General features: G+C 63.2%; 41 protein-coding genes. 23 read left to right on the top strand and 18 right to left on the bottom strand.

Annotation, left to right across the window (positions count from 1 at the left end; all coding sequences use genetic code 11):
- The first annotated feature begins 55 nt into the window (after window positions 1-55).
- Together B3M58_RS05170 and B3M58_RS05165 are read left to right on the top strand one after the other, a co-directional pair.
- On the top strand, window positions 56-1,219 hold the full coding sequence (locus B3M58_RS05170) for an iron-containing alcohol dehydrogenase (protein ID WP_296217609.1): 1,164 nt from the start codon (window positions 56-58) through the stop codon (window positions 1,217-1,219).
- A gap of 102 nt (window positions 1,220-1,321) precedes the next feature.
- On the top strand, window positions 1,322-1,762 hold the full coding sequence (locus B3M58_RS05165) for an acyl-CoA thioesterase (protein WP_296217499.1): 441 nt from the start codon (window positions 1,322-1,324) through the stop codon (window positions 1,760-1,762).
- Here the strand turns inward: B3M58_RS05165 and B3M58_RS05160 are convergent.
- Window positions 1,759-2,814, bottom strand: a complete 1,056-nt coding sequence (locus tag B3M58_RS05160; protein ID WP_296217498.1) for a hypothetical protein — start codon at window positions 2,812-2,814, stop codon at window positions 1,759-1,761. The genes B3M58_RS05165 and B3M58_RS05160 overlap by 4 nt on opposite strands.
- Window positions 2,815-3,010: 196 nt before the next feature.
- Here B3M58_RS05160 and B3M58_RS05155 point away from each other — a divergent pair, with 196 nt between their 5' ends.
- Window positions 3,011-4,078 (top strand): DUF2157 domain-containing protein, encoded by a 1,068-nt coding sequence (locus tag B3M58_RS05155; RefSeq protein ID WP_296217497.1) that lies wholly within the window; start codon window positions 3,011-3,013, stop codon window positions 4,076-4,078.
- A complete protein-coding gene (locus tag B3M58_RS05150) occupies window positions 4,075-4,875 on the top strand; it encodes a DUF4824 family protein (protein WP_296217496.1) in 801 nt (266 codons plus the stop codon). Before B3M58_RS05155 ends, B3M58_RS05150 begins: the two co-directional genes overlap by 4 nt.
- A 286-nt stretch (window positions 4,876-5,161) precedes the next feature.
- Here the strand turns inward: B3M58_RS05150 and B3M58_RS05145 are convergent, their stop codons facing one another.
- From B3M58_RS05145 to yrfG, 6 genes are all read right to left on the bottom strand, one after another.
- The gene (locus B3M58_RS05145) at window positions 5,162-5,590 is read right to left on the bottom strand and encodes a glycine zipper domain-containing protein (RefSeq protein ID WP_296217495.1); all 429 of its coding nucleotides are present in this window, start codon (window positions 5,588-5,590) and stop codon (window positions 5,162-5,164) included.
- Between the two features lie 178 nt (window positions 5,591-5,768).
- Entirely contained in the window at window positions 5,769-6,263 is a 495-nt protein-coding gene (locus B3M58_RS05140) for a YMGG-like glycine zipper-containing protein (protein WP_296217494.1), read from the bottom strand.
- A gap of 379 nt (window positions 6,264-6,642) precedes the next feature.
- Window positions 6,643-8,964: an FdhF/YdeP family oxidoreductase gene (locus tag B3M58_RS05135; RefSeq protein ID WP_296217493.1), complete on the bottom strand. Its 2,322-nt coding sequence runs from the start codon at window positions 8,962-8,964 to the stop codon at window positions 6,643-6,645.
- The gene (gene fdhD, locus B3M58_RS05130; RefSeq protein WP_296217492.1) at window positions 8,961-9,809 is read right to left on the bottom strand and encodes a formate dehydrogenase accessory sulfurtransferase FdhD; all 849 of its coding nucleotides are present in this window, start codon (window positions 9,807-9,809) and stop codon (window positions 8,961-8,963) included. Before fdhD ends, B3M58_RS05135 begins: the two co-directional genes overlap by 4 nt.
- A gap of 253 nt (window positions 9,810-10,062) precedes the next feature.
- A complete protein-coding gene (locus B3M58_RS05125) occupies window positions 10,063-10,947 on the bottom strand; it encodes a LysR family transcriptional regulator (protein ID WP_296217491.1) in 885 nt (294 codons plus the stop codon).
- Between the two features lie 68 nt (window positions 10,948-11,015).
- Window positions 11,016-11,678, bottom strand: a complete 663-nt coding sequence (yrfG, locus tag B3M58_RS05120; protein WP_296217490.1) for a GMP/IMP nucleotidase — start codon at window positions 11,676-11,678, stop codon at window positions 11,016-11,018.
- A gap of 206 nt (window positions 11,679-11,884) precedes the next feature.
- On the opposite strand from yrfG, the gene nudE reads away from it, so the two are divergent.
- Together nudE and cysQ are read left to right on the top strand one after the other, a co-directional pair.
- Window positions 11,885-12,451 carry an ADP compounds hydrolase NudE gene (gene nudE, locus B3M58_RS05115; protein ID WP_296217489.1) on the top strand — a complete coding sequence of 189 codons (567 nt, stop codon included), beginning with the start codon at window positions 11,885-11,887 and terminating at the stop codon, window positions 12,449-12,451.
- On the top strand, window positions 12,448-13,269 hold the full coding sequence (gene cysQ / locus B3M58_RS05110; RefSeq protein WP_296217488.1) for a 3'(2'),5'-bisphosphate nucleotidase CysQ: 822 nt from the start codon (window positions 12,448-12,450) through the stop codon (window positions 13,267-13,269). The genes nudE and cysQ overlap by 4 nt, the downstream gene beginning before the upstream one ends.
- Before the next feature lie 103 nt (window positions 13,270-13,372).
- Here the strand turns inward: cysQ and B3M58_RS05105 are convergent, their stop codons facing one another.
- On the bottom strand, window positions 13,373-15,298 hold the full coding sequence (locus B3M58_RS05105) for a beta-ketoacyl synthase (protein ID WP_296217487.1): 1,926 nt from the start codon (window positions 15,296-15,298) through the stop codon (window positions 13,373-13,375).
- A 247-nt stretch (window positions 15,299-15,545) separates the two neighbouring features.
- Between B3M58_RS05105 and B3M58_RS05100 the strand changes: the two genes are divergently transcribed.
- Complete coding sequence (locus tag B3M58_RS05100; protein WP_296217486.1) at window positions 15,546-17,189, top strand: acyl-CoA synthetase; 1,644 nt, start codon at window positions 15,546-15,548, stop codon at window positions 17,187-17,189.
- Window positions 17,190-17,329: 140 nt separating this feature from the next.
- Here B3M58_RS05100 and dctM read toward each other — a convergent pair whose 3' ends face one another.
- From dctM to rfbB, 9 genes are all read right to left on the bottom strand, one after another.
- Window positions 17,330-18,613, bottom strand: coding sequence for a C4-dicarboxylate TRAP transporter large permease protein DctM (dctM, locus tag B3M58_RS05095; RefSeq protein WP_296217485.1), 1,284 nt, complete (start codon window positions 18,611-18,613; stop codon window positions 17,330-17,332).
- Window positions 18,610-19,254: a TRAP transporter small permease gene (locus tag B3M58_RS05090; protein ID WP_296217484.1), complete on the bottom strand. Its 645-nt coding sequence runs from the start codon at window positions 19,252-19,254 to the stop codon at window positions 18,610-18,612. The genes dctM and B3M58_RS05090 overlap by 4 nt, the downstream gene beginning before the upstream one ends.
- A gap of 135 nt (window positions 19,255-19,389) precedes the next feature.
- The gene (gene dctP / locus B3M58_RS05085) at window positions 19,390-20,385 is read right to left on the bottom strand and encodes a C4-dicarboxylate TRAP substrate-binding protein DctP (protein WP_296217483.1); all 996 of its coding nucleotides are present in this window, start codon (window positions 20,383-20,385) and stop codon (window positions 19,390-19,392) included.
- A gap of 344 nt (window positions 20,386-20,729) precedes the next feature.
- Window positions 20,730-22,118, bottom strand: a complete 1,389-nt coding sequence (locus tag B3M58_RS05080; protein ID WP_296217482.1) for a sigma-54-dependent transcriptional regulator — start codon at window positions 22,116-22,118, stop codon at window positions 20,730-20,732.
- Complete coding sequence (locus B3M58_RS05075) at window positions 22,115-23,929, bottom strand: sensor histidine kinase (RefSeq protein ID WP_296217481.1); 1,815 nt, start codon at window positions 23,927-23,929, stop codon at window positions 22,115-22,117. Before B3M58_RS05075 ends, B3M58_RS05080 begins: the two co-directional genes overlap by 4 nt.
- 164 nt (window positions 23,930-24,093) lie before the next feature.
- Window positions 24,094-24,963: a dTDP-4-dehydrorhamnose reductase gene (gene rfbD / locus B3M58_RS05070; protein ID WP_296217480.1), complete on the bottom strand. Its 870-nt coding sequence runs from the start codon at window positions 24,961-24,963 to the stop codon at window positions 24,094-24,096.
- A complete protein-coding gene (gene rfbC / locus B3M58_RS05065; RefSeq protein WP_296217479.1) occupies window positions 24,960-25,505 on the bottom strand; it encodes a dTDP-4-dehydrorhamnose 3,5-epimerase in 546 nt (181 codons plus the stop codon). The genes rfbD and rfbC overlap by 4 nt, the downstream gene beginning before the upstream one ends.
- A gap of 2 nt (window positions 25,506-25,507) precedes the next feature.
- On the bottom strand, window positions 25,508-26,374 hold the full coding sequence (gene rfbA, locus B3M58_RS05060) for a glucose-1-phosphate thymidylyltransferase RfbA (protein WP_296217478.1): 867 nt from the start codon (window positions 26,372-26,374) through the stop codon (window positions 25,508-25,510).
- The gene (rfbB, locus tag B3M58_RS05055) at window positions 26,371-27,441 is read right to left on the bottom strand and encodes a dTDP-glucose 4,6-dehydratase (RefSeq protein WP_296217477.1); all 1,071 of its coding nucleotides are present in this window, start codon (window positions 27,439-27,441) and stop codon (window positions 26,371-26,373) included. Before rfbB ends, rfbA begins: the two co-directional genes overlap by 4 nt.
- A gap of 428 nt (window positions 27,442-27,869) precedes the next feature.
- Here rfbB and B3M58_RS05050 point away from each other — a divergent pair, with 428 nt between their 5' ends.
- The 16 genes from B3M58_RS05050 (at window position 27,870) to B3M58_RS04970 (ending at window position 47,471) form a co-directional block, all read left to right on the top strand.
- Entirely contained in the window at window positions 27,870-29,303 is a 1,434-nt protein-coding gene (locus tag B3M58_RS05050; protein WP_296217476.1) for an undecaprenyl-phosphate glucose phosphotransferase, read from the top strand.
- Window positions 29,304-29,305: 2 nt separating this feature from the next.
- Window positions 29,306-30,763 carry a mannose-1-phosphate guanylyltransferase/mannose-6-phosphate isomerase gene (locus B3M58_RS05045; protein WP_296217475.1) on the top strand — a complete coding sequence of 486 codons (1,458 nt, stop codon included), beginning with the start codon at window positions 29,306-29,308 and terminating at the stop codon, window positions 30,761-30,763.
- On the top strand, window positions 30,763-31,674 hold the full coding sequence (locus B3M58_RS05040) for a glycosyltransferase family 2 protein (protein WP_296217474.1): 912 nt from the start codon (window positions 30,763-30,765) through the stop codon (window positions 31,672-31,674). The genes B3M58_RS05045 and B3M58_RS05040 overlap by 1 nt, the downstream gene beginning before the upstream one ends.
- Before the next feature lie 29 nt (window positions 31,675-31,703).
- A complete protein-coding gene (locus tag B3M58_RS05035) occupies window positions 31,704-32,474 on the top strand; it encodes a polysaccharide biosynthesis/export family protein (RefSeq protein ID WP_296217473.1) in 771 nt (256 codons plus the stop codon).
- A 20-nt stretch (window positions 32,475-32,494) separates the two neighbouring features.
- A complete protein-coding gene (locus tag B3M58_RS05030; RefSeq protein WP_296217472.1) occupies window positions 32,495-34,486 on the top strand; it encodes a GumC family protein in 1,992 nt (663 codons plus the stop codon).
- Window positions 34,486-35,676 carry a glycosyltransferase gene (locus B3M58_RS05025; protein WP_296217471.1) on the top strand — a complete coding sequence of 397 codons (1,191 nt, stop codon included), beginning with the start codon at window positions 34,486-34,488 and terminating at the stop codon, window positions 35,674-35,676. Before B3M58_RS05030 ends, B3M58_RS05025 begins: the two co-directional genes overlap by 1 nt.
- On the top strand, window positions 35,666-37,003 hold the full coding sequence (locus tag B3M58_RS05020; protein WP_296217470.1) for a beta-galactosidase: 1,338 nt from the start codon (window positions 35,666-35,668) through the stop codon (window positions 37,001-37,003). The genes B3M58_RS05025 and B3M58_RS05020 overlap by 11 nt, the downstream gene beginning before the upstream one ends.
- 4 nt (window positions 37,004-37,007) lie before the next feature.
- Window positions 37,008-38,219 carry a glycosyltransferase family 4 protein gene (locus B3M58_RS05015; protein ID WP_296217469.1) on the top strand — a complete coding sequence of 404 codons (1,212 nt, stop codon included), beginning with the start codon at window positions 37,008-37,010 and terminating at the stop codon, window positions 38,217-38,219.
- Window positions 38,216-39,325 (top strand): glycosyltransferase family 4 protein, encoded by a 1,110-nt coding sequence (locus tag B3M58_RS05010; protein ID WP_296217608.1) that lies wholly within the window; start codon window positions 38,216-38,218, stop codon window positions 39,323-39,325. Before B3M58_RS05015 ends, B3M58_RS05010 begins: the two co-directional genes overlap by 4 nt.
- Complete coding sequence (locus tag B3M58_RS05005) at window positions 39,322-40,719, top strand: O-antigen ligase family protein (RefSeq protein ID WP_296217468.1); 1,398 nt, start codon at window positions 39,322-39,324, stop codon at window positions 40,717-40,719. Before B3M58_RS05010 ends, B3M58_RS05005 begins: the two co-directional genes overlap by 4 nt.
- The gene (locus B3M58_RS05000; RefSeq protein WP_296217467.1) at window positions 40,716-41,534 is read left to right on the top strand and encodes an acyltransferase; all 819 of its coding nucleotides are present in this window, start codon (window positions 40,716-40,718) and stop codon (window positions 41,532-41,534) included. Before B3M58_RS05005 ends, B3M58_RS05000 begins: the two co-directional genes overlap by 4 nt.
- Window positions 41,535-41,543: 9 nt before the next feature.
- Complete coding sequence (murJ, locus tag B3M58_RS04995; RefSeq protein WP_296217466.1) at window positions 41,544-42,983, top strand: murein biosynthesis integral membrane protein MurJ; 1,440 nt, start codon at window positions 41,544-41,546, stop codon at window positions 42,981-42,983.
- 40 nt (window positions 42,984-43,023) lie between these two features.
- On the top strand, window positions 43,024-43,335 hold the full coding sequence (locus B3M58_RS04990) for a hypothetical protein (RefSeq protein ID WP_296217465.1): 312 nt from the start codon (window positions 43,024-43,026) through the stop codon (window positions 43,333-43,335).
- Window positions 43,336-43,353: 18 nt separating this feature from the next.
- Window positions 43,354-44,436, top strand: a complete 1,083-nt coding sequence (locus B3M58_RS04985) for an acyltransferase family protein (RefSeq protein ID WP_296217464.1) — start codon at window positions 43,354-43,356, stop codon at window positions 44,434-44,436.
- A 657-nt stretch (window positions 44,437-45,093) separates the two neighbouring features.
- Window positions 45,094-45,930 (top strand): TIGR04255 family protein, encoded by an 837-nt coding sequence (locus B3M58_RS04980; RefSeq protein ID WP_296217463.1) that lies wholly within the window; start codon window positions 45,094-45,096, stop codon window positions 45,928-45,930.
- Window positions 45,931-46,613: 683 nt separating this feature from the next.
- Complete coding sequence (locus tag B3M58_RS04970; protein WP_296217462.1) at window positions 46,614-47,471, top strand: hypothetical protein; 858 nt, start codon at window positions 46,614-46,616, stop codon at window positions 47,469-47,471.
- 112 nt (window positions 47,472-47,583) lie between these two features.
- Here the strand turns inward: B3M58_RS04970 and B3M58_RS04965 are convergent, their stop codons facing one another.
- Entirely contained in the window at window positions 47,584-48,633 is a 1,050-nt protein-coding gene (locus B3M58_RS04965) for a hypothetical protein (RefSeq protein ID WP_296217461.1), read from the bottom strand.
- Between the last annotated feature and the right edge of the window lie 63 nt (window positions 48,634-48,696).

Below are 48,696 nucleotides of genomic sequence, written 5' to 3'. Positions count from 1 at the left end.
TCGCCAGCAAGCTGGCTTCTACACGTACATCACACAACAACAAGAGGAAGCGCCCATGCTGCCCTTTAGTTTTGCCACCACCGCGCAGATTCTCTGCGAGACCGGCGCGTCCCGACGTCTGGCCGAGCTGTGCCGTGAGCGCGGCGCGCAGCGGGTGCTGATCGTCACCGACCCTGGCATCACCAAGCTCGGCTTGCTCGCCGAGGTGCTGCCCGGTTTTATCAGCGCCGGCATGACCGTGCAGGTCTACGACCAGGTGCTCGCCGATCCGCCGGAAGCCATCGTGCTCAACGCCGTGGCGCAGGCTAAGGCACTCAAGGCCGAGCTGATCGTCGGCTTCGGTGGCGGCAGCTCGATGGACGTGGCCAAACTGGTGGCCCTGCTGGCGCATCCAGACTGCCAACAGACGCTGCAAGACCTCTACGGCGTCGGCAACGCCAAGGGCCAGCGCCTGCCGTTGATTCAGGTGCCGACCACCGCCGGCACCGGTTCGGAAGTCACCCCGGTGGCGATTGTCACCACCGGCGCCACCACCAAGCTGGGGGTGGTGTCGCCGCTGTTGCTGCCGGACCTGGCGCTGCTCGACGCTGACCTAACCCTCGGCCTGCCGCCGGCGGTGACCGCCGCCACGGGGATCGATGCCATGGTGCACGCCATCGAGGCCTACACCAGCGCGCTGAAGAAGAACCCACTGTCCGATCTGCTCGCCCGCGAGGCGCTACGCCTGCTGGCCGCCAACCTCGACGAGGCGGTGCACAACGGCGGCAACCGCGAAGCACGCCAGGCCATGCTGCTCGGCGCTTGTCTGGCCGGCCAGGCCTTCGCCAACGCGCCAGTGGCGGCGGTGCATGCGCTGGCCTATCCGCTGGGCGGGCATTTCCATATTCCGCATGGCCTTTCCAATGCCCTGGTGCTGCCGCACGTGCTCGGCTTCAACGCCAGTGTGGCAGCGCCGCTGTACGCCGAACTGGCGCCATTGGTGCTCGGCGACTCGTTGCGCGCTGGCAGCGCCATGGACCAGACCGAGCAGTTCATCCTCGCCCTGGCCGATTTCAGCGAACGCAGCGGCCTGCCGACGCGTCTGCGCGATGCCGGCGTGCCGCAGGCCATGCTGCAACAACTGGCCGCCGACGCCATGCTGCAACAGCGCCTGCTGGTCAATAACCCACGGGAAATGACCGAGGAACATGCTCTGGCGATTTATCAGGTGGCCTATTGAGGCCATTTCGCGGCTAAAGCCCCTCCCACAGGCGCGCTATGCCCCGTGGGAGGGGCTTTAGCCGCGACGCTTCTGCTCTGCCGCCCACTCTAAGGACTCCCGATGACCCCCCCTCAACACCTGCGCCGCGACTACCGGCACTTTCAGCCGATCACCACGCGCTGGCACGACAACGATGTATACGGCCATGTAAATAACGTCACCTATTACAGCTACTTCGACAGCGCGGTGAATGCCTACCTGATCGAGGTCGGCGGTCTGGATATCCACAACGGCGGGGTGGTCGGTTTCGTGGTCAGTTCCAGCTGCGATTACTTCGCCTCCATCGCCTTCCCCGATGCCATCGAGATTGGCCTGCGCGTCGGCAAACTGGGCAACAGCTCGGTGCAATATGAACTGGCGGTGTTCAAGGCCGGTGAAGAGGAGGCCTGCGCGGCCGGGCGTTTCGTCCATGTGTTCGTCGATAGACAAACCAATCGGCCGCTGCCGATCCCGGAGCGGTTGCGCGCGGCCATGGCGAATCTGGCGCACGGCGCCGATTAGTTCGTGGGCTTAGGTGCGGTGGTTTGCGCCGCTTCTCTGGCCTGTTTTTCCTGAGTCTGCGCCTTTTGCGCCTGGGTATGAGACAGGTGGATGGTTCTGCTCAGTGCGGCGAGCTGTTCTTCCAGCGTCATGGGTGCGATTTGCACAGCGGTATCGTTGTTTATGACGTTTTCTAGTTGTGCCAAGCAGGCGGCCTTGATGTTTGGCTCTCCCGCCAGTTTGCTATTGAGGATATCCAGGCAGATATAGGTCTTGTCGTCAGCGTTCAGGATATTAAGAGCGACCTCTTTCACGGCCTGAGTGACGGTTTGTATGGTCTGGTCATTCGGCGTAAAGGTGCTGGCAGGGGTTGCGCTTTCGACGGTGGTTTTGTTCTCGGCGAAAGCCTGTCTGCGCGTCTGCAGGCCTTTCTCCAGGCTCTCGATGGTGTTCTTCAGGCTCACGCCGTTAGGCGCCTTTTGTTCGGTCTCGCTCAGGGCGTTGAATTTTGCCTTTTGCTCGGCGATGACCTCGGCGGTTTTGCCGAGGTCGGCCGCCACTTCGGCGCTGCTTTGGCTGCTGAGCGTGACATTGGGGCTGCGCACCACGCCGGTCAGTTGTTCGATGGCCATCAGCGCCACGGTATTGCGTTGGTTGCGGGTCAGCATCATCTGGTAGGCGGATTTGGAGATGCCACGGTTGGCATAGGCCTGGCAGATGCTATAGAGCTGATCCCGGAGCAATTGGATGCTGTGGGTGCGCAGGCCTATGTTCGCTCCCGACTCTTGGAAGGCGGCGGCTATTTCGACGGCCTCATGCTTGGCGGCGGCGCTGGCGGCAAAGGTTTTCAGGGCGTCTGGGCTGGCCTCGGGGCACACGGCGGTGAAGTGCTTCAAGACTTCTTTTTCGGTGCTCGAGCTGCCGGCTTTCTCGGTCAGCGTGAGCGTTTCCGTCATAGGGGTTCGGGTCACGATGCGCGTTTCGGCTTCCAGCTCCTGGTAATAGCCGAAGAGTGTGCAGCCGTTGAGCGATAACGCAGAGACGGCGACGGATATGGCGACGAGCTTGCGCATGGTGACTCCCTGTCGAGCGTGGTGGGTAATGGCTAGTCGCCATGCGCTGTAGATAAGTCCAAGGTTTTGCGTCGCGCAAGCGGGTGGCGCGTTCTTGATCTGGGCGTTTGTCGTTGGGTGTTTTGCCTCAGGTGGGTTGCGCTGGCGCTACTCTGTCAGCATCGCGCCGTTGCGAGCCAAGGAGAGCCCGGTCTGTATGTCCAATCCAACCCGTGAGCAGGCGCAGCAGCGCGCCGACCGGATACGTGCCTTCCAGCAGGAGCTGGCGCAGTTGCAGGCCGAGCAGGTGGTCAGCCTGGCGCCGGAGCAGCGCAGCGCGATCAGCCATTATCACCAGCGCCTGCTCAACCATTACGCCAGCAGCCTGGATATCGACGCCGATGCGCGCTCGCGTCAGTTGTCGCTGGGTATGCGGATTGCTTCGTTGTTCGGCGCCCTGGCGTTGGCGACCGGGCTGTTCTTTTTGTTCTACCAGTTCTGGGGGCTGTTCGGCGAGGTAGCGCAGGTGGCGATCCTGCTCGGCAGTGCCCTGGGCAGTGTGCTGCTGACGTTCTGGGTGCGGGCGCGCGACTCTTCGGGCTACTACGTCAAACTGGCGGCGCTGCTGAGCTTCGTGTGCTTCGTGCTGAACCTGGCGATGCTCGGGCAGATTTTCAACATCACCCCTTCGGACAAGGCCCTGCTGCCCTGGGGCGCGTTGGCTTTTTTGCTGGCCTACCAGTGCAACCAGCGTCTGTTGCTGGGGGTCGGCATCCTGTGTCTGGGGCTGTTCGTCGCCGCGCGGGTGAATGCCTGGGGCGGCTTCTACTGGTTGAGCCTGGGCGAGCGGCCGGAGAATTTCCTGCCGGTGGCGTTGCTGCTGTTCGGCATGCCGTTGCTGAGCGATCAGTCGCGCTACAGCGGGTTTGCCAGCCTGTACCGCAGCATGGCGTTGCTGGCCCTGTTCGTGCCGGTATTGCTGCTGTCCTATTGGGGCGAGGCGAGTTACTTGCCGTGGTCGAGCGCACTGATCGAATCGCTCTACCGGGTGCTCAGCTTCGGGCTGGCCGGGCTGGCCATCTGGCTGGGGATTCGCCGCGGCTGGCCGGAAGTGGTCAATCTCGGCCTGGTGTTCGCGGTGATTTTCCTCTACGCCAGGCTGTTCGACTGGTGGTGGGAGCTGCTGCCCAAATACCTGTTCTTCCTGTTGCTCGGTGCGCTCTCGGTGGTGCTTCTGGTGCTGCTGCAACGCTGGCGCAAGCGCGGCCTGGGAGGTGAGCAATGAAGACGCTGAGCACACGGGCTTGGCTCGGGTTGGCGTTGACGCTGATCGTGTTGAGCAATGCTGTGGCCCTGGTCGGGGTTTACTACAACCGCAGCGGTACGCCGCAGAGCCTTCTTACGCTGAGTGAGCGCGAGCTGTACCTGCCGTATGGCGATTGGCTGCACCGCGAGGACAACAGTGGGTTGCGCCTGGAGCTGATGTGGCGTCAGGCGAATGAGACGGGTCAGCTCGACTGGTTGCATGAGAGCAAGCTGCGCGCCTTGGGTTTCCGGGTGCCGGCCGATGGCGCGGAGCGTTTCAGTCGCCAGCTGGCGCGCCCCGTCTGGTTGGTATTGGAACTCGATGGTCCGGCCTACCGGCGCCAGGTGCAGCGCGCGCAGCACGCGCTGGCCGAGGCGCAGGAGCGCGTGCAAGCGCGCCCGGACGATCAGGAGCTGCAACGCCAGCGTGATGCCCTGCGCGAACAACAGGAACAGGAAGAGCGTTACGCCAGCCGCTTGTTCCTGATCGATGCGGGGCTCGATGCCGAGGCGTTGCGCGCGCAGTATCCGGATCGGCAGCGCCATGTGTTGCTGGCCGGGCGCTTGAAGCCGTATCACCGCAGCGGCAACACGGGGCCGCACTACACCGCGAGCATCCAGGCGGAGATTTCACGCATCAGCGTGCCGCCGGCCTTGCGCGCGGCATTCGCCGGCTGGCAGCAGGGCGTTGGCTACCGTGAGGGCCGCTTGCGCGTGCAGGCGCAGGTGGCATTCGGTCAGCGTCACGAACCCTGGATGATCGGTGCCACACGCTAACGCCGGGCATGAAAAAGGATGTGTTGAACCGTGCCGCCGGCTAGGCAATGCCTGGAACGCGGTAAGGCGTAGAGTGGGTTAGGCGCATGACCATGGACGCTCGGTTGCTGCATCGTCAGTTGCGGCGTAACCCACCAGAGGGGCTAGGCCGATTAACGTTTGCTGGGTTACGTGCGCAGTTGCTTTGCCAGCCCGCCTCGGCGCCACCAATCCAGCCTACAGAAAACGGGTACATAGTCATGAAAAAGCCCGCATCACGCGGGCTTGTTCGTTGCAGCGACGTCACTCAGTGGTGGCGATGCTTTTTGTGCTTCTTGTGTTTTTTGCCATGCCGGTGGCCGTCATCGTGGTCACGGTCGTCGTTGGCGAATTCGTTGCCGAGGGCGCCGCCGGCTGCACCGCCGAGGCCGGCACCGATGGTCGAGCCGGTGCTGCCGCCCACTTTGCCGCCGAGTACGGAGCCGCCGGCGGCGCCTAAGCCACCACCCAGTGCGGCTTCGGTTTTGTTGCCATCGCGGGCGGTGATCACCCCGCCGGCAGCGCCACCGACACCGGCACCGATTGCCGCGCCAGTGCTGCCGCCGACCTGCTGGCCGACGATATTGCCGAGCGCGCCACCGAGGCCGCTGCCGATGGCGACTTTACCGGTGTCGCCGGCAAATGCGAGCGGGACGATCAGGGCGCTGAGTGTCAACGCGGAAAGGAGTGTGCGCATACGGCAGACCTTCTCAAGGTAATAAGGCGCCCAGTCTATGGGCGGATCAGTAGCGGGCAAGTGCTGCACGCTGCTTCGTAATGATTAGATAGGGATTTGTCCGAAAATTCCCGCCGCTAGTCGGCTGGAAGGTGCTGCATTTCGGTCAAGCAGCGCGCTTGACCGAAATACCGCAGGCTCAATCGTCGTGATCGCGGTAGCGGCCGTGGTGTTTGTGGCGTTTGTAATGGCCGTGCTTATGGCCATGACCATGGCGGTGGCCGTCGCGGTAACGGCGGTCGTCGCGGTAATAACGGCGATCATCGTCGTCGTAACGGCTCTCGTTGCCGTAGTAGTTACCCAGCGCGCCACCGGCACCGCCGCCGACCGCCGCGCCGATCAGGCCGCCGCTGTTGCCGCCGACACGTTGGCCCACCACGTTGCCGCCGGCCGCGCCCAGGGCGCCACCGATGGCGGCTTCGGTACGGCTGCGCCGATCGGCGCCGACCGCGCTACCGGCCGCGCCGCCGACACCGGCGCCAATCGCGGCACCCGTGGTGCCGCCGACCTGTTGGCCGACGACCGCGCCCAACACCCCGCCCAGGGCGCCGCCAACACCGGCTTCGGTATTGCCAGCGAGCGCAGCAGCACTGGCCAGGCTCAGGGATAGCAGGAGTATCGAGGATAATTTCATGGTCAAGACAACCTCAGGGAACTGTGACGGCGCCGATCCTGAGGTCGCGCGAGGCGGGCGGCAAGCGCCGTTTGTCGGTCTTGCGGTTTTTTTCACGAAGTGCGAAAAAATCGCCGCAAGCACCGAACTACGGGGCCTGCGGCGTTGTCTGTGGTACTTGGTCAGGCGTGGTTTGCGGCGTTTTGATGGCCATATTCCAATCGCGCGCTGTTCAGAACGTGCGCAGCACGGCCGCATCCAGGCCGCCCCAAGCGCTCGCGGCCAAGGCCCCTCCTACCCAGCCAGTGCACGGCGCCTGGATCTGCCCAGGCTGTCGCTGTTTCGCGGTTAAAGCCGCGCCCATGAGGCGCTGGGCCAACGGCCACAGCGCCGCTGTCCATCACACAATCCGTTGCGTATCGTGCGCCGCGTGCAGGCGAATCGCGATGAATTTCGAGGTGGGCGTGAAGCTGCGCTCGCCGAAGCTTTCCAGCGGCACCAGCGGGTTGGCTTCCGGGTAATAGGCTGCGGCCTGGCCGGCGGGAATGTCAAAAGCCAGCAGGGTGAACCCCCGCACCTTGCGCTCCACGCCGTCATCCCACAGCGAGGTCAGGTCGACCTTCTGCCCCGGTTTGTAACCCAGGCGGATGATGTCGGCTTCATTGGCGAACAACACGTCGCGTTGCCCTTTGACCCCACGGTAGCGGTCGTCGAGGCCATAGATGGTGGTGTTGTACTGATCATGCGAGCGCAGGGTTTGCAGGATCAGGTCCGGCGTTTGTCCGCTGTTGCGCACTTGCGCGGGCAACAGGTCGTCGAGCAGCGCGTTGGCCCTGAAGTTGGCCTTGCCAGTGGTGGTGTTCCAGCGCCGCGCCCCGGCCGAGTTGCCCAGGTAGAAGCCGCCCGGATGTTGCACGCGCCGGTTGAAATCGCTGAAACCGGGGATGGTGTCGGCGATCAGCTCGCGGATGCGGTCGTAGTCGGCAATCAGCGCGTCCCAGTCCACCGGGTGGTTGCCCAGGGTGGCCTTGGCGATGCCGGCAACGATGGCCGGCTCCGAGCGCATCTGCGGCGACAGCGGTTCGAGCTGGCCGTAGGAGGCGTGGATCATGCTGAACGAGTCTTCCACGGTCACCGCCTGCGCGCCGCTGGCCTGGTGATCGATGTCGGTACGCCCGAGACACGGCAGGATCAGCGCATCGCCGCCGATGGTCAGGTGGCTGCGGTTGAGCTTGGTGCTGATCTGCACGTTCAGTGCGCAGTTGCGCAGCGCCTGGTGGGTGCGCGGGCTGTCGGGGGTGGCTTGGGCGAAGTTGCCGCCCAGGCCGATAAACACCTTGGCTTGACCATCGAGCATGGCGTTGATCGCCTCGACGGTGTTGTGGCCGTTGGCGCGCGGCACCTGGAACTGCAAGCGCTTTTCCAGCGCATCGAGGAAGGCCGCCGCTGGGCGATCATTGATGCCCATGGTGCGGTCGCCCTGCACGTTGCTGTGGCCGCGCACCGGACACAGGCCGGCGCCGGGGCGGCCGAGGTTGCCGCGCAGCAGTTGCAGGTTGACGATTTCCTGAATGGTCGCCACCGAGTGGTGGTGCTGGGTGATGCCCATGGCCCAGCAGATGATCACCCGTTCGGCGCGGCGGTACATGTGTGCGGCCTGCTCGATTTCGTCGAGGCTCAGGCCGGATTGCGCCACCAGCGAGTCCCAGGAGCTGGCGTCCAGGGTTGCCAGGTAGGCATCGATACCGTCGGTGTGTTCGGCGATAAAGGCCTGATCGAACACCGCCGGCTCGCCCTGGGCAATGGCATCGCGCTGCCACTGCAAGAGAAACTTGGCGATGCCGCGTAGCGCCGCCATGTCGCCGCCCAGGGCCGGGCGGAAGAACGCGGTGTTCAGCGGCTCGGAGCCGTTGGTGAGCATTTCCAGGGCGTGTTGCGGATGCTGGAAGCGTTCCAGGCCGCGCTCTTTCAGCGGATTGAAGCAGACCACCTGGGCGCCGCGTTTCACCGCTTCGCGCAGCGGTTCGAGCATGCGCGGGTGGTTGGTGCCGGGGTTCTGGCCGAGCACGAAAATCGCGTCGGCGTGCTCGAAGTCGGCGAAGGTCACGCTGCCTTTACCGATCCCCACGCTTTGTCCCAAGGCCACGCCGCTGGCCTCGTGGCACATGTTCGAGCAGTCGGGAAAGTTGTTGGTGCCGAAGGCGCGCACGAACAGCTGGTAGAGATAGGCCGCTTCGTTGCTGGCCCGGCCGGAGGTGTAGAACTCGGCCTGGTTGGGGCTCTCCAGGGCGTTCAGGTGCTGGGCGACGAGGGCGAAGGCGGCGTCCCAGGTCACTGGCAGGTAGCGGTCGGATGCGGCGTCATAGCGCAGCGGCTCGGTCAGCCGGCCCTGGTATTCGAGCCAGTAATCGCTCTGCTCGCGCAGTTGGCTGACGCTGTAGCGGGCGAAGAAAGCGGCGTCCACGCGGCGCTTGGTGGCTTCCCAGTTGACCGCCTTGGCGCCGTTCTCGCAGAACTTGATGTGACCGTCTTCCGGCGAATCGCCCCAGGCGCAACCGGGGCAGTCGAAGCCGCCGTTCTGGTTGGTCTTGAGCAGCGCCCGCAGGTTCTTGAAGGGCTGCTTACTGTCCAGCCAGAAGTGCGTCACGCTGCGCAGGGCGCCCCAGCCGGCGGCGGCGCCTGTGTAGGGTTTGTAGCGGGGATTGATGGGTTGCAGGCTCATGGTTGTGGTGCTCTTGCAGGCGGCGCCGGGCTGTAGACCCGCGGCGCGCTGTGATGGGGCAAATGGATCAGGTTGAGCTGGTGCTGCCGCGCCCATTGCACGGTCAGCGCGGTGGGCGCCGAGAGGCTGACCAGGGTGGCGATGCCGGCGCGTACCGCCTTGTGGATCAGCTCCAGGCTGCAGCGACTGGTGACCACCACGAAGCCCGCGCGCGGGCTGTGGCCGTCGCGGTGCAGGGCGCCGATCAACTTGTCCAGGGCGTTGTGCCGGCCGATGTCTTCGCGGCACAGGTCGATGTCGCCCTGGCCATCGACGAACAGCGCGGCATGCAGGGCGCCGCTTTGGCGCGCCAGGCGCTGGGCGCCATTGATGCGTTCACGCAGCCCGCGCAGGTGCTCGGCGGCGGGCAGCGGGCTGGGCGGCAGCACAGTGAGTTGCGGCAGGGCCTGCTCCAGTGCCTCGACGCCGCACAGGCCGCAGCCGCTGGTGCCGGCCAGTTGCCGGCGCTGCTGCTTGAGCGCCCAGAACGCGCGGTTGCTGATGTCCACTTCGGCATTCAGGGCGGCGCCGAGGCGCTTCAGGCGGATGTCATAAATTTCGTCGATGGTGTTGATCAGGCCACTGCTCAGGCTGAAGCCGGCGATGAAATCCTCCACCGCCGAGGGCGAAACCATCATCACCGCATGGCTGAGGCCGTTGTAGCTGATCGCCAGGGCGCATTCCTCGGCCAGCACGGCATCGGCCACCTGGGCCGTGGCATCGAGTTCGGCATAGGCGTAACCGCTGGGCGCCGACGCTGCGGTGTGGGCCGGGGCCGGGGTGACGCTGAGGGCGGGGCGTGGCATGGGCAGACTTCCCTGCGACGGATTGACTCATGAGCCTAGGCCGCTGCGGCGGGTGCGTCTAATCGCTATTACCGATGTAGTGATCGAGTGCATCTATCGGTCGTGCAGCGCCGCTAGTGCGTGCGCTGGTCTCGGTATCGGCGGCGTAGGGCGGACATGGCGAAGCCTGGTCCACCGTGGGTGTGATGGATTGGCGCTTAGCCGACCGTTGAAAAACTACCTGCGTTGGCAATACTGCGTTAAAAACGGCCTGTTAGCCCTTGAGCAGGCTTCTGGCTTCGGCGAAGCAGGCGTCGGCCAACGCCGAACGCGGGGCGCTGCGGCGCATGATCAGGCCCAGCGGGGCGAGGGTGTGGGCGTCTTCGATGGGTGTCAGCGCCAGGTGTTCGGTGAAGTCGGCGAGGCCGCTGTTGAGCGGCATGATCGCGCAGCACAGCCCGGCGCTGACCGCTTGTAGCAACTGGTGCACGGCATCGGTTTCCAGGCGCGGCGTCGGTGTCAGCCCGCGCGAGCGGAAGCTGTGGTCGATCGATTGGCGAAAATGCATGCCGGCCGAGAGCAGGCCGAGCGGCAGTTCGATCAGGCTTTCCCAGCGCAGCTCGCGGCTGGTGAACTGGAAATGCCGGCGGTCATACAGCAGGCCCATGCGGGTTTCGGCCAACTCCAGGCTGTCGAAGTGTTCGCGGTCGAGGCGATCGAGGTAGGACAGGCCGAGGTCGAGCTGGTTGCGCCCGAGGCGTTCGAGAATCTGTTCGCTGCTCAGGGCGAACAGCTGGAAACGCAGGTTCGGGTGCTCGTCGGCGAACAGTTGCACCAGGCGCATCGGGTCGAAGCCGGCCAGCGGCACCACGCCCAGGCGCAGGGTGCCGACCAGTTGCCCACGGCAGGCGGCGGCTTCGGCATACAGGCCATCATGCGCGGCCATCACGCTGCGCGCCCAGGTCAGAATCCGTTCGCCTTCCTCGCTGAAACCCTCGAAGCGCTGGCCGCGGCGTACCAGTTGCAGGCCGAGTTCTTCTTCGAGGTTGCGCAGGCGCATCGACAGGGTCGGCTGGGTGATGTGGCAGCGCGCGGCGGCTTGGCCGAAATGCCGGGTCTCGTCCAGGGCGATGAGGAACTTCAGCTGTTTGATGTCCATGCTCACCTGCGTGGTGTGGAAGCGGCTGCGCCGCGAGTCGTGTCTGCAAACGGGTGCGCTGGCTGGGTTTATAAACCCTGCAGCAGTGCGCGGTAATCCTCCAGCGCGGCGAACTCCTCGGTGTCCTTCGGGCCTTGGCGGCTGTCCGGCTGGCGCACCGCGAGCAAATGGCCGACACCGAAGGTGCCGGCGCTGCGCAGGATCGGCAGGCTGTCGTCGATAAACAGGCTGCGCGCCGGATCGAAGCCGAAGTCCTGTTGCAGGGCATGCCAGAACTGCTGGTCTTCCTTGGCGAAGCCGTAATCGTGGGAGCTGATCAGGCGGTCGAAGTAGGGCGCCAGCTCGATGCGTTCGAGTTTCAGCGACAGCGAATCGCGGTGCGCATTGGTGATCAGCGCCACGCGTTTACCGGCGACGCGCAGGGCGGCGAGGAAGGTGTCGGCGTCCGGGCGCAGGGCGATCAGTTCGGCCACTTCGCGCTTGAGGTCGCGGATCGACAGGTTCAGCTCGCGGCTCCAGAAATCCGTGCAGTACCAGTTGAGCTGGCCGGCATGTTCACGAAACAGCGGCAGCAGTTCGGCGTCGGCCAGGGCGCGGCTGACGCCATGGTGCTCGGCGTAGCGCTGCGGCAGGTGTTCCAGCCAGAAGTGGTTGTCGAAGTGCAGGTCGAGCAAGGTGCCGTCCATGTCCAGCAGGACGGTGTCGATCTCGCTCCAGGGTAACGATGGCATGGCAGATTCTTCGGCTGGTGTTGCGGAGGCTGTCGCGATTCGGCTAGCAACCGTCGTCATCGCGCAATCTCCAGCGGGGATAATCGGAACAGGCACGGTATGATAACCCGCCACGTCACGCCACCAAGGTGCAGGCAGACCGATCCGCGGCGCGCGCGCCATGCGTGGCCAACAGGCCGTGTCTCACCCGTTCAAGGAGCCGCTCCATGCGTCAGAAACCCACCGTACTCGCCCGCGAGATTGTCGCCAGCAGTCGCTTGTTTCGCGTCGAGGAACTGCAACTGCGCTTTGCCAACGGCGTGGAACGGACCTATGAACGGCTGGTGGGCAAGGGTGCGGGTTATGGCGCGGTGATGATCGTGGCGATGGCCGACGACGAGCATGCCTTGCTGGTCGAAGAGTATTGCGGCGGCACCGACGACTACCAGCTGTCGCTGCCCAAGGGCTTGATCGAGCCGGGCGAGGATGTGCTGGCGGCGGCGAATCGTGAGCTGAAGGAAGAGGCCGGGTTTGGCGCGCGGCAACTGGAGCATCTGACCGAACTGAGCCTGTCGCCTGGCTACATGAGCCAGAAAATTCAGGTGGTGTTGGCCTGCGACCTCTACGAGGAAAGCCTGCCGGGCGATGAGCCCGAGCCGATGCGTGTCGACAAGGTCAACCTGCGTGAGCTGTCGAGCCTGATTCAGCACCCGCAGTTCAGCGAGGGCCGCGCCCTGGCCGCGTTGTACCTGGCCCGCGACCTGCTGATCCAGCGTGGGAGTTTTAGTCTGTGAGCCATCCCCTGATTCCCGCGGTGATCCAGTTGGTGCGCGACGCCGGCGCGGCGATCCTGCCGCATTGGCGCGCCGGTGTGCAGGTCACCGAGAAGGCCGACGCCTCGCCGGTCACCGCCGCCGACATGGCCGCCCATCACATTCTCAACGATGGCCTGCGCGCCCTCGATGCGAGCATCCCGGTGCTCTCCGAAGAGGCGGCGGAGATTGCCCTGAGCGAGCGCGCACAATGGACCCGCTGGTGGTTGGTCGACCCGCTGGACGGCACCAAGGAATTTATCGCCGGCAGCGAGGAATTCACCGTCAACGTCGCGCTGATCGAGCACGGCCGCGTGGTGTTCGGGGTGGTCGGGATTCCGGCGCATGGCCGCTGCTACTGCGGTGGCGCCGGCCTGGGTGCCTGGCGCGCCGAGGCCGAGGTGAGCGCCGAGCCGATCAGTGTGCGCCTGGCGCCGGCGGATGCCTTTACCGTGGTCGCCAGCCGCCGCCATTCCAGCCCAGCGCAGGAGCGCTTGCTGGAGGGCTTGAGCGAGCGTTTCGGCGACCTGCAACTGGCCAGCGTCGGCAGTTCCTTGAAGTTCTGCCAATTGGCCGAAGGCAATGCCGATTGCTACCCGCGCCTGGCGCCGACCTCGCAATGGGACACCGCCGCCGCCCAGGGCGTGCTGGAAGGTGCCGGTGGCGAGGTGCTGACGCTCAAGGGCGAGGTGTTGACCTACGAAGCGCGTGAATCGCTGCTCAACCCGTCTTTCCTGGCCTTGCCGGCCGCCGCCGAATGGCGCGCCGAGCTGATCCAACTGGCCCGCGCGCTGGATTGAGCGAGCGGCATCGAGCCGCGCAGGTTAGCCGCGTTACCCATCGCCGCATGTTGATGGGTATCGCGTTGCTCAACCCATCCTACAGATGCATCCCCGGCTTGGTTCAGTCGAGCATATCTGCGTAGCGGTCGTCCTGTTTAAACACCAGCGGCTGGACGAAGCCCGGCACCTTGATCTGTGTGGTGCCGAGTTCGATGGCTTTGTCGTCGATCAGGTCGTGGCCGAAGTTGTAGATGATCTCCAGCTGGCCGCGTAGCGCCTGCTCGTCGTAGGCGCGGGCGGCGGCGCGGGTGCTTTCGCGGCGCGCGGTGTAGGCGGCGAAGGCGGCGTCGCCGTGGCGTTTGCGCAGCATCTTGTCGACCACGTGCGGGGCCAGTAGCAGGGCGCTGGCGTTGTTGCCGCCGAAGCCCTTGGAGTTGATAAAGCACACGTCGAGTTGCTCGGGGGCGCGCTGACGGTCGCTGTTGGCGAAGCTCAGGTGCTGCTGGTGCACGTCATCGGCAACGCTGTCGATGGTCTTGATCCCCGGAATGATGCCGTACTTGAAACTGCCCAGGGCGGAGATCACCTGGTCGCCGCTGGCGGTGGCCAGGGAATGGCCGACGAAGGCTTTGACCGCGGTGACCGGCCATTGCTCGATGGCGAAGGCGGCGGCGATGCGGTCGAGGATTTCCGATTCGGTGACGCGGTTGGCCGGGGTGCTGGACCCGTGGGCATGCACGAAGCTGCGCTGGCGCACGGCGTCGATGCCGAGCAGTTGCACGGCGCTGGCCACGGCCTTGGACACGGTCAGGTAGTTGCCCGGCCCGGGAGCGGAGATGGATTTCTTGAAGCCGTCGGCATTGATGAACACGTCCGGCACCGCGCCATGGATGTCGGCGCCCAGCTGCAGGGCCAGCTCGTCGTCCATCAGCACCACGAACTGGCAGGCTTCGGCCAGGGTGAAGCCGCAGTTCTCGCCGAACGGGCGGCTGGCGCGGCGGAAGTCCACCTGCTCTTGGGCCATCTCGGTCTTGCCTTCGATCTGCCGTAGACCGTCTTCGGTGGCCAGCGCGCCCATGGCGCCGTAGCCCTCGATGCATTCCTGATTGATCGGTGCCTCGCTGTTGCCGACGATGGCCACTCGCGCCTTGCCGCTCGCGATCTGCTCGATACCTTTTTGCAGGTTGTAGAGGAAGGTCGCGCAGGCGCCGGTGACGCTGCCGGTGGTGCCGACGCTGCCGAGCACGTAGGCGTTGATGAAGTCCGCCGGCATAGTGTTGAGGCCCAGGGCCAGCTGCTTGGCGGTAACCCGGCCGCCCTTGAGGCGCGATTGCATCAGGCCGCCGAAGCCGTTTTCGTCGAGTTGGCTCATGATGCTGCCGGCGAATACGGCGATTTCGTCCGGCGCCACGCAGTCGACGATCGATTGCCACGGCAGGCCGGTGGAGCGCAGCGCGTCGGTCACTCCGACCACGGTCATTTGCAGGCCGCGCGGGTGAAAGCGCGAGTTGTACAGCTCACCCGGCTCGAAGCCGCTGGGCAGTTGCCCGGCGGATTTCACCGGCAGGGCGCGGTAGCTGTCGACCTTGAATTCGCAGTTGTCGTGCAGGGTGACGCATACCTCGGTGGCGTTCAGCTCCTCCACCGACCAGTTGCCCGGCAGTGGCTCGGGCAGTTGCTTGCGGTGGGTGACGAAGGTCAGCGGCGCGCTGGAGGTGCCGCTGACGCTGAGGTTTTTCTGCCAGTGCGCGGCGTCGACGTCCAGGTGCTGCTTTTCGATGCGCCGCACCAGGGTCGAGGCGAGGATCTGCTTGGCGAAGCGCTGGTCGATCTCGGCCAGGCTCAGCACGCTACCGTCGTCACTCTGGTAGGCGCCGTCGACCACGCGCAGCAGTTTCATCATCACCGCGAGGCCGGCGAGGGTTTCCTGGCGCGCCTGGATGTCCAGCGATTCGAGCACGGTACGGCGAAAGCCGTGGTGAAAGGAGCTGCGCCCAGCGGCGTTATAACCACCAAAACCAACGATCACAGGTAAGCGAGACTTCACGCGGGAACTCCTTCAAATAAAGACGCCGGACAAGCTCAGATAACGCGATGAAGGCTTGTTGTCCTGCAACTGGATGGCTCCAGCGCACGACAGTGACCACGGGCTGGCCACCGGCTCGACTGTTCGGATGCCTATGCTGACGCGATCTGTGACCTATGAGTCACGGCTTCGACCAAGGTCGCGATTCGCTAAAACCATACCCCTGCTAGGGTTTCTCCACGTAATAAGGCCCTGCCGGAGAACCATAATGAACAGCGTCAACCCTTACGAATACGGCATGCCGCGCGATGCCGCGAACTTCCAGGCGCTCAGTCCATTGAGCTTCCTCGAGCGCGCGGCGAGTGTCTATCCGCAGCGCCTGGCGCTGATCAACGGCGGCCTGCGGCAGACCTGGGGCGAGACCTACAGCCGCTGCATTCGGTTGGCGTCGGCCTTGGCTCAGCGCGGGATTGGCCTGGGCGATACGGTGGCGGTGATCGCGCCGAACGGCCCGGCGATGTTCGAGGCGCACTTCGGCGTGCCGATGTGCGGCGCGGTGCTGAATGCCATCAACACCCGCCTGGATGCGCAAACCATCGGCTTTATCCTGCAACACGGCGAAGCCAAGGTGCTGCTGGTCGACAAGGAGTTCGGCGAGCTGGTGCAGCGCGCCACCAGCCATATGCCGAAGCGGCCGCTGATCATCGCGATCGATGACCCCGAGTATGCCGAGGGCCTGCTGATCGGTGAGCTGGATTACGAGGCCCTGCTCGCCGAAGGCGACCCGGATTACGCCTGGAGCCTGCCGGCGGACGAGTGGCAGGCCATCGCCCTGAACTACACCTCCGGCACCACCGGCAACCCCAAGGGCGTGGTCTATCACCACCGCGGCGCGCACCTGAATGCGCTGTCCAATGCCATGTGCTGGGACATGACCCGCTTCCCGGTGTACCTGTGGACGCTGCCGATGTTCCATTGCAACGGTTGGTGCTTCCCCTGGGCGCTGGCCGCCTACGTCGGGGTCAATGTGTGCCTGCGCCATGTGCGGGCCGAGGCGATTTACCCGGCGCTGGCCGAGCACGCGGTCGATCATTTCTGCGGCGCGCCCATCGTGCTCAACATGCTGGCCAATGCCGCGCCCGAACTGAAGGCGCTGAAAACCCGCCCGGTGAAAGTGCTGACCGCTGGCGCCGCACCGCCGGCGGCGGTGATCGAGGCGATGGAAGCGCTGGCGTTCCGCGTTACCCACGTCTATGGCCTGACCGAAACCTACGGCCCCAGCGTGGCCTGCGAATGGAAGGCCGAGTGGGACAACGAATCGGCGGAGCAACGGGCGCGCCTGAAGTCGCGCCAGGGCGTGCGTGCGCCACTGCTCGACGGGCTGATGGTGGCCGACCCTGAGACCCTGCAGCCGGTGCCCAAGGACGGCCAGACCATCGGCGAGATTTTCATGCGCGGCAACGTGGTGATGAAGGGCTACCTGAAAAATCCTACGGCCACCGCCGATGCCTTCGCCGGCGGCTGGTTTCATTCCGGCGACCTGGCGGTGTGGCATGCCGACGGCTATGTGGAAATCAAGGATCGCTCCAAGGACATCATTATTTCCGGTGGCGAGAACATCTCCTCGATCGAAGTGGAAGACGTGCTCTACCGCCATCCGCAGATCCTTGAAGCCGCGGTGGTGGCGATGCCCAGTGTGAAGTGGGGCGAAACCCCCTGTGCCTTCGTCACCCCGCGCGAGGGCGTCGAGTTGACGGCGGAGGCGGTGATCACGTTCTGTCAGCAGCACATGGCGCGTTTCAAGGTGCCCGGCGCGGTAGTGTTCGCCAGCCTGCCGAAAACCTCCACCGGCAAGGTGCAGAAGTTTGTCCTGCGCGAGCAGGCCAAGGTCCTGGCCGCAGCAGCTGAGTAAGGTTGGCCGGGCGGCGCTACACCCAGCACCAGCTCGGCGGGATTCACGCCACTCCACAGCACAGGGCTTTATTACAGGCAAAAAAAGCCCGGCACTAAGGCCGGGCTGAGTGGGTACACGCAGTACCAAAAACGCTGTGATCAGCTCATCCCAAGCCAGTTCGGCAGGGCGAGCGAGATAGACGGCACATAGGTGACGACGATCAGGAAGCTGAGCAGCAGCATCAGCCACGGCCAGGCGGCCTTGATCACCGAGGTCAGCGGCATGCCGGTCACCGCTGAGGTGACGAACAGGTTCAGCCCCACCGGCGGGGTGATCAAGCCGATCTCCATGTTCACCACCATGATGATGCCCAGGTGGATCGGGTCGATGCCCAGTTGCACGGCAATCGGGAAGAGAATCGGCGCGAGAATCAGAATGATCGCCGACGGCTCCATGAAGGCCCCCGCCACCAGCAGCACGATGTTCACCACCAGCAGGAACTGCCAAGGTTGCAGGCCCATGTCGACTACCCAGGCGGTGATCGTCTGCGGGATCTGCTCGGTGGTCAGGACGTGGGCGAAGAGCATGGCGTTGGCGATGATGAACATCAGCATGATGGTCAGCTTGCCGGACTCCAGCAGCACCTTCGGGCACTCGCGGACGGTCATATCCTTGTACACGAACAGCGCCACGAAGCCGGCGTAGACCGCGGCTACTGCCGCTGCTTCGGTCGGAGTGAACATGCCAGAGTAGATGCCGCCGAGGATGATCACCATCAACAGCAGGCCCCAGATCGCTTTGCGGGCGGTGCTGAGGAGTTCGCGCAGGCTGGCGCGCGGCATGGACGGCAGGTTCATCTTCCGCGCGACGATGTAGATCGCCACCATCAGAATCACGCCGAGCAGCAGGCCCGGCACTACGCCGGCCATGAACAGCTTACCGACCGATTGCTCGGTCGCCGCGGCGTACACCACCATGACGATCGACGGCGGAATCAGAATGCCCAGAGTACCGGCGTTACACACGATGCCGGCGCCGAACGCTTGTGGATAACCGGAGCGCACCATGCCGGCGATGGCAATCGAACCGACCGCCGCCACAGTCGCGGGCGAGGAGCCGGACAGTGCGGCGAACAGCATGCAGGCCATCACCGCGGAAATCGCCAGGCCGCCACGGATATGGCCGACGCAGGCGTTGGCGAAGTCGATCAGGCGTTGGGCCACGCCGCCAGTGGTCATAAACGCACCGGACAGCAGGAAGAACGGGATCGCCAGCAGGGTGTAGTGCTCGGAGGTCTCGAACAGCTTGATCGCCAGCGAGCGCACCGAGTCCGGGCTGAACAGCATGATGGTGATCGAACCGGCCAGGCCGAGGGAGGCGGCAATCGGCACGCCGATGAACATCAGCACGAACAGCAGAATGAACAGGAACAGGATGGTCATGGCTTATGTTCCTTGTGCTGAGGATCGTCGTGCTCGGTCAACTTCATCGCTTCGGCGGCCTCATCGGCGAGGCCGAGACCGGTTTGCTGGTTACGCAGGATGCGCACGAAAATTTCCAGGAAGCGGATGAATACCATGGCGTAACCGAACGGCACGATCAGGGTGATATGCCACTGTTTGATGCCGTAGTGGCCAAGGTCCTCGGCACCGATATTGGCAGTGAACAGGGTGTGCATCCAATCGAAGCTGGCCACGGTGATCAGCCCGGCGTAGCCGAGACAAGCCAGGCAGGCAATGATGCCGATGATCCGTTGGGTCGGTTTGCTGGTCAGTTTGACCAGTGCATCGACGCCGATATGCCCGGCGGTGCGCACACCATAAGCCAGACCGAAGAAGATCAACCAGGCGAACAGTGCCTTGGTCAAGGCGATGCTCCAGGTCATCGACTGGGCCAGGTCGAGAATGAAGTCGCCAATGGCGAGCAGCGTCTCGTTGCCGCCGAAACGGTCGCCCAGGTTGTAGAACAGCGTGTAGAAGTTATTGAGGATTACGTAAACGAATGTCACAAGCGTCATGGCCGCCAGCAGAAAGGCGATAAAGCCTTCCTCGAAGTGGTCCCAGACGCGCCGCAAGGCGTTCATCGATAGAGTCTCCAGTGTGGAGTGGATAGCGCACGGTCTCTGCGGGCGTATGTTCGCAGTGGGTAGGATGGGTGGAGCGCAGCGATACCCATCGGCTCAGGGCGATGGGTATCGTCGCATGCTCCTTAACCCAGACTACTGGTTGGCGGCATCCGCGGCTTTGATCAGATCGGCACCGATTTCGCCTTCGAACTTGCTCCATACCGGCTTCATGGCGTCGCGCCACATGCCGCGCTGCTCAGGGGTCAGCTCGATGATTTCGGTGGTCTTGGCTTCGAGGATGCGCTGCTTGTCGCCATCGTTGAGCGCGCCAGCTTGCTTGTTCACCTCGGCAGTCACTTCCACGATGATCTTGTCCAGCTCGCTGCGCACGTCGGCCGGCAGGCTGTTCCAGAACTTGGTGTTGGTGATCAGCATGTAGTCCAGGACACCGTGGTTGGATTCGGTGATGAACTTCTGCACTTCATGCATTTTCTGGCTGTAGATGTTCGAGTAGGGGTTCTCGGCACCGTTAACCACGCCAGTCTGAAGGCCTTGGTAGACCTCGGCGAAGCTCATCTTGCGCGGGTTGGCGCGCACGACCTTGAACTGCTCTTCGAGTACGGCGGACGCCTGCACGCGGAACTTCAGGCCGCGGGCGTCTTTCGGCTCACGCAGCGCCTTGTTGGCGGACAGCTGCTTGAGGCCGTTGTGCCAGTAAGCCAGGCCAGTGATGTTCTTGTCTTCCATGGAGGTCAGCAGTGCTTGACCTTCCGGGCTGAGCTGGAAGCGGTCGACGGCGGCCATGTCCTGGAACAGGAACGGCAGGTCGAATACCTGGATTTGCTTGGTGTATTGCTCGAACTTGGCCAGCGAAGGGGCGATCAGCTGCACGTCACCGAGCAACAGCGCTTCCATCTCCTTGCCATCGCCGAACAGCGAGGAGTTGGGGTAGACCTCGACTTTGACTTTGCCCGGCAGACGCTCTTCGGCGAGCTTCTTGAACAGTACCGCGCCTTGGCCCTTCGGCGTGTGGTCGGCGACGACGTGGGAGAACTTGATCACGATCGGCTCGGGCTCGGCCGCTTGGGCCATACCGGCGATGCTCAGAGACAGGGCGCAAGCCAGCGCCTTGGCAGTCAGTTTGAACATGCGAATGCTTCCTCTTGTTGTGGTTATCGCGTTAAGCGCCGTAGCGCGGCAAACGGGCGAACAAGAGCAAGTCTAGGCGGCCTGTCGGAAAACGACGGACGCGGGGCAGCGATAGCCTGGACTTGTACTTGTTTGGTTCGCCTGACGGGAGCCTAGAGCAACCGGCATGCCAGTCTGCTGGCCGGTTGCCAGCGAGCCATCTGGCTGCGCTCGGCAGAACCCGGCGCGGCCTTGCCAGCGCTAGGTTCTGTAGGACTTTGCCGATTTTCTTAGGCGATCTTGGCGGGGGCGTCTGCGGCGCAAGAGGGGCGCCGCCAGCACTGGATTTGGCGGGAATCCGCCGATTAGTCGAGGTCTTCTGGCGAGCTTCCGCCAGCGTCGGCGAAGTTCAGCCCGTGTTTGCGCAGTTTATCGTGCAGGGTTTTACGCGGCACGCCGAGGGCCTCGGCCAGGCTGCGCAGCGAATTGTGCGCGCGGGTCAGCTCGGCGGCGATCAGCGCCCGCTCGAAGGCTTCCACCTGCTCGCTGAGGTTGCCGGCCAGCGGCGCGCTGCTCAGGTTGCTGTCCAGACTCAGCTCAAGGCCCAGGTCGAGGCCAAGGGCAAAGCGTTCGGCGGCGTTCTGCAGCTCGCGCACGTTACCCGGCCAGGGGTGGCGCAGCAGCATGGCCCGCTGGCCCGGTTGCAGTTCGTGCGCGGGCAGGCCATGGCGCGCGCTGGCACCTTCGGCGAAGTGCTGGAACAGCAGCAGGGTGTCTTCGCCGCGCTCGCGCAGGGGCGGGATGCGCAGCGGAGCGACGTTCAGCCGGTAGTACAGGTCGGCGCGGAAGCGCCCCTGATCGGCGGCCTGGCGCAGGTCTTCCTTGGTCGCGGCAATGATGCGGATATCCAGCGGGATCAGTTGGTTGCCGCCGAGGCGTTCGACCACGCGTTCTTGCAGCAGGCGCAGCAGCTTGACCTGCACTTCCAGGCTCATGCTCTCGATTTCATCGAGGAACAGGGTGCCGCCATTGGCGAACTCGAATTTGCCGATGCGCCGCCGCGCGGCTCCGGTGAAGGCGCCGGGTTCATGGCCGAACAGCTCGCTCTCGACCACCGATTCGGCGAGGGCGCCGGCGTTGATCGCGACAAAGGGGCCGTCGCGGCGGTTCGACAGATCGTGCAGCGCGCGCGCCACCACTTCTTTGCCGGCGCCGGTTTCGCCGAGGATCAGCACGTCGGTGCTGATCCCGGCGAGCGCGCCGATCTGCTGACGCAGCCGTTGCATGGCCGGCGATTGGCCGACCAGTCGCGTGGAGAGCTCCTGGCGATCGGCCAGGGCCAGGCGCAGGCTGCGGTTGTCCAGCACCAGGCGGCGCAGGGCCAGGGCGCGGCGCACGCTGTCGAGCAAGTCGTCGCTGGCGAAGGGTTTTTCCAGGAAGTCATAGGCGCCGGCGCGCATCGCTTGCACCGCCAGCGGCACGTCGCCGTGGCCGGTGATCAGCAGCACCGGCAGTTCCGGATCTTGTTCGTGCAGTTGCTTGAGCAGTTCCAGGCCATCGACGCCGGGCATGCGGATATCGCTGACCACCACGCCCGGCCAGTCGCGGTCGATGCGCGCGGCAACGCCTTGGGCGTCGGCCAGGCTGACAACCTTCAGCCCAGCCAGGTCGAGGGTTTGACTGAGGGCTTGGCGCAGGTGCGGATCGTCGTCGATCAGCAGCACCTGAATGCGCGCGTCGATGGTGGTGCTCATACAATAAAGTCCTCTGGCGACTGGGTTTTTACGCCGTGTTCGGCGGCGCGCAGGCGCAGGGTCAGCAGGGCGCCGCCGTCGGGGTGATTGGCGAACAGCAGTTCACCGCCAAGGGCACGCATCAGGGTATCGCAAATGGCCAGGCCCAGGCCCAGGCCTTGGGCGCTGGTCTTGGTGGTGAAGAATGGCTCGCGGGCGCGTTGCAGGGCTTCGACGCTGAAGCCGGGGCCGTTGTCACGCAGGTGCAGGTCGACACCCTCGGCGGTGCGCTCGGCGCTCAGCCAGATGCGCCGCGGCTGGGGTTTTTCGCCGAGGGCGTCGAGGGCATTGGCCAGCACGTTGCCGAGCACTTGGCGCAGGCGGGTTTCGCCGGCCTGCACCCAGAGGGTGGCGTCCGGCAGGTCGCGGATCAGTTCGACGTCCATGGCCCGGCGGCGCTTGGCCAGCAGCGCCAGGGCGTCGTCGATGGCCGGTTGCAGGGCGACGCTTTCCGGGGCGTGGCGGTCGCGCCGGGCAAAGGCGCGCAGGTGGGCGATGATCGAGGCCATGCGTTCGGTCAGTTGGCTGATCAGTTTGAGATTGCCGCGTGCGTCTTCGGTGCGCTGGTGGTCGAGCAGCACGCCGGCGTTGTCGGCGTAGCTGCGAATTGCCGCCAGCGGTTGGTTGAGTTCGTGGCTGATGCTCGCGCTCATGGTGCCAAGGGCCGAGAGTTTGCCGGCCTGCACCAGCTCGTCCTGGGCGCGCACCAATTCCTGCTGCGCCTGTTCGCGCTCCAGCACTTCCTGTTTCAGGCGGCTGTTGAGCAGTTCGAGGTCCTGCGTGCGTTCCTGCACGCGCAGCTCCAGTTCGGCGCGCGCGCGGGCGTCCAGGGCGATGCGTTCGAGGTAATGACGGCGGCGCTGCATCATCAGGCCGAGCAGCAGCATCAGCAGCAGCAGGATGCCACCGCCAGCTGCCACGGCGGTGCGCACGGGGCGGTCGATCAAGGTGCGCGGGGCGAGGATGCTCACCGTCCAGCCGGTTTCCTGCAGTTCGCGGTTCTGCCTGATCCAGGTGTTGGCGTTGAGTTTCAGCGGCGGCGGCGATTGGGTCGGGTAGGGGATATTGGCGGCGATGGCGGCGCGCTCGGCGTTGTCCAGCGGGCGGCTGGCATGGAAGCGCCAGTCGCTGCGCGAGGTGAGGATCACCACGCCGTTGGCATCGGTCACCAGCAGTTGCTCGGGGGTGTTGCCCCACAGCGTTTCGGTGTGGTCGAGGTCGACCTTGACCACCAGCGCGCCGAGGTTGTCGGCGTCGTCGCGCACCGCCGCGGCGAAGTAGTAACCGCGCTTGCCGGAGGTGGTGCCGAGGCCGAAGAAGCGCCCGGGGCGTCCGGCAACCGCTTCACGAAAATACGGACGGAAGGCGAAGTTACGGTCGATGAAACTGTCGTCCTGGTCCCAGTTGGAGGCGGCCAGGGTCTTGCCGTTCGGGTCCATCAGGTAGATGACGTCGGCGCCGGTCTGCTCGCGGACCTTGCGCAAGAGGCGATTGGCCTGGTTCAGCGCGTCGCCGTTATCCGGCTGCTGCAAGGCGCCGCGCAGGGCCGGCAGGTCGCCGAGGATCTGCGGCAGCACTTCGTAGCGGCGCAGGGTGCCGAGCAGGTTGGCGACGTAGAGGTCGAGGGTCTGGCGGTTCTGCTCGATCAGCACGCTGCTGTAATAACGCTCGGCCAACTGTTGCAGCGGCCACAGCAGCGGCGTCAGCAGCAGGGCGAGCAGGGCGAGGCTGCGCCAGCGTGGGCGTTTAGCGGTGGGAATGGTTGCGGTCATAGGGTCGAGTGCCTGGGAGACAGGCGCATTATGCACATTCGGGCTTTAGCGCGGGCGGTCTACGCCATCGCCAGTGGGTCGCAACCGCCGGCTTGGGCACGCTGCCTGGCTGGGCTGAAGCCCGGCCAGCCGCATGCCCGGCTTGGCGCCGGTAAGGCGCAGGCTCAGCGCGGGCTGTGTAAACAGTCGAGCAAGGCGCTGTGCCAGTCTGGCAGTTGGATCGTCCAGTCGCGTTGCAGGCGCGTGCAGTCGAGGCGCGAGTTGAGTGGCCGTTGCGCCGGGGTCGGGTAGGCGCTGGTGGGGATGGTTTGCAGCTGGGCGGCGGGCTTGCCCTGCGCGCGCAGCTGTTCGGCGATGGCGCTGGCGAAGCCGAACCAGGAAATTTCACCCTGGGCGGTCAGGTGGTAAAGCCCCCAAGGGCCAGCCCGGCCGTCGCGCCAGTGTTGCACCAGCTGCGCGGTGGTGCTGGCAATGCTGCCGGCCCAGGTGGGGGCGCCGATTTGATCGGCCACCACGTTGAGGCTGTCGCGCTCTTGCAGCAGGCGCTGCATGGTCAGCAGGAAGTTGCGTCCGTGCAGCGAATAGACCCAGCTGGTGCGCAGGATCAGGTGGTCGCCGCCGACGGCCTGGATGGCCTGCTCGCCGGCCAGCTTGCTGCGGCCGTAGACACTCAGCGGGTTGGGCTGATCGTCTTCGCTGTAGGGCGCGGCCTTGCTGCCGTCGAACACGTAATCGGTGGAGTAATGCAGCAGCGGCACGCCAAGCGCGGCGGCTTCCTCGGCGAGAATGCCGGGCGCCGTGGCATTGATCGCGAAGGCCAGCTCGGGCTCGCTTTCGGCCTGGTCGACGGCGGTGTGCGCGGCGGCGTTGATGAGCAGGTCGGGTTGCAGTGCGCGCACCTGCTGGCGAATCTGCTCGGGGTTGGCCAGGTCGAGGTGTTCGCGGCCGCGCACGATCAGTTGGTCGTGCCCGCGCAGGCTGAGTTGCAGCTCGCGGCTGACTTGGCCGTGTTGGCCGAGCAAGAGGATCTTCATGGAAACAGGTCCGCCAGGTTCAGGTCGAGTCCGGCCTGGTCTTTGGCCGAGAGTTGCGGCGCAGCGGCGAGCGGCCAGTCGATGGCCAGCGTCGGGTCGTCCCAGCGGATGCAGCGCTCAAAGGCCGGTGCATAGTAGTCGGTGGTCTTGTAGAGGAATTCGGCGAACTCGCTGAGCACCAGAAAACCATGGGCGAAGCCTTCCGGCACCCAGAGTTGGCGTTTGTTCTCGGCAGACAAGTGCACGCCGACCCACTGGCCGAAGGTCGGCGAGCTGCGGCGAATGTCCACCGCGACGTCGTATACCTCGCCGGCGGTTACTCGCACCAGCTTGCCCTGGGCCTGCTGCAACTGGTAATGCAGGCCACGCAATACGCCGCGCTGCGAGCGCGAGTGGTTGTCCTGAACGAACTCGCGTTGCAGGCCGGTAGCCTCGTTGAAGGCGCGGGCGTTGAAGCTTTCGTAAAAGAAGCCGCGCTCGTCGCCGAACACCTTGGGTTCGAGGATCAGGACGTCGGCAATGGCTGTGGTGACGATGTGCATGGTTATTCCTCGGCCAGGCCGAACAGGTACTGACCGTAACCGGTCTTGCCGAAGGCCTTGGCTTGCTTGAGCAGTTGTTCGCGGTCGATCCAGCCTTGCTGGTAGGCGATTTCCTCCAGGCAGGCGACTTTCAGACCCTGGCGGTGTTCGATGGTCTGCACGTATTGCGAGGCTTCCAGCAGGCTGTCGTGGGTGCCGGTGTCGAGCCAGGCGAAGCCACGGCCAAAGCGCTCGACGCGCAGGTCGCCGCGCTGCAGGTAGGCGTTGTTGACGTCGGTGATCTCCAGCTCGCCGCGTGGCGAGGGCTTTACCGCCTTGGCGATCTCGATCACCTGGTTGTCGTAAAAATACAGGCCGGTCACCGCGTAGTTGGACTTCGCTTGCTTGGGCTTCTCTTCGATGGAGATGGCCCGGCCGCGCTCATCGAACTCGACGACGCCGAAGCGTTCGGGGTCTTTGACCCAGTAACCGAATACCGTGGCGCCTGCGGGGTGGCTCGCGGCGCGTGCGAGCTGTTCGCTGAAATGCTGGCCGTGGAAGATGTTGTCGCCAAGGATCAGGCACACTGAGTCGTTGCCGATAAACGACTCGCCAATCAGGAAGGCCTGGGCCAGGCCGTCCGGCGAGGGTTGCTCGGCGTAACTGAAGCGCACGCCGAACTGGCTGCCATCGCCGAGCATCTTCTCGAACTGCGGCAGGTCGTGCGGGGTGGAGATGATCAGGATGTCGCGGATGCCGGCGAGCATCAGCACCGAGATCGGGTAGTAGATCATCGGCTTGTCGTAGATCGGCAGCAGCTGCTTGGACACGCCGAGGGTGATCGGGTGCAAGCGGGTGCCGGAACCGCCGGCGAGGATGATTCCTTTCATGCTGAGTGCTCCTTAAGGGCGCCTAGGCGCTCGCGTTGATAACTGCCGTCTTGTACGCGCCGGCACCAGTCGAGATTGTCCAGGTACCAGTGCACGGTTTTGCGCAGGCCGCTGGCGAAGGTTTCCTGCGGGGTCCAGCCGAGTTCGCGCTCGATCTTGCCGGCGTCGATGGCATAGCGCTGATCGTGGCCGGGGCGGTCGCTGACAAAGGTGATTTGCTCGCGGTAAGAGCCCGCCTGCTGGCGCGGCGCCAGTTCATCGAGCAGTGCGCAGATGCTTTCCACCACGTGCAGGTTCTGCTGCTCGTTGTGCCCGCCGATGTTGTAGGTTTCGCCCACTTGGCCGGCAGTGACCACTTGTAGCAGGGCGCGGGCATGGTCCTCGACATACAACCAGTCGCGGATTTGCTGGCCATTGCCGTACACCGGCAGCGGCTTGCCATCCAGGGCGTTGAGGATGACCAGCGGAATCAGCTTTTCCGGGAAGTGGTACGGGCCGTAGTTGTTCGAGCAATTGGTCAGCAGCACCGGCAGCCCGTAGGTGCGTTGCCAGGCGCGTACCAGGTGATCCGAGGCGGCCTTGCTCGCCGAATAGGGCGAGCTGGGCGCATAGGGCGTGGTTTCGCTGAACAGGTCGTCGACGCCGTGCAGGTCGCCGTACACCTCGTCGGTGGAAATGTGGTGGAAGCGGAACGCCTGTTTGCGCTCGGCCGACAAGCCGGTCCAGTAAGCGCGAGTGGCCTCCAGCAGGCTGTAGGTGCCGACGATATTGGTCTGGATAAACGCCGCTGGCCCATCGATGGAGCGATCGACATGCGATTCGGCAGCCAGGTGCATGATCGCGTCCGGCTGGAACTGTGCGAGGGCATCGCTCACTGCGGCCTGATCGACGATATCGGCCTGAAGGAATTGATAGCGCGGGTTGTTTTCGACGTTGGCCAGCGACTCCAGGTTGCCGGCGTAGGTCAGTTTGTCCAGGTTGAGCACGTTGTGCTCGGTATCGCTCAGTAGATGACGAATCAGTGCCGAGCCGATAAAGCCGGCGCCGCCGGTGACGAGGATGCGCATGGATGTAGCCTTTGGCGATAAACGTTGGGTTGGGCATAGCTTGTGGCAGGCGCGTTTAAAGGTGCAAGTGGCTTGTGCCGGTAGTCAGGTTGCCTAGCGCTGCGTGGTGTCTGGGCGGCGGTGGCCGTGATGCGTTATACGCCTGAATGCAGCTGGTTTGTGCGGCGGATTATGCGTCTGACGGTGCCTGTCTCTCTATATAAGTCATTTATTGAGGCGGCTTTCTTCGATGGTTTTATGGCGCCAATAACTAATTGGACCGGCCACTAAAAGGATGTTGAAATGCCATCATAAAAATGATTAAGTCGCCAGCACAACGAGTGCTGACGGTATTCTGTCGCGCGCTGGTTTTTTGGCTTCTTTTTCTGCCTTTTTTCTGACGCTTGCGGGCGCGCTATTAACGGAAATTTTGGCGGGGGTATCTTTTCATGCGTCAGCTATCGGTCGGTAATTCATTGCTGGCGCGCCCCGGCTTTGTCGAATATTTCGTTGCGGTGATGCGCATTGTGCACGGTTTTACCGCCGCGTTGCCTGGCCTGCTCCTGCTCCTCTGGTTGTCGGATGAGCCAGGGTTGACGCAAAGCTATTCCGCGGTGCTGCTGTTCTTCGGCGTTCTGACCGTGATGATGTTTCAGGCGCTTGGGGTCTATTCGGAAGAAATCTTCAGCAACCTGCTGCGCTTCAGGATGATGTTCTTTGCCTGGTCGGCGGCATTCTGCCTGCTGCTGTTCATGCACCAAGCGCTGGCCATGTTCAGTTTCATGGAGTGGCGTTACCTGACCCTGTGGTTTGTCGCCAGCCTGGTTGCATTCGGTGGCGAGCGTCTGTTCCTGCTGGCGCTGTTCCGTTATTGGATGAGGTCCGGGCAGTTTCTGCAAAGTGCGGTGATTCTGGGCGGTACCGAGAACGGTGTGCGCCTCGCTGAGTTCATATCGCGCAATGGCGATATTCGTTCGGGCTTGATCGGCTTTATCGATGATCGTATCGGCCGGATGCCCGATACCCTGGCTGACCTGCCGTTGCTCGGCAACAGCGGCGATCTGGAACGCCTGATCCGCAAAGAGCGGGTAACTCAGGTGCTGGTGGCGCTGCCGTGGTCGGCGGAGAACCGTATTGGGCAGATCGTTCTCGAGTTGCGCAAGCTGCCGGTGAACGTGTTGCTGGTGCCGGACATGCTGGCCTTCCGGCATGCGCGCAACCGGATTACCGAGGTCGGCGGGTTGCCGATGTTCAATGTGTCGGAGCGCCCTCTGGACGGTTGGTCGCCGCTGATCAAGCGAATCGAAGACTTGCTGCTCGCCACTCTCGCCTTGCTCCCGGCGCTGCCGGTCATGCTCTTGGTGGCGCTGGCGATCAAGCTGGATTCGCCCGGCCCGGTGCTGTTTCGGCAAAAGCGCTATGGCTACAACAACCGCCTTATCGAAGTGTTCAAATTCCGCTCGATGTATTGCCATCAGAGCGACGCCAATGCCGAGCGACAGACCACGCGTGACGACGACCGCATTACCCCGGTCGGTCGTTTCATTCGCAAGACCAGCCTCGATGAGCTGCCGCAACTGTTCAACGTCCTGCTTGGCAGTATGTCCATGGTCGGCCCGCGCCCGCATGCCACGGCCACCAAGGCGGCCGGCATCCTGTTCGAGGACGCGGTCAAGGAATACACCGCGCGCCATCGGGTCAAGCCGGGTATTACCGGGTGGGCTCAGGTGAATGGTTTCCGTGGTGAGACCAATACCCTGGAGAAGATCGAGAAACGCGTCGAGTATGACTTGCAGTACATCGAGAATTGGTCGGTGTGGTTCGATCTGTACGTGCTGTTTCGGACCATTCCGGCTGTGCTATTGACGCGGGAGGCGTATTAGCGATGACTGCACTGATTCCATGCATTATTGCCGGCGGCGCAGGCACCCGTTTGTGGCCAGTGTCGCGCGAGGCGATGCCGAAGCCGTTCATGCGCCTGGCGGACGGGCGCAGCCTGTTGCAGAAGACCTTCGAGCGGGTTGCCGGGTTGGCCGATGTCGAGCAGCTGCTGACGGTGATCAACCGTGATCTGCTGTTTCGCTCCCTGGACGACTACCGGCCGCTCAATCAGCAGCGTCTGAGCCTGGATTTCCTCCTCGAGCCCTGCGGGCGCAATACCGCGCCTGCGGTTGCCGCTGCCGCCCTGCACGTCGCCCGTCATTATGGCGACGATGCGCAACTGCTGGTGCTGCCGGCGGATCATCTGATTGGTGATCAGGCCGCGTTCGTCGTGGCCATCGAGCAGGCGCGCACCTTAGCCGAAGCCGGTTGGCTGGTGACCTTTGGTATTCGTCCGGGGCATGCCGAGACCGGGTACGGCTATATCCAACAAGGCGCGGCGTTGGCCCACGGCGGGTTCCAGGTGGCCAGCTTCGTGGAGAAGCCCGATGCGCTCACTGCTCAGGGTTATCTGGATGGCGGTCAACACCTGTGGAACGCCGGCATGTTCTGTTTCCGCGCCGATGCCGTGCTGCGCGAGTTCCGCGAGCATGCGCCGCAGGTGCTCGACGCGGTGGCCGCGTGCCTTGAGCGCAGCCACCCCACCGAGGGCAAGCAGGGTTGGCAGTGTGAGCTGGATAGCCGCAGTTTCGCCGAGGTGACGGATATTTCCATCGATTACGCCTTGATGGAGCGTTCGCAGCGGGTTGCCGTGGTGCCTTGCTCGCTCGGCTGGAGCGACATCGGTTCCTGGCAGGCGATGCGCGAGCTGGTCGCCGCCGATGCCGATGGCAACCAGATCAATGGCGAGGCGATCCTGCACAAGGTCAGCAACTGCTATATCGATTCGCCCAAGCGCCTGGTCGGCGCGGTCGGCGTGCGTGACCTGGTTATCGTCGATACGCCGGATGCGCTGCTGATCGCCGATGCCAACAGTACCCAGGACGTCAAGTTCATTGCCCAGGAGCTCAAGCGGCGCGGCCACGAAGCCTATCGTTTGCATCGTACTGTCGTGCGCCCTTGGGGCACTTACACGGTGCTTGAGGAAGGGCCGCGCTTCAAGATCAAGCGCATCATGGTGCGTCCGGGCGAGTCGCTGTCGTTGCAGATGCACCATCACCGTAGCGAGCACTGGATTGTGGTCAGCGGCATGGCGCGGGTGGTCAACGGCGAACGCGATTTCCTGCTCAACACCAACGAGTCGACCTTCATTCCCGCTGGCCACAGCCATCGCCTGGTCAACCCTGGAGTCATCGAGCTGGTGATGATCGAGGTGCAGAGCGGCGAGTACCTGGGAGAGGACGACATCGTTCGCTTCAACGACATCTATGGCCGTGTGCCGGCAGCCGAGACGCTGAACTGATGCGCGTTGCCCTGATCATTCCGACGCGCAATGCCGTGTCCCATCTGGATCGGTTGTTGCCGGCGCTGGCCGCGCAAACCTTGCAGCCCGACGAATTCCTGGTGGTCGACAGCCGCTCGCGGGATGACAGCGCCGCGCGTTTTCGCCAGGCCGGGGCGCGGGTCGAGGTGATCGAGCCGGAGCAGTTCAATCACGGCGGTACGCGGCGCTGGGCCAGTCAGCAGGTCAGTGCGGATGTGCTGATCTACCTGACCCAGGATGCCATTCCGGCGAGCGCGCAGAGCTTCGCGCGACTCGTCGAGAACTTGCATTGCGAGGCCGATATCGGCGTAGCCTACGGCCGCCAGTTGCCGCATCCGGGCGCGGGTCTGCTCGGTGCCCAGGCGCGCCGCTTCAACTACCCGCCGCACAGCCGCAGCAAACGCCTGAGCGACGCCGCCGCCCTGGGCATCAAAACCTGCTTCAGCTCCGATTCCTTCTCGGCCTATCGCCGCGACGCCCTTGAGGCGGTCGGCGGCTTTCCCGAGGACGTGATCGGCAGCGAGGATGCCTACGTCGCCGCCAAGTTGCTGCTGGCCGGTTACGCGGTACGCTACGCCGCCGACGCCGAGGTGCAGCACTCGCACGATTACCGAGTGCTGGAGGAGTTTCGTCGTTATTTCGATATCGGCGTGTTCTATGGGCGCGAACGCTGGATCGCCGAGGCGTTCGGCCAGGCCGGTGGAGAGGGCAAGCGCTACGTGCTGGCTGAGATCGCCGCATTGCACGAGGCTGGCGCCCTGTACCGTCTGCCGCAGGTCGCTCTGCGCACCCTGCTCAAATACGCCGGCTATCGCCTTGGCTGGCATGAACAATGGCTTTCGAACTCGCTCAAGCGCCGCTTGAGCATGTTCCCCGTGTACTGGAAGTAACTCATGTCTTTGAAAAGGAAGCGCCACTCATGAAGCGCCTGTCTCTGGCCTTGTGTCTCATTTTGCTCGCTGGCTGCAACACGCCCGCGGTTATCCCGTTGCCGGATGACGAGCAAGTCGATGCCGGCAAGTCTGCCGCCGAAGAGCTGGCCAAGCTGCCGCTGCCGGAAGAGCGCATCCGCGCCGGCGACACCCTGCGCATCGTCCGCACCAGTGGTGAGATGCCGAGCATCTCGGCCTTCACCGCCAACTCGATATACGAGCTGACGCTCTACACGGTGATGAACGACGGCACCTTCCAGTACCCGTTCATCGGCATGGTCAAGGCCGTGGGCAAGACTCCGGCGCAACTGGCCGAGGAGATCCGCGGGCGCCAAGCCGTCTACTACCAGGAACCACGGGTGACGGTGAACATCAACCAGTCGCCGGGCAACACGGTGTTTGTTGGCGGTTCGGTGCGCAATCCGCAGCCGCTGCCGTTCCCGGCGGCGCCCACCCTGGAGCAGGCGATCATCGGCGCCGGCGGCATCATGATCGATGCCGACAGCAGCAGCGTGGCGTTGCTGCGCATGGACGAGCAGGGCCAGTACAAGACCTACTTCATCGACTACGGCAAGCTGATGCACGGCGGCATCGAAGGACGCATGGCGGTCGCCTTGCAGCGCGGCGACGTGGTCTTCGTACCCAAGTCCGGCATCGGCAACCGCGTGGAAGGCGTCGAGCTGTACATGAACCAGTTGATTCCGTTCGTGAAAACGCTGGGCGTCGGTTTCAACTACGACCTCAACCGCGATCAGTAAGCAGACAGGGATAGTGTTCCATGATTGAGATTCGTACTTTCCGCGACGTGCTGCGCTTGTTCTTCATCTTCAAGCGCGAGTTCCTGGTCGCCGTCTGCGTGACCCTGCTGATGATCCTGCTCGGGGCCTTCTTCCTACCGACCTCCTACGAGTCCAACTCACGCTTGCTGGTCAAGCCGGGCCGTGACAGCAATACCCTGCCGATCGAGATGACCGACCGTACCGCTTTGGTGGTGCCCGCCACCCAGCGTGACCCGATTGTCGACGAGGAGCGCCTGCTGACCGGGCGGCCGATCATTCGCCAGGTCGCGGAGCGCTACTATGAACTGGCGGCCAATGCACCTGGCCCGCAGGGTTTCTTCGCCACCGTCAAGCACGGCCTGCGCGTCGCCGGTGGGGCGGCCATCGACCTGTTGCGCGACATCTTGGCATTGCTCGGGCTAATCGAGGAACAGACCCCGGTGGAGCGGCTAGCCAAGAAGTTGGAGAAGGAATTCAGCGTCAGCCACGCGCCTGGCTCGTCGGTGATGGAAATCAGCTTCACCTGGGACGACCCCGCAGTCGCGCAGACCATCGTCAAGATCTGGGTCGACATCTACTTGCAGGAGCGCACCCGCGTGCTTGGGCGTAAGAGTCTGTACGACTTTTACGACACTCAGCTGCGGACCAGCGAAAGCAATATCGACCGGCTCAAGCAGCAGATACTTGTGAAGCTCAAGAGCATCGACGCCATCGAGATCACCGAGCGTCTGCAGGATCTCTCCGAACGCATCAACCAGCTGCGCACCGACCGCTTCAACTCGACGCGTCTGATCGCGGCCACCGAGGGCAGTCTGAACACCCTCGATCAGCAGATCAGGAGCCTACCGGGCGAGGTCCGCACGGTGCGCGAGCTGTCGCTGAACCCCGAGCACCAGCATATTCTGCAACTGCTCAACAACAAGCGGGCCGAGCGCCAGGATCTGCTGCGCACCTTCACCGAGCAGGCGCCGCCGATCAAGACCATCGACCAGAGCATCGCTTACCTTGAGGAGCGTGTCGCCAGCGAGGCGGCGGTTATCCAGAGTTCGGAGAACCGCGCGCCCAATCCGGTGGCCGAACGCCTGCAGAGCAACCGTTTCGACCAGCAGTCGGACGTCGCTCGCCTCAAGGCCCAGCTGAGCCGCCAGGACATGCAGTTGGCCAGTCTGGAAGCGGAGCGTGACCAGTCCATGGCCGCCGAGCCAGTCCTGGCCCAGCTGCAGCGTGCCCTCAGCGTCGAGGAAAAGAACTACGCGCTCTATGCCGATAGCTTGGAAAAGGCGCGCATCGATCGCGAGCTGGACAACAGCAGCATCAGCAATATCGCCATCATCGAGGAAGCCACGCTCAACCCGTCGCGGGTTTTCCCCAAGAGCCTGCTGATGCTTGCGCTGTCGATCCCGGCGGCGCTGATGGTCGGCCTGCTGGTGCTGTACATCTGCTACCTGTTGGATCAGCGCATCCACGATGGCGGGCATATCGAAAGTCGCTTCGGCGTGCCGCTATGGACGACCTTGCAGGAACTGGACGATCGGCAGGCGCCGAACAGTGCATTCATCGCCAGTATCTATCGACTTTATGCGCAGTTGCCGCTGGAGCAGATCGAGCAGAAGGGCCTGATCCTGGCCTTTACCTCGGCGGGTCGGGGCGAGGGCGTGGGCTTCGTCATTCAGCATCTGGCCAAGCTGCTTGGCGAGCGTGGTCATCACGCGCGTCTGGATAGTACCGAGCCGACCAAGCCGGGCGAAGTAGCGCTGCTCGCCGCGAGCTCGCTGCTTAGCAACCAGGATGCGTTCGTCACCCTGCGCCACGCGGACATGATCGTGATGGTGATCGAGGCGCGGCAGAGCACTATTCCGGTGGTGTCGAGCGCGCTTAACATCCTCACCACGGCGTTCAAGAAGGTCGACGGTATCATCGTCAACCGTCGCCGTTTCGAGGTGCCGCACGCGGTGCTCAACCTGATGGCGCGCCTGCGGGCGCTTTCCTGATGCGCATTGCCTTGCTGGCGCCGATGCCGCCCGAGCAGACCGGTATCGCCGACTATGCGGCGAACTTCTGCACGGCGCTGCAAGGCCTCGGCATCCAGGTGGAAACACCGCTGGCCGGGGTCGGCAACGATCCGGCCAAGGCCTTGGCGCGAATCGCCAGCTTCGACTGGTCGGCTGTCGACCTGGCACATGGCGAACTCGGCGGTGGTCGCCTGGCCGAGTTCGCCGCTCTGAGCGAACTGCGCCGGCGTTTTCCGCGCCTGCCGCTGAGCGCCACGGTGCACGACCCCGAGCGTTTGGTCTGGCGCCGCGCTCGCCTGCCCTGGCCACTGTCGTGGGCCGAGCATCTGCCGGCGCCGCTGCCCCAGGTCGCTACGGTGTTGGCCGATCCGCTGTGCCTGCGCGAGGAGCGCTGCCTGGCGGCGCAGCTGGATGCGCTGGTGACCCTGACTGAAACCGGCGGCGTCCATCTGCGCCGACGTATGAAGCTGGGCGCCGACAAGGTACGGGTAATCGCCCATGGCAACCCGATCATCCCGGTTGCGCCTCTGCCACCGCTGCAACCGCTCAAACTGCTGTATTTCGGTTTCATTTACCGTGGCAAGGGGATTGAGGACTTGCTCGACGCACTTGCTGGCATGCTGCGCGATGCGCCTGCCCTGACCGGCGCCTGGCGTCTGACCCTGGCCGGCGGCAGCGCCCCGGAGATGGCTTTCGCCCCCGGTGGCAGCTACCTCGACGAATTGCGCGCACGGATCGCCGAGCTGGGCCTGGACGAATTTGTCGACTGGGCGCTGGACGTGCCGGCCGAGCAGATACCCAGCCTGATTCAGGCGCACCACGCAATGCTGCTGCCGTATCGCGAGTCGAAGAAACTCGCCCTGCTCGGCGCCCTGCGTGGCACCAGCGGCGCGCTGTCCTGGGCCGCCGCCTGCGGGCGCGGCGCGATCACCTCGGATGCACGTGCTTTCGCCGAGGAGGTGGCCGCCGGCAACGGTGCGATTTTCCCGCAAGGCGATATCGCCGCACTGACGCAGCGCCTGCGTGAGTTGTGCGAGCGCCCGCAGGTGGCCCAGACCTGGGCCGACAACGCCCAGCGCATCGGTCAGGACCGGCAGTGGCCGGTCACCGCGGCACGCTTTCTGCAACTGTTCACCACCCTACGTGGAGGTTCTCAATATGTGGCGTAAACCCATCGTATGGCTGCCAGCGTTGCTCGTGTTGCTGCTGATCGGCAGCGCGTTGTTGCTGGCCAGCCGCAGTGCCGAAGCGGAAGTCACCGAACTACGTGCTCCGCGCAGCGTGGTCTGGAAGGACTACCTCGGGGTCAATGCGCAGTTCCACTTCTTCAGCCCGCAGGTGCAGGAAAAGCAGATGCAGGCGATCAACGACCTGGGGTTGGAATGGGTTCGCATCGCCATGCACTGGGCAATCCTGGAACCGCAGAAGGGGCAGTTCAACCTCGCCGCCTTCGACGGGGCTTCCGCGTCGATGAAGCGCCACGGCCTCAAACCGGTGGGTTTTCTCGCGGGCTCGGCGCCTTTCGCCACGTCGGCGCCGCCCGGTGACGAGCACCCCGATCAGTACCCGCCCAAGGATCCGCAGCTGTACGTCGACAGCTTGCTGGCGTTCATTGAGCGCTATCCGGATTTTCGCGCCTGGCAGATCTGGAACGAGCCGAACATCTATCCCTACTGGCGGCCGAAAGAGGACGCGAAGGCCTATGCCCGCCTGCTGTTCGCCAGCACCGAGGCGATCAAGGCGCGCTACCCCGACATGCCCGTGCTCACCGCGGGCATGGCTTATTTCAGCCAGATGCCCTACACCAACAACGAGCTGATGCTCAAACTGCTGCTCGACGAGGGCTTGGCCAAGCGCGACCTGATCGTCGCCTACCACCCCTATACCGAGGAGCCCGAAGGCGACGACGTTGCCGCCCGCGATTTTCTTGCCCGCGTGAAGTTCGTCAACCACGCCCTGCGCATGCACAGCATCAAGCAGATCTGGGCCACCGAGTGGGGCTGGTCGAGCTACGACGGGCCCAAGGAGATGCAGGCGATCATCGGCATCGACGGCCAGGCCGATTACACCTTGCGGCGCCTGGCGCTGATGAGTGCGATGGATTTCGATCGCACCTTCCTGTTCAACCTCAGCGATCTTCCGACCCTGGTCGGCCCGCGTGACCAGAAATACGGGCTGATTGACCTGGATGGCAATCCCAAACCGGTATTTGCCGCGCTGAAGAACTTCTTCGCCGTGACCGGGCCACGGATTGAGCCTGCCGACGTGCCGGATGTGCAGGATGGCCCGAACGACCTCTATAGCATTGCCTGGACCCGTGCCGACGGTAAGAACCTGTGGATGTTTTGGAGTGCCAGCGGCAAGAGCGTGAACATGCCGGGGGTGTCGAATGCGGAGCTACACGACCCGCTGACCGGCGAGGTGCGCATCCTCGGCAGCGAAGCTGTGGGTTTGACCGTACCGCTCAAGACCAGTCTGCAACTGCTGGTGTGGTAAACGCGTGCGTATTCTCTGGATTCTGCCCTACGCCCCCTGGCCGACCACCAGCGGCGGCAAGACCCGCCAGTACCAACTGCTGGCTAGCCTGGCGCGCGCCGGGCATCGCATTACCCTGTTGGCACACTCGAAAATGGCGGTCGACGATGACGTGCGCGACCACCTCGAACCGCTCCTTGAGCGCCTGATCATCCTGCCGCGTCGCCCGCTGCGCAGCCCACTGACCCTGGCTGCGGCGCTGTTCGCGCCTTATCCGTTGCTGGCCAGTATCAATGGCCTGGCTCCGCGGCTGGAAAGTCAGATCGAGGCATTGCTGGATGAGCCCTGGGATGTGATCCAGATCGAGCACAGTTATACCTTCCAGCCCTACGAGGCGGCGCTGGCTCGGCGAGGCGTGCCGTTCGTGCTCACCGAGCACAACGTCGAGTCCATGCTCGGCGCTGCCACCTATGATCGTCTGCCGGGTTGGATGCTGCCCTTCGCCCGCTATGACCAGTGGCGCTACCGCCGCTGGGAGCGTCGAGTCATGCGCCAGGCCGAGCAGGTGATCGCCGTGACCGACGCGGACGCCCAGGTGCTGGCACGCATCGGCGGCAGGCCGACCGCCGTGGTCGTCAACGGCGTTGATTGCGCTTACTACGCCTCGGTACGCCACCAGCCGCAGGCGCGGCGATTGCTGTTCATCGGCAATTTCGAATACGCGCCGAACGTGGATGCTGTGGAATGGGCACTGGAGCATGTATTGCCAGGCTTGTGGCAGCGCTTCCCCGATGTGCGCATGAGCATCTGCGGTTATGCCCTGCCGCAGGCCTGGCGCGAGCGCTGGAGCGATAGCCGGATCGAATGGCACGGTTTCGTCGGCGATCTGCGCGAGCGGCAGCGGCAGACCTCGATCTTCTTCGCGCCGCTGCGTCAGGGCGGCGGTTCCAAGCTCAAGGTGCTGGAGGCGATGGCCGCGGGACTGCCGATAGTCACCAGCGGGCAGGGCGCCTCGGGCCTGGAGGTGAACTCCGGCGAGCATTACCTGTGCGCGGAGAGCGCCGAAGACTGTATCGCCGCGATCGCCCAGTTGCTGGACGATCCCGCTCTGGCGCAGCGCCTGGGCGATGCCGGCCGCGGCTATGTGCGTGCTCGACATGATTGGTCGGTGGCCGCACACGCGCTGGAATCCCTGTACGCGCAGTTGCCGGCTCCTGCGCGGGTGGCCGCATGCTGAAGGTCAGCCTCGACTACCGTCCCGCGGCCAGCGAGCCCGACAGCGGCATTGGCCGGCAAAACATCGCCCTGGCCCTGGGCCTGCGCCAATGTTCGCGGGTGAGCGAGCTGCGTCTGGTCACCACCGCGCCGCAGGGCCACCCGCTACGCCAGCAGGCCGACTGCCCGCCGTGGAGCATCGAGGGCCTCAAAGGCATGCATCGGCTCAGGCAACGGTTGCAGTTCGAGGCCGGTTTTCTGCCTGGCTACCTGCGTCGGCAATCGATCGATCTGCACATCTGCAACTTCAATATGGGCCTGCCGGTGTGCCGTCGCGGCGGCCGCAGCCGTTTCATTCTGCAGTTGCACGACCTGTTCCAGCTCACCGAGCGCAACCAGCACGGTTCCCGCCTGCGGCAGGCGGCTTACCGCTGCACTGATCGGCTATCGATACATTATTCGCTGTGGCGCGCCGATCAAGTTTGGGTGCCTTCGCAGTTCACCGCGGGCGAAGCGCGGCGCTTATTCCCGCAGTTCGCAGGCAAGGTGCGAGTGCTGCCGCCGATGGTGCTCGGATATGAGCTGCAAGGCGAGGCCGAGTCGCTGCCCGAGCTGCCCGAGCGCTACTGGCTGGTGGTTGGCACCCGTGAGCCGCGCAAGAACATCGCCCAGTTACTGCGTGCCTGGCGCACCGCGCGCCAGCGTTCGGCACAGGTGCCGGATCTGCTGCTGGTCGGCGATGTTGCGCACCTGCCCGGCGAGCTGACCAACCAGGCCGGGGTGCATGCGTTGCAGAGGCTCGACAACGCCAACTTGTTCGCCTTGTACCGCCGCGCCGAGCGCCTGTGGCAGCCGTCTTATGCAGAAGGTTTCGGTCTGCCGGTCATCGAGGCCCTGCAGGCCGGTACGCCAGTGGCAGTGGCGCGCGGCTCGTCGCTGGACGAAGTGGCCCCGCCAGAGATGCCGCGCTTCCCGCCCCACGACCAACAGGCCCTGACCCAACTGATGCTGGAGCTGGCGCGCGAGGGCAAGGGCGACCCGGCCCCGCTGCTGGCCTGGGCCGAACGCTACAACATGGCGCGGTTCGTCGCGCGCCTGAACGATTTGATCGAGGAGCTCGTCCCATGATGCCCATTGGTGTCGGCATCGCTATTTTCTGTGGCCTGTTCTTTGGCGCGCTGCTGTGGGTGCTGTCCCTGCCCAAGCTGATGATCCTCATCGCCGGGTCCGCGTTCGCGCTGACCGTGATGCGCACCCCGCTGATCGGCTTGCTGATCTTTGCCTTTGTTGCGGCCTTCCTGCCCTATTCGACCCTCGAGGTGGGTGTACGCACCACCGCCAGCGAGGCGCTGCTGGCGCTGACCTGGGTCGGCGTTCTCTGGCAGGGCTTTCTCAGTAAGCAGCCGCGCCTGTACCCGCGCAGCGGCACCGAACGTGCGTTGGGTTGGCTACTAATGTGGAGCGCGATTCCCTTCGTGGTCGGCCAGTTTGTCATTCAGGCCGAGGGCGGAGGGCCGACCAACTGGATTCGCTGGATGCTCAACCTGTCGGCCATGTTCTTGGTCATCCGCCTGATTCAGGACGACAACACGGCGGAAAAGCTCACCGTGGCCATGCTGCTCGGCACCCTGGCGATGCTGCTGCTCTCGCTCGGGGTATTTGCCAAGAGCCGTGATGCCAATGCGCTCACGCCCATCCTCACGGCGCTGAAGTACCCGCACCAGGCCTACCTGGAGGACATGTTCACCGCCGGCACCACACGCCTGTCCACGCCCTGGCTGCATCCCAACTCCACCGGCGGAGCGCTGGCCATCACCATCCCGGTGGCGCTGTTCTTCGCCCTGCCACGGCCGGGCTGGAAGCGCGCGCTGGGCCTGAGCGTCGCCCTGCTCGGTTCCGCCGGCCTGCTGCTCAGCGGCTCTCGCGGGGCTCTGCTGAGCCTGGGGTTGGTGGTGATCTGGATGGCCAGCCGCCGTGTGCCGTACACCGCGCGCATCCTTATCGCCGGGATCGCCTTCGGCTGTATGTTGGTGCTGGTCTACCCGCCGCTACAGGAGCGTCTGGCCACCATGTTCCTCAGTAGCAATGCCTCCACCGGCATTCGCCTGCAGGAATACGCGATGTTCCCGGAAGCGATGGCGCGTTATCCGCTAGGCATTGGCTTCAAGGTCGACCCGCCAGTACCTGGCAGTGGGCTGATGGGCATTTCCAACCTGTGGCTCAACTTCATCTACAAGTTGGGCGTCCCCGGTATGTTGCTGTTCATCGCGGTGACTTGGTTCTGGTGGCGGGAAACCCGCCCGTACCTCGGCGCGGTGCGCGTGACCCGCGAGAATTCGCTGTGGCTGGGCTGTAGCAGCGGCCTGCTGTGCGCCCTGCTGACTGGCATCTTCGACCACTACTTCAGCCTGACCTACGTACTGATCGCCTTCTTTTGGCTGTTTATCGGGCTCACGCTGCAGCAGGTTCGCCTGCATCCCGAAATCATTTCCCCAATGCCAACCCGGAGGGCCAGCCCTTGAAACATCGTGTCCACCAATCTTTCAATCTCAAGGATCAATTCCCCGAGTACGCGGCGCACCTGCAAGTCAGTGTCGACGAGTTGGAGGCGGCCTGGGCCTGGATGCTGGAGAACGAAGTCGGCTTCGAGTATCCGCGCAATTCCGCGACCCAGTACATGATCAGCTACGTCAACCTCGAGAAGACCATCGAGCACCCGCTGGCACGCCGTTTCTTCTGCCTGCTGCGCGATGAGAATCCCGCACCGCTGGTGCCGATGTACGGACTCAACCTGGAAACGCTGCGCGACCGCTGTTTGCGTGTCTGGGAGCAGCTGTACAACATCGTCATCAACAAGATTCCCAGTCACACCATCCGTCTCGCCTGGCTGCGGTTGGGCGGCGCGAAGATCGGCAAGGGCTCCACCGTCTGGCGCAAGACCGAGGTGCTCGGCATCGACGGCATCCGCATCGGCGACGATAGCGTGGTGGCCTGGGACTGCCTGCTCGATGGCCGCGCCGGCATCATCATTGGCGACCACGTCACCATCGCCTCGCACAGCCTGCTGATCGCCGGCGGCCATGACACACAGGCCCCAGAGTTCTGGGCGGTGGGCAGCCCGCCGATCCGCATCGGCGACTACGCCTGGATTGCCACCCGCGCCATGATCAACGCCGAAGTAGGCGAGGGCGCGGTGGTCGCCGGTGGTTCGGTGGTGAGCCGTCCGGTGGCCCCCTACACCATCGTCGGCGGCAACCCTGCGCGGGCTGTGGGCAAACGCAATCAGGGCTTGACCTACAAGGTCGGCGGCAAAAGTCTCTTCAACCTCCTGCACTGAGGTATCGCCATGCTTGGAAGCACCCTTTGGTTGACCGTGGCCACGCTCGCCGGCTTGATCGCCGGCTTTGCTAGGGAATGGCTGCTGATCCACGCCTGGGGTGCCAGTAATCAGAGCGATGCCTTCCTCATCTCGCTGTTCCTGCCCGAAGCACTGCGTATGGCGCTCGCGGCAGGCTTGATCAGCGCTGCGGCGCTGCCCTTGTACCTGCGCCGCAGTGAGCCCGAGCAGATCGCCTGGCTCGACGGCATGAGCTCGCGCTTCATCCTCTGCGGTCTGGGCGTCAGCCTGCTGTTGGCGCTCGCCGCGCCGCTGTGGGTGCGTCTGATCGGCCCCGGTCTCAATGACCAGGCACATGCTCTGGCCAGCGCCAGCCTGCAAACGCTGGCCTGGTGCGTACCCGGCTTTCTCCTGCACGCGTTGCTCAGCGTGCCGCTGCAGGCCCGCGAGCGCTTCGTGCTCGCCGGGCTCGGCTCGTTGCTGTTCAACTTGCCGCCGGTGCTTTATCTGGCTGCCATGGGGCAGCAGGCCAGCCTCGCCGTCACCGCTCAGAGCTGTGTCATCGGCAGCCTGCTGATGCCACTGGCGCTGCTGCCTGCGCTCTGGCGTCTGCACTGGCGTCCCTGGCGGCTGCGTGGCGCCGCGGGGGCCGGGCGCGAGCTGCTGTCCGGCATCGGCCCATTGCTGGCTAGCAATCTCACCAGTCAGGGCCTGGCGCTGCTCGAGCGCATCGTCGCCTCGTTGCTGGGGGAAGGCGCGGTGGCCTGGGCGAACCTCGCCCGCAAGCTGGTCAATTTGCCGCTGATCGCTCTGCTCAGCCTCAATCAGGTCCTGCTTAGCCTGATGAGTCGCACCAATGGTCGGGAGCGCCTGCAGCTGCTCAAGCGCGGCCTCAACCTCGCTACGCTGCTGACCTTGCCCGCCGCGCTCGGCCTGGTCGGCGCCACACCCGCGCTGGTGCACCTGATGTTTCCTGGGCAGGCGGCGAGCAGCCCCTTGCCGGAACTGCTCGCCTGGTTCGCCGTGCCGCTGTTGTTCGGCGCCTGGAACTCCATGTTGGCGCGCTTCGCCTACGCCGACGGCGATACCCGCATGCCATTGAGGTGCGAGCTGATCGGCGGCGCGCTCAACGCCGTGGCGCTCGCTATCCTGCCCTACTTCTTCGGCCTGAATGGTATCCCCATGGCCATGACCCTCGGCCTGACCCTGACTAGCCTGCTGCTGATGCGCCGGCAGAACCTGCTCGGCGAGGTGCCCTGGATGCGCCAGTGGCTGCTGGCGATTCCGGTGCTGGGGGTCGGTGCCCTAGTGCTGCACCCCTTGCACTCGACCTGGATCCAGTTATCCGCCAGCATCTTGGCCGGCGGTGTCGCGCTGGTAGGTCTGGCATGGTGGCTGAAGCCCTGGCGCAGCGAAGCCGGCACCGCAGTACCCGATGCACACGCCTGAGATTGCGGCCCGGCGGCCGCACAACGACGAGAGATACGCCATGCTACGCATCGTGCGCAATGCCCTGCTCTGCGGCTCACTGCTGCTGCCGGCCCTGGTCCAGGCGGTGGAGCTGATTCCCGTAAACATCAAGCGGATCGACCGGAATCACTACGAAACCACCGATGAACTGATCCACATCATCACGCGCAACTGCATGGAGTATGTCTACGCCGACGACGCGTTGGTCACCTTCGAGCCCTACGGCCTGGAGAACTCCCTGACGTTCGGCTCTGGGGCGGTTTGCGATGTGAAAATCATGTACGACCGCGCCGCCAACTATGTGACGTCATCCAGCCAACTGCGCCGTTGACGGCCTGAGATAGAGCGCATGCCCAGCAATTCGCGTCTACGCCATAACAATTTCGACCTGATCCGCCTGGCGCTGGCGTTGATCGTCTGCTTGGTGCATGCGGCCGAGCTGTCGCAGCAGAGCGTGCTCAAACCGATGGGGATGTTTCTGTCCTCCAAGCTGGCGGTGGACGCGTTCTTCGTGATTAGCGGCTTTCTCATCTTCATGAGCTACGAGCGCTCGAGTTCGTTGCGCAGCTACGCGAGCAAGCGGGCCAAACGTATCTATCCGGCCTATCTGAGCATCATCCTGCTCTGCGCCTTTGGCCTTTTCGCCATGAGCGAGCTACCAGCCGAGCGCTACTTCTCCCTGGCCTGGCTCAAGTACCTACTGGCCAATCTGTCGTTCCTGAACTTCTTCGCCCCGACGCTACCGGGGGTGTTCGAGGATAATCTGCTGCCCGCGGTGAATGGGGCGTTGTGGACGATCAAAATCGAAGTGATGTTCTACTGCAGCGTGCCGCTGATCGTTTGGTTGGCCCAGCGCTTCGGGCGGCTGCCTATCTTGCTTGGGCTGTTCGCGCTGTCCAGCCTGTATTCGCTGGCATTCTGGCACCTCTATGGGCAGAGCCAGAACGAGCTGTTTGGCTTCCTGGAAAAGCAACTGCCGGGCCAGTTGCGCTACTTTCTCGCGGGCGGGCTGATCTACTACTACCTGCCGTATTTCGAGCGACAGATAAAGTGGCTGGTGCCGCTGGCACTGTCGCTCTACGTTGCCAGCGTCTGGCTGCCGCTGCGCCTGATCGAACCGCTGGCGCTTGGCGTGCTGGTGGCATTCGTCGCGCTGTTCGGTTATCTGGGCAACTTCGGCAAGTACGGCGACTTTTCCTACGGCGCATACATCTGCCACTTCCCGATCATTCAGATACTCGTGAGTCTGGGGCTGTATGCGTTCTCGCCATTGCTCGGGCTGCTGGTCAGCGTCGCCCTGACCCTGCTGGCGGCCATGCTCATGTGGCATCTGGTGGAGAAGCGTTTCCTGTTGCGCAGCAGTCATTACGTCCAGGCCAAAGAGCGGCCTGTTGCCTCACTGTCGAGCTTGAAACCGGATATCGAGGCGTAGTCTCAGGCCTGTTGGGCTAGCGTTTGCGCTGTCGGCTGCTGGTGCGACAGTACGCTTAACCAAGCTGCGGTACGGGATATTGTTGCCCTTCAGTTGGGGGCGGGGCGGTAAGCAGGTCTCGCTTGATGCGCGTGTCAAAGTCGTACCCAAACTCATCCCAGACCGGATTTCAGGCACAAAAAAGGGCTACGTTTTCACGTAACCCTTGTTTTACATGGTGCGGCACCAGGAGTCGAGCCAGATGAGTATGTGCCTTGGAATGCTAGGTGTCGATTAGTTGCGATTTAGTCAGAGGTACTCAAAAGGGTACTCGGCTGAACTGCCCCAACCTGAGCGGCAGTTTCAGAAGGGTTGAGCTAGCAGCTCTTTGAGGCGGGAGGTTTATGCCAAGGCGACTACTGGCGTAGCCGGCCGAAGTCTTCTCAAGCCCTTCAAATGCGAAGCGGTAGCTCAGGTGCTCGTCGGTGCGGCGCTTCGCCATGTGGTCGAGGCGCTCGGCATCGCTAATCGCGGCCATCGAGGCCGAGCTGAGCGCCATCAATCGACGTTCGACGACCGCTTGTCAAAGCGGAAGACCATGCTATACAGTTCTTGTCAAAGGACTTGTCAAATGATGTAGAATCCTGTCCCTGTTTGGGGAAAGTGGAGGAATTGAACATGGCTGAGCGCGAAGGGGTACTAGCAGGGGCACCACTAATTTTTGCGTTCAGTGTGGTGAGATTTTCGCCCATTCTTAAGCTTCCTCAGCTCATCCCAGACATTCATCAGGCCATTCGGGATCGCCTTCCTGGGTTTTTCCAAATGGTCAAAAGCATGCAGCCTGGTATCGCGCAGGGATCAGAGCCGAATTCATGGGCCTTCTTAGACCGTAATGCTGAGTACGCTTGCGTTCTGGGCGTGGATCACCTGATCCTGCAAAGCACGAACTACTTGCATTTTGCCAGTCATCTGGAACTCTTTCGAGAGTGTTTGACGGCCTTGACACAGCATTCTGGCGGCCTCGACATCGCTGGTATAGGGATGCGCTATGTCGACAGAATCGAACCGTTAGATGGGGAGACTCTTGCAGATTATCTTCCAGATACGCTGCTACCCCTCAATTGCGAGGCGCTTGCAAAGAGGGAGGTAAAGGCTCTAATGGGGGTATCCACTACTACCTATCAGCTAGACTCTGAGTTCCTGCATATCAGGTGCTGGCGTCAGACTGGCATGTGGATACCGGATGATTTGGCAGAGCCAGCTATGGTTTTCGAGATCGCTAAGCAGACCCGTCAGCCTTCAAAGCCTTTTGGTCAATCACAGAGTGTGTTTGTGCCTGTTAGTGAAAATGGTGCGCTTCTAGATACCGACGCTTATTGGCCGATGCCTATGACTGAGAGGCTAGTTACTGAGGAAATCTGCGGCAGGCTCGATAAACTGCACGGGACTGCTAATTTTGCTTTCAGGGCTGTAGCTAAAGATCACGCCTTTGAGGTTTGGGGGAAGTCAAGATGACTGCCATAATTACCGGGGAATGGGTAGGCCAGGTTGGTGGGGCGACTGCTTCATCTGCTCCGAGATGGGAGAGTCCGGAAATCGCTCCTCGCGTTGCTACGAGCACGGTTAGTCCTGCAATGGCGTTGGCTTTTTCAGTCATGCTGGCAGTCGCGACTGCAACTACCCCAGCCGGCGGAGGTGAGGTCTCACCTCGGCTCATCAGCTCTGCAGGTATAAGCCCTTACAGCGTGACGACGGGAGCGTGGACTGAGGTTGATACCAGTCACCCCGGCATTACCGATGAGGTGGCTCCGCATCTCATCGAAGAGCTTCGTCGCGAATACAAGTTGTCAGATAGCGCCATTGCCGAGATCTTCAATGTGTCTCGGCAGACAGTCTACAATTGGCGAACAGGAAAAACTGCGACTGGTTATCCAGAGCGGCTTGGAGCTTTGACGGAAGCTCTCCGGCAGGTCAGGTCGGAAGACGTACCATATCTACAACGAGTGCTGTTCTACCCTACCTCAGATGGGCGCCTCATTCAGGACACTCTCTCTGATAAGGCATGGGCTCAAGACGGTGCCGCTGGAGTTAATGGGGTGGTTGCTGAGTTGATAGGTAAAGCCCAGCAATTGCGTGAGAGGGATCTAAAGACCATAGCCAGGTTGGAGAAATCGGGCGGTTCTCATTCGGTTTAATATATGGCTGACACACCTGGAGATGAGGTTGTAAAAGCAATCAGCGCTGCTGGTTGGCTGCAAGGAGATGTCGTTTCAGGTGAAGCTTTGATGCCGCATATCCCTGACGATGTGTTGGCATCCCAACTTGACGGAAAGGCCCCTGACTTTTGGATGCTTGCGTCTCATTCGTGCACCGTGCATGCACGAAGTTTCGATGATGCACCATTGGTAGAGTGGGTGGCTATTAAGGTCAAGAAAAAGCCATATCTACCGTATTTGAATGCTCTTAACCCTCGAACATTGCAGCTTGAAATTGCTGCAAAACAAATCTTTGAGCTGAAGATCCATCGACGGGTGTGGACTAGCCGGGCAGTTCTTCCGACTCAGCATCGAAATGTGACGGTCACGTTGAATGACGATCAGCGTCGAATTTTTTCCTTCTGGATATCGCATGCCTATAATCGAATCGCTATGCCGGACGCCTTGGTCGAACGTTTGAAGGCGGAGATCGGTCGTGATGGGATGCAAGGTATCGCCATGCTTGTGGACGAATTCCTGAAAAGGAATAACCACATGCTCGCTAGTGCTTGGGTTTCCTTTAACCCCAAGTGGGAAATCCAGGAGTCTACAGAGCCATATGAGGTTCTCTTTCGCTTCCTAACGAAGCGAGAGTGCGCCCGCCACGCCACAGAGCTGCATGCTGAGCTAACTGAAATGCTTGGCGTGAGTAGGCCGGTAAGCGAGGGTTTATTCTTCGGAGGAGCGGAGGTCACGGTCCTTCAAGACTTCACAATGCTCGATGCTGAGGACTTCGTTCGCTATAACCAGCACGACTGGCTGAGCATTGGCGAAGGGGATGAGGCTCCCGCAGAAGATTGAATCGCCCGGGTTTCGTGGAGGCCTCAACTCTTGAGAAGATGAGGCCATGAGAAAGACTACGACCTACTCCCCTGAAGTCCGTGAGCGTGCTGTGCGCATGGTTCAGCACTCATCAAAACTTCATAGGCAGACCCTCGCCTGGCAGAAACCATTCGCTCCAAGCCACCATCAGTGCCTCTTTCTCCTCATCGAACTCACAGCAGTCAGCAGCAAGTTCAAAAAGCTTTTTCATTAGCCTTGATCGCTCATCGGATGTGCGAGGCTGCGGAGGTTTCCACTCAGTTGCAATCCGGAGGATTTCAGATCGCACAAAATCTTCTATCTCACCTGGGGGAGCTGTGAATGCGGCAACGCGACTCTCATGTGCAACGGGTGGAATTACTCGGAGAATGACTCGATGCAGCGCCTTGTCCCCAGTCACCACTACAGGCTCGCCAACAAACCTATACCCATGCTGTAACAATGCTGGCATGACGTACCACAGTGAGAGGTCACCAGCCCGATTGCGCAAGTAACGGATGCAGATCCGATCCGTCTCGTCTTTTTTCTCAGGCTGAAATGCTAGGAACGATTCTAAGAAGGAGTAGGCAGGCTTGTTATCGCCTTCAAGCTTCAGTGGTTGGCGCGCCTTGAGAAGCAGCGCCAGGGCCATAAGCATGACGCAACCTGAAAACCTCGGAACTTCGGCATTCATGAGGAAGTTCAAGCGCTCAAGGGCATCGCCAGGCCGAAGCTTCTCTCGCATCAGCGACTTCATGATGGCCACACAGGGAAACAGCAAACTAGCTTGAGTCCGCAGTTGGGCTTCGTTTTTTTTCAGCAGCCTGGTCTGCTCCTCAGCGAATCCTTCCCGAAACCGAATGCCTGTCTTAGCCAATCGAGCAGTCATCTCATCTATGCGAGAGGAGGGCTCCTTCCGGAACATAGGGTTAGATAGCCATTGCTCCATTAGCGCAGGCCACGGGTTGAGAATCGCGCGCTCTCGAACCTGAGGGGGCAACTGGCCTACCCACTGCGTCTTAGTCAAAGCGTTGGTGTCCAGAAAAAGCTCATAGGGCCCCTCGCCCCGCATAACGTTTGCAAAGGGCCAGATAAGAGCAACACCGCTATCTGTTGACAAATAGCGGTCACGGTAGGGATATGCATGCAATTGGGGATTCAAAAAAATTCCTTGAAGTGGTTTTATCTACTGAGCCGAGAATTGTAGTGGTCTACTGATTCCGGA

Source organism: Pseudomonas sp. UBA2684 (assembly GCA_002354655.1).
GTDB lineage: Bacteria > Pseudomonadota > Gammaproteobacteria > Pseudomonadales > Pseudomonadaceae > Aquipseudomonas.
Note: the sequence above shows the minus strand (reverse complement) of the source record. Positions and strands in the feature narration are given on the sequence as shown.

Excerpts from the sequence above, each read along its gene's own strand:
- B3M58_RS05170 (WP_296217609.1), top strand. The coding sequence starts at position 56 with ATGCTGCCCTTTAGTTTTGCCACCACCGCGCAGATTCTCTGCGAGACC.
- B3M58_RS05165 (WP_296217499.1), top strand. The coding sequence starts at position 1,322 with ATGACCCCCCCTCAACACCTGCGCCGCGACTACCGGCACTTTCAGCCG.
- B3M58_RS05160 (WP_296217498.1), bottom strand. The coding sequence starts at position 2,814 with ATGCGCAAGCTCGTCGCCATATCCGTCGCCGTCTCTGCGTTATCGCTC.
- B3M58_RS05155 (WP_296217497.1), top strand. The coding sequence starts at position 3,011 with ATGTCCAATCCAACCCGTGAGCAGGCGCAGCAGCGCGCCGACCGGATA.
- B3M58_RS05150 (WP_296217496.1), top strand. The coding sequence starts at position 4,075 with ATGAAGACGCTGAGCACACGGGCTTGGCTCGGGTTGGCGTTGACGCTG.
- B3M58_RS05145 (WP_296217495.1), bottom strand. The coding sequence starts at position 5,590 with ATGCGCACACTCCTTTCCGCGTTGACACTCAGCGCCCTGATCGTCCCG.
- B3M58_RS05140 (WP_296217494.1), bottom strand. The coding sequence starts at position 6,263 with ATGAAATTATCCTCGATACTCCTGCTATCCCTGAGCCTGGCCAGTGCT.
- B3M58_RS05135 (WP_296217493.1), bottom strand. The coding sequence starts at position 8,964 with ATGAGCCTGCAACCCATCAATCCCCGCTACAAACCCTACACAGGCGCC.
- fdhD (WP_296217492.1), bottom strand. The coding sequence starts at position 9,809 with ATGCCACGCCCCGCCCTCAGCGTCACCCCGGCCCCGGCCCACACCGCA.
- B3M58_RS05125 (WP_296217491.1), bottom strand. The coding sequence starts at position 10,947 with ATGGACATCAAACAGCTGAAGTTCCTCATCGCCCTGGACGAGACCCGG.
- yrfG (WP_296217490.1), bottom strand. The coding sequence starts at position 11,678 with ATGCCATCGTTACCCTGGAGCGAGATCGACACCGTCCTGCTGGACATG.
- nudE (WP_296217489.1), top strand. The coding sequence starts at position 11,885 with ATGCGTCAGAAACCCACCGTACTCGCCCGCGAGATTGTCGCCAGCAGT.
- B3M58_RS05100 (WP_296217486.1), top strand. The coding sequence starts at position 15,546 with ATGAACAGCGTCAACCCTTACGAATACGGCATGCCGCGCGATGCCGCG.
- dctM (WP_296217485.1), bottom strand. The coding sequence starts at position 18,613 with ATGACCATCCTGTTCCTGTTCATTCTGCTGTTCGTGCTGATGTTCATC.
- B3M58_RS05090 (WP_296217484.1), bottom strand. The coding sequence starts at position 19,254 with ATGAACGCCTTGCGGCGCGTCTGGGACCACTTCGAGGAAGGCTTTATC.
- dctP (WP_296217483.1), bottom strand. The coding sequence starts at position 20,385 with ATGTTCAAACTGACTGCCAAGGCGCTGGCTTGCGCCCTGTCTCTGAGC.
- B3M58_RS05080 (WP_296217482.1), bottom strand. The coding sequence starts at position 22,118 with ATGAGCACCACCATCGACGCGCGCATTCAGGTGCTGCTGATCGACGAC.
- B3M58_RS05075 (WP_296217481.1), bottom strand. The coding sequence starts at position 23,929 with ATGACCGCAACCATTCCCACCGCTAAACGCCCACGCTGGCGCAGCCTC.
- rfbD (WP_296217480.1), bottom strand. The coding sequence starts at position 24,963 with ATGAAGATCCTCTTGCTCGGCCAACACGGCCAAGTCAGCCGCGAGCTG.
- rfbC (WP_296217479.1), bottom strand. The coding sequence starts at position 25,505 with ATGCACATCGTCACCACAGCCATTGCCGACGTCCTGATCCTCGAACCC.
- rfbA (WP_296217478.1), bottom strand. The coding sequence starts at position 26,374 with ATGAAAGGAATCATCCTCGCCGGCGGTTCCGGCACCCGCTTGCACCCG.
- rfbB (WP_296217477.1), bottom strand. The coding sequence starts at position 27,441 with ATGCGCATCCTCGTCACCGGCGGCGCCGGCTTTATCGGCTCGGCACTG.
- B3M58_RS05050 (WP_296217476.1), top strand. The coding sequence starts at position 27,870 with ATGCGTCAGCTATCGGTCGGTAATTCATTGCTGGCGCGCCCCGGCTTT.
- B3M58_RS05045 (WP_296217475.1), top strand. The coding sequence starts at position 29,306 with ATGACTGCACTGATTCCATGCATTATTGCCGGCGGCGCAGGCACCCGT.
- B3M58_RS05040 (WP_296217474.1), top strand. The coding sequence starts at position 30,763 with ATGCGCGTTGCCCTGATCATTCCGACGCGCAATGCCGTGTCCCATCTG.
- B3M58_RS05035 (WP_296217473.1), top strand. The coding sequence starts at position 31,704 with ATGAAGCGCCTGTCTCTGGCCTTGTGTCTCATTTTGCTCGCTGGCTGC.
- B3M58_RS05030 (WP_296217472.1), top strand. The coding sequence starts at position 32,495 with ATGATTGAGATTCGTACTTTCCGCGACGTGCTGCGCTTGTTCTTCATC.
- B3M58_RS05025 (WP_296217471.1), top strand. The coding sequence starts at position 34,486 with ATGCGCATTGCCTTGCTGGCGCCGATGCCGCCCGAGCAGACCGGTATC.
- B3M58_RS05020 (WP_296217470.1), top strand. The coding sequence starts at position 35,666 with ATGTGGCGTAAACCCATCGTATGGCTGCCAGCGTTGCTCGTGTTGCTG.
- B3M58_RS05005 (WP_296217468.1), top strand. The coding sequence starts at position 39,322 with ATGATGCCCATTGGTGTCGGCATCGCTATTTTCTGTGGCCTGTTCTTT.
- murJ (WP_296217466.1), top strand. The coding sequence starts at position 41,544 with ATGCTTGGAAGCACCCTTTGGTTGACCGTGGCCACGCTCGCCGGCTTG.
- B3M58_RS04990 (WP_296217465.1), top strand. The coding sequence starts at position 43,024 with ATGCTACGCATCGTGCGCAATGCCCTGCTCTGCGGCTCACTGCTGCTG.
- B3M58_RS04985 (WP_296217464.1), top strand. The coding sequence starts at position 43,354 with ATGCCCAGCAATTCGCGTCTACGCCATAACAATTTCGACCTGATCCGC.
- B3M58_RS04980 (WP_296217463.1), top strand. The coding sequence starts at position 45,094 with ATGGCTGAGCGCGAAGGGGTACTAGCAGGGGCACCACTAATTTTTGCG.
- B3M58_RS04970 (WP_296217462.1), top strand. The coding sequence starts at position 46,614 with ATGGCTGACACACCTGGAGATGAGGTTGTAAAAGCAATCAGCGCTGCT.